General features: G+C 38.2%; 52 protein-coding genes (2 of these 52 running past the window's edge). 40 read left to right on the top strand and 12 right to left on the bottom strand.

Going from position 1 to position 57,671, the window contains the following annotated elements; genetic code table 11:
- Together rbsK and ACQKKO_RS01015 are read left to right on the top strand one after the other, a co-directional pair.
- A protein-coding gene (gene rbsK, locus ACQKKO_RS01020; protein WP_498643435.1) for a ribokinase crosses the window boundary here: on the top strand, positions 1-482 show its 3' portion. 427 nt of this gene lie to the left of the window's left edge; only the last 482 of its 909 coding nucleotides appear in the window; its start codon lies off the left edge, out of view; its stop codon occupies positions 480-482.
- Positions 483-688: 206 nt separating this feature from the next.
- Positions 689-910: a helix-turn-helix transcriptional regulator gene (locus ACQKKO_RS01015; RefSeq protein ID WP_498643433.1), complete on the top strand. Its 222-nt coding sequence runs from the start codon at positions 689-691 to the stop codon at positions 908-910.
- Here the strand turns inward: ACQKKO_RS01015 and ACQKKO_RS01010 are convergent.
- Entirely contained in the window at positions 905-1,807 is a 903-nt protein-coding gene (locus tag ACQKKO_RS01010) for a TetR/AcrR family transcriptional regulator (RefSeq protein ID WP_498643431.1), read from the bottom strand. The two genes, ACQKKO_RS01015 and ACQKKO_RS01010, sit on opposite strands and share 6 nt — an antisense overlap.
- 145 nt (positions 1,808-1,952) lie before the next feature.
- Between ACQKKO_RS01010 and ACQKKO_RS01005 the strand changes: the two genes are divergently transcribed.
- Positions 1,953-3,458 (top strand): DHA2 family efflux MFS transporter permease subunit, encoded by a 1,506-nt coding sequence (locus tag ACQKKO_RS01005; RefSeq protein ID WP_498643429.1) that lies wholly within the window; start codon positions 1,953-1,955, stop codon positions 3,456-3,458.
- 56 nt (positions 3,459-3,514) lie between these two features.
- On the opposite strand, the gene ACQKKO_RS01000 is transcribed toward ACQKKO_RS01005, so the two are convergent.
- Positions 3,515-4,168 carry a hypothetical protein gene (locus tag ACQKKO_RS01000; protein WP_498643427.1) on the bottom strand — a complete coding sequence of 218 codons (654 nt, stop codon included), beginning with the start codon at positions 4,166-4,168 and terminating at the stop codon, positions 3,515-3,517.
- 199 nt (positions 4,169-4,367) lie between these two features.
- On the opposite strand from ACQKKO_RS01000, the gene ACQKKO_RS00995 reads away from it, so the two are divergent.
- The gene (locus ACQKKO_RS00995) at positions 4,368-5,132 is read left to right on the top strand and encodes a tyrosine-protein phosphatase (RefSeq protein ID WP_498643425.1); all 765 of its coding nucleotides are present in this window, start codon (positions 4,368-4,370) and stop codon (positions 5,130-5,132) included.
- 109 nt (positions 5,133-5,241) lie between these two features.
- On the opposite strand, the gene ACQKKO_RS00990 is transcribed toward ACQKKO_RS00995, so the two are convergent.
- Positions 5,242-5,736: a small multi-drug export protein gene (locus ACQKKO_RS00990; RefSeq protein ID WP_498643423.1), complete on the bottom strand. Its 495-nt coding sequence runs from the start codon at positions 5,734-5,736 to the stop codon at positions 5,242-5,244.
- Positions 5,737-6,071: 335 nt separating this feature from the next.
- Here ACQKKO_RS00990 and ACQKKO_RS00985 point away from each other — a divergent pair, with 335 nt between their 5' ends.
- From ACQKKO_RS00985 to ACQKKO_RS00945, 9 genes are all read left to right on the top strand, one after another.
- Complete coding sequence (locus ACQKKO_RS00985; protein ID WP_498643421.1) at positions 6,072-6,407, top strand: DUF2294 domain-containing protein; 336 nt, start codon at positions 6,072-6,074, stop codon at positions 6,405-6,407.
- A 207-nt stretch (positions 6,408-6,614) separates the two neighbouring features.
- On the top strand, positions 6,615-7,670 hold the full coding sequence (locus tag ACQKKO_RS00980) for an ABC transporter substrate-binding protein (RefSeq protein WP_498643419.1): 1,056 nt from the start codon (positions 6,615-6,617) through the stop codon (positions 7,668-7,670).
- Positions 7,671-7,736: 66 nt separating this feature from the next.
- Positions 7,737-8,687, top strand: a complete 951-nt coding sequence (locus ACQKKO_RS00975) for a nucleoside hydrolase (protein WP_498643417.1) — start codon at positions 7,737-7,739, stop codon at positions 8,685-8,687.
- The gene (locus ACQKKO_RS00970) at positions 8,684-9,505 is read left to right on the top strand and encodes an ABC transporter permease (protein ID WP_498643415.1); all 822 of its coding nucleotides are present in this window, start codon (positions 8,684-8,686) and stop codon (positions 9,503-9,505) included. Before ACQKKO_RS00975 ends, ACQKKO_RS00970 begins: the two co-directional genes overlap by 4 nt.
- Positions 9,506-9,511: 6 nt before the next feature.
- A complete protein-coding gene (locus tag ACQKKO_RS00965) occupies positions 9,512-10,297 on the top strand; it encodes an ABC transporter permease (protein WP_479823032.1) in 786 nt (261 codons plus the stop codon).
- 15 nt (positions 10,298-10,312) lie between these two features.
- Complete coding sequence (locus tag ACQKKO_RS00960) at positions 10,313-11,374, top strand: ABC transporter ATP-binding protein (RefSeq protein WP_498643412.1); 1,062 nt, start codon at positions 10,313-10,315, stop codon at positions 11,372-11,374.
- Between the two features lie 20 nt (positions 11,375-11,394).
- The gene (locus ACQKKO_RS00955) at positions 11,395-13,101 is read left to right on the top strand and encodes an adenine deaminase C-terminal domain-containing protein (RefSeq protein WP_498643410.1); all 1,707 of its coding nucleotides are present in this window, start codon (positions 11,395-11,397) and stop codon (positions 13,099-13,101) included.
- Positions 13,102-13,320: 219 nt separating this feature from the next.
- On the top strand, positions 13,321-14,751 hold the full coding sequence (locus ACQKKO_RS00950; protein ID WP_498643408.1) for a YfcC family protein: 1,431 nt from the start codon (positions 13,321-13,323) through the stop codon (positions 14,749-14,751).
- 168 nt (positions 14,752-14,919) lie between these two features.
- Positions 14,920-15,735 carry an aldo/keto reductase gene (locus tag ACQKKO_RS00945; RefSeq protein ID WP_498643406.1) on the top strand — a complete coding sequence of 272 codons (816 nt, stop codon included), beginning with the start codon at positions 14,920-14,922 and terminating at the stop codon, positions 15,733-15,735.
- Between the two features lie 59 nt (positions 15,736-15,794).
- On the opposite strand, the gene ACQKKO_RS00940 is transcribed toward ACQKKO_RS00945, so the two are convergent.
- Positions 15,795-16,115 carry a hypothetical protein gene (locus ACQKKO_RS00940; RefSeq protein ID WP_498643404.1) on the bottom strand — a complete coding sequence of 107 codons (321 nt, stop codon included), beginning with the start codon at positions 16,113-16,115 and terminating at the stop codon, positions 15,795-15,797.
- 141 nt (positions 16,116-16,256) lie between these two features.
- On the opposite strand from ACQKKO_RS00940, the gene ACQKKO_RS00935 reads away from it, so the two are divergent.
- From ACQKKO_RS00935 to ACQKKO_RS00915, 5 genes are all read left to right on the top strand, one after another.
- Positions 16,257-17,138 (top strand): NYN domain-containing protein, encoded by an 882-nt coding sequence (locus tag ACQKKO_RS00935; RefSeq protein WP_498643402.1) that lies wholly within the window; start codon positions 16,257-16,259, stop codon positions 17,136-17,138.
- Positions 17,139-17,669: 531 nt separating this feature from the next.
- Positions 17,670-19,259: an ATP-binding protein gene (locus tag ACQKKO_RS00930; RefSeq protein ID WP_498643400.1), complete on the top strand. Its 1,590-nt coding sequence runs from the start codon at positions 17,670-17,672 to the stop codon at positions 19,257-19,259.
- A gap of 14 nt (positions 19,260-19,273) precedes the next feature.
- Positions 19,274-19,972 carry a response regulator gene (locus ACQKKO_RS00925; RefSeq protein ID WP_498643398.1) on the top strand — a complete coding sequence of 233 codons (699 nt, stop codon included), beginning with the start codon at positions 19,274-19,276 and terminating at the stop codon, positions 19,970-19,972.
- Between the two features lie 294 nt (positions 19,973-20,266).
- Positions 20,267-21,406 (top strand): M20 family metallopeptidase, encoded by a 1,140-nt coding sequence (locus ACQKKO_RS00920; RefSeq protein WP_498643396.1) that lies wholly within the window; start codon positions 20,267-20,269, stop codon positions 21,404-21,406.
- Positions 21,407-21,602: 196 nt separating this feature from the next.
- Entirely contained in the window at positions 21,603-22,271 is a 669-nt protein-coding gene (locus ACQKKO_RS00915; RefSeq protein WP_498643394.1) for a sunset domain-containing protein, read from the top strand.
- A 56-nt stretch (positions 22,272-22,327) separates the two neighbouring features.
- Here the strand turns inward: ACQKKO_RS00915 and ACQKKO_RS00910 are convergent, their stop codons facing one another.
- The 5 genes from ACQKKO_RS00910 to ACQKKO_RS00890 all read right to left on the bottom strand — a co-directional run bounded on the left by ACQKKO_RS00910 (position 22,328) and on the right by ACQKKO_RS00890 (position 27,579).
- Positions 22,328-22,948, bottom strand: a complete 621-nt coding sequence (locus tag ACQKKO_RS00910) for a hypothetical protein (RefSeq protein WP_498643392.1) — start codon at positions 22,946-22,948, stop codon at positions 22,328-22,330.
- A gap of 54 nt (positions 22,949-23,002) precedes the next feature.
- Complete coding sequence (gene nrdF, locus ACQKKO_RS00905) at positions 23,003-23,983, bottom strand: class 1b ribonucleoside-diphosphate reductase subunit beta (RefSeq protein WP_498643390.1); 981 nt, start codon at positions 23,981-23,983, stop codon at positions 23,003-23,005.
- An 80-nt stretch (positions 23,984-24,063) separates the two neighbouring features.
- The gene (gene nrdE / locus ACQKKO_RS00900) at positions 24,064-26,175 is read right to left on the bottom strand and encodes a class 1b ribonucleoside-diphosphate reductase subunit alpha (protein WP_498643388.1); all 2,112 of its coding nucleotides are present in this window, start codon (positions 26,173-26,175) and stop codon (positions 24,064-24,066) included.
- Positions 26,135-26,521 carry a class Ib ribonucleoside-diphosphate reductase assembly flavoprotein NrdI gene (nrdI, locus tag ACQKKO_RS00895; RefSeq protein ID WP_498643386.1) on the bottom strand — a complete coding sequence of 129 codons (387 nt, stop codon included), beginning with the start codon at positions 26,519-26,521 and terminating at the stop codon, positions 26,135-26,137. Before nrdI ends, nrdE begins: the two co-directional genes overlap by 41 nt.
- Before the next feature lie 272 nt (positions 26,522-26,793).
- On the bottom strand, positions 26,794-27,579 hold the full coding sequence (locus tag ACQKKO_RS00890; RefSeq protein ID WP_498643384.1) for an SGNH/GDSL hydrolase family protein: 786 nt from the start codon (positions 27,577-27,579) through the stop codon (positions 26,794-26,796).
- Between the two features lie 122 nt (positions 27,580-27,701).
- Here ACQKKO_RS00890 and ACQKKO_RS00885 point away from each other — a divergent pair, with 122 nt between their 5' ends.
- The 4 genes from ACQKKO_RS00885 to ACQKKO_RS00870 all read left to right on the top strand — a co-directional run bounded on the left by ACQKKO_RS00885 (position 27,702) and on the right by ACQKKO_RS00870 (position 33,320).
- The gene (locus ACQKKO_RS00885; protein WP_498643382.1) at positions 27,702-28,742 is read left to right on the top strand and encodes a glycosyltransferase family 2 protein; all 1,041 of its coding nucleotides are present in this window, start codon (positions 27,702-27,704) and stop codon (positions 28,740-28,742) included.
- A 50-nt stretch (positions 28,743-28,792) separates the two neighbouring features.
- Positions 28,793-29,572 carry an ABC transporter permease gene (locus ACQKKO_RS00880; RefSeq protein WP_498643380.1) on the top strand — a complete coding sequence of 260 codons (780 nt, stop codon included), beginning with the start codon at positions 28,793-28,795 and terminating at the stop codon, positions 29,570-29,572.
- Positions 29,572-30,294, top strand: a complete 723-nt coding sequence (locus tag ACQKKO_RS00875) for an ABC transporter ATP-binding protein (RefSeq protein ID WP_498643378.1) — start codon at positions 29,572-29,574, stop codon at positions 30,292-30,294. The genes ACQKKO_RS00880 and ACQKKO_RS00875 overlap by 1 nt, the downstream gene beginning before the upstream one ends.
- Positions 30,295-30,488: 194 nt before the next feature.
- Positions 30,489-33,320, top strand: a complete 2,832-nt coding sequence (locus ACQKKO_RS00870) for a CDP-glycerol glycerophosphotransferase family protein (RefSeq protein ID WP_498643376.1) — start codon at positions 30,489-30,491, stop codon at positions 33,318-33,320.
- 46 nt (positions 33,321-33,366) lie between these two features.
- Here the strand turns inward: ACQKKO_RS00870 and ACQKKO_RS00865 are convergent, their stop codons facing one another.
- Positions 33,367-34,917: a glycosyltransferase gene (locus ACQKKO_RS00865; protein WP_498643374.1), complete on the bottom strand. Its 1,551-nt coding sequence runs from the start codon at positions 34,915-34,917 to the stop codon at positions 33,367-33,369.
- A 277-nt stretch (positions 34,918-35,194) separates the two neighbouring features.
- On the opposite strand from ACQKKO_RS00865, the gene ACQKKO_RS00860 reads away from it, so the two are divergent.
- The 9 genes from ACQKKO_RS00860 to ACQKKO_RS00820 all read left to right on the top strand — a co-directional run bounded on the left by ACQKKO_RS00860 (position 35,195) and on the right by ACQKKO_RS00820 (position 45,284).
- A complete protein-coding gene (locus tag ACQKKO_RS00860; RefSeq protein WP_498643372.1) occupies positions 35,195-36,565 on the top strand; it encodes a sugar transferase in 1,371 nt (456 codons plus the stop codon).
- A gap of 71 nt (positions 36,566-36,636) precedes the next feature.
- The gene (locus ACQKKO_RS00855; RefSeq protein ID WP_498643370.1) at positions 36,637-37,815 is read left to right on the top strand and encodes a CDP-glycerol glycerophosphotransferase family protein; all 1,179 of its coding nucleotides are present in this window, start codon (positions 36,637-36,639) and stop codon (positions 37,813-37,815) included.
- A gap of 35 nt (positions 37,816-37,850) precedes the next feature.
- The gene (locus ACQKKO_RS00850) at positions 37,851-38,606 is read left to right on the top strand and encodes a CDP-alcohol phosphatidyltransferase family protein (RefSeq protein ID WP_498643368.1); all 756 of its coding nucleotides are present in this window, start codon (positions 37,851-37,853) and stop codon (positions 38,604-38,606) included.
- A gap of 11 nt (positions 38,607-38,617) precedes the next feature.
- Positions 38,618-40,405 carry a CDP-glycerol glycerophosphotransferase family protein gene (locus ACQKKO_RS00845; protein ID WP_498643366.1) on the top strand — a complete coding sequence of 596 codons (1,788 nt, stop codon included), beginning with the start codon at positions 38,618-38,620 and terminating at the stop codon, positions 40,403-40,405.
- Positions 40,406-40,421: 16 nt separating this feature from the next.
- Positions 40,422-40,820 carry a glycerol-3-phosphate cytidylyltransferase gene (tagD, locus tag ACQKKO_RS00840; protein ID WP_498643364.1) on the top strand — a complete coding sequence of 133 codons (399 nt, stop codon included), beginning with the start codon at positions 40,422-40,424 and terminating at the stop codon, positions 40,818-40,820.
- 83 nt (positions 40,821-40,903) lie between these two features.
- Positions 40,904-41,788, top strand: a complete 885-nt coding sequence (galU, locus tag ACQKKO_RS00835; protein WP_498643362.1) for a UTP--glucose-1-phosphate uridylyltransferase GalU — start codon at positions 40,904-40,906, stop codon at positions 41,786-41,788.
- A 159-nt stretch (positions 41,789-41,947) separates the two neighbouring features.
- On the top strand, positions 41,948-43,378 hold the full coding sequence (locus tag ACQKKO_RS00830; RefSeq protein ID WP_498643361.1) for an oligosaccharide flippase family protein: 1,431 nt from the start codon (positions 41,948-41,950) through the stop codon (positions 43,376-43,378).
- A 4-nt stretch (positions 43,379-43,382) separates the two neighbouring features.
- A complete protein-coding gene (locus ACQKKO_RS00825) occupies positions 43,383-44,462 on the top strand; it encodes a glycosyltransferase (protein WP_498643359.1) in 1,080 nt (359 codons plus the stop codon).
- Positions 44,463-44,483: 21 nt separating this feature from the next.
- Entirely contained in the window at positions 44,484-45,284 is an 801-nt protein-coding gene (locus ACQKKO_RS00820) for a glycosyltransferase family 2 protein (protein WP_498643358.1), read from the top strand.
- Between the two features lie 269 nt (positions 45,285-45,553).
- Here ACQKKO_RS00820 and ACQKKO_RS00815 read toward each other — a convergent pair whose 3' ends face one another.
- A complete protein-coding gene (locus ACQKKO_RS00815) occupies positions 45,554-45,904 on the bottom strand; it encodes a hypothetical protein (protein ID WP_498643356.1) in 351 nt (116 codons plus the stop codon).
- 289 nt (positions 45,905-46,193) lie between these two features.
- On the opposite strand from ACQKKO_RS00815, the gene ACQKKO_RS00810 reads away from it, so the two are divergent.
- From ACQKKO_RS00810 to ACQKKO_RS00785, 6 genes are all read left to right on the top strand, one after another.
- Entirely contained in the window at positions 46,194-47,579 is a 1,386-nt protein-coding gene (locus ACQKKO_RS00810; RefSeq protein ID WP_498643354.1) for an O-antigen ligase family protein, read from the top strand.
- Positions 47,580-47,599: 20 nt separating this feature from the next.
- Positions 47,600-48,970, top strand: coding sequence for a UDP-glucose dehydrogenase family protein (locus tag ACQKKO_RS00805; RefSeq protein WP_498643352.1), 1,371 nt, complete (start codon positions 47,600-47,602; stop codon positions 48,968-48,970).
- Positions 48,918-49,826 carry an NAD-dependent epimerase/dehydratase family protein gene (locus ACQKKO_RS00800; RefSeq protein WP_498643350.1) on the top strand — a complete coding sequence of 303 codons (909 nt, stop codon included), beginning with the start codon at positions 48,918-48,920 and terminating at the stop codon, positions 49,824-49,826. The genes ACQKKO_RS00805 and ACQKKO_RS00800 overlap by 53 nt, the downstream gene beginning before the upstream one ends.
- A gap of 78 nt (positions 49,827-49,904) precedes the next feature.
- Positions 49,905-50,381, top strand: a complete 477-nt coding sequence (locus tag ACQKKO_RS00795) for a hypothetical protein (RefSeq protein ID WP_498643348.1) — start codon at positions 49,905-49,907, stop codon at positions 50,379-50,381.
- Positions 50,381-51,127: a glycosyltransferase family 2 protein gene (locus ACQKKO_RS00790; protein WP_498643346.1), complete on the top strand. Its 747-nt coding sequence runs from the start codon at positions 50,381-50,383 to the stop codon at positions 51,125-51,127. Before ACQKKO_RS00795 ends, ACQKKO_RS00790 begins: the two co-directional genes overlap by 1 nt.
- Before the next feature lie 148 nt (positions 51,128-51,275).
- Positions 51,276-52,358 carry a glycosyltransferase family 4 protein gene (locus tag ACQKKO_RS00785; RefSeq protein ID WP_498643344.1) on the top strand — a complete coding sequence of 361 codons (1,083 nt, stop codon included), beginning with the start codon at positions 51,276-51,278 and terminating at the stop codon, positions 52,356-52,358.
- Between the two features lie 109 nt (positions 52,359-52,467).
- On the opposite strand, the gene ACQKKO_RS00780 is transcribed toward ACQKKO_RS00785, so the two are convergent.
- Complete coding sequence (locus ACQKKO_RS00780) at positions 52,468-55,098, bottom strand: SH3 domain-containing protein (protein ID WP_498643342.1); 2,631 nt, start codon at positions 55,096-55,098, stop codon at positions 52,468-52,470.
- A 666-nt stretch (positions 55,099-55,764) separates the two neighbouring features.
- Here ACQKKO_RS00780 and ACQKKO_RS00775 point away from each other — a divergent pair.
- The 3 genes in view from ACQKKO_RS00775 to ACQKKO_RS00765 are tightly spaced (at most 54 nt apart) and all read left to right on the top strand, a layout consistent with a single transcriptional unit that may run on beyond the window.
- Positions 55,765-56,214: an Lrp/AsnC family transcriptional regulator gene (locus ACQKKO_RS00775; protein ID WP_203088183.1), complete on the top strand. Its 450-nt coding sequence runs from the start codon at positions 55,765-55,767 to the stop codon at positions 56,212-56,214.
- Between the two features lie 54 nt (positions 56,215-56,268).
- Positions 56,269-57,294, top strand: coding sequence for an ABC transporter ATP-binding protein (locus ACQKKO_RS00770; RefSeq protein WP_498643340.1), 1,026 nt, complete (start codon positions 56,269-56,271; stop codon positions 57,292-57,294).
- Positions 57,275-57,671, top strand: partial view of an ABC transporter ATP-binding protein gene (locus ACQKKO_RS00765; RefSeq protein WP_498643338.1) — the 5' portion only. It continues 539 nt past the right edge of the window; only the first 397 of its 936 coding nucleotides appear in the window; the start codon lies at positions 57,275-57,277; its stop codon lies off the right edge, out of view. The genes ACQKKO_RS00770 and ACQKKO_RS00765 overlap by 20 nt, the downstream gene beginning before the upstream one ends.

Below are 57,671 nucleotides of genomic sequence, written 5' to 3'. Positions count from 1 at the left end.
AGATTCCAATGGATATCGTTGAATATGCAGCAGAGGTTGCTTCAGGTCTTGGTGTGAACGTAATTCTAAACCCCGCACCAGCACAGGCGCTAAATGATACGTTACTTTCACATGTTGACTATTTGACACCAAATGAAACAGAGCTTATGCACCTAACAAATCAAACAAGTCTCAAAGAAGGAATGGAGACACTCTTAAAGGAAGGCTTGCAAGGTGTGATTGTGACTCTAGGCGGTGAGGGTGTTCAATATATGGTACAAGGGAACTCAGATTCTAAAGTGGTTAAAGGTCGTTTGGTGGAGGTTGTTGATACAACGGGTGCAGGAGATACGTTTAATGGGGCATTAGCGTATAAACTAGCAGGCGGGGCAAACATAACCGATGCAATTGTGTTCGCTAATGCAGCCGCGGGATTATCCGTCATGCGATTTGGTGCGCAAACGGGTATGCCTACACTTGATGAGGTTCGTGGAGTTCTATAGCGCATATGATAGGTAAAAGAGACCGAAATCGACTTGATTTCGGTCTCTTTTCTGTTCATTTTCTAAGACTTTTCGGCTAGGAAAGCAAGATTGTCTGCTCATTTTCCCAACTACAAAGTCATAGGTCGCTCGTCCATTTGACTTAAATCCACGTTATAATCAATGTATAAAGATTCATCGACAAATGATAACTTGGAGGTGCTTGAATGTATCAGATAACCCAACCTGAGACTCCTTTTGCGGAATTCTTGTCTCAACATGAGATTACTCAACAAAGAATGGCCAATATGTGTGGAGTGAGTCGCGAGACGGTGCGTAGACTTTGCAAGGAAGACAGGGAGCCAAGTGTAAGAAGTGCAAGAAGAATCATCATTACGCTTCAAGACATGAATTATAAAGTAGACTTTGATACCTTCTGGGACTTATAGGCATTCTTTAAGGTATGCAGAAACAGATTCCTTGAAGTGATCAAGCTGCTCTTGCCATTTAGGATTTGAATCATTATAGAGCGATTCAACAATACTCTGAATTAAAAAAGTACGAGGTTCGGTTTTTTGGACAAGCTCATCACTGAGAAAGTCCAATCGTTCCTTGTGCTTTTTTTGTGCGTCTTCATTCGACCATTTCATAATGGATTGCTTTAATTGGAATAAGTCGTTTTCTACGGTTTCCTTTAAAGTATCCATCTTCTTTGTTGCTTCGGGTGCCCAATGATCAAGTAATACAGGATCCAACAGCTGTTCTTTGCTTTTGGTTACCTGAGTGACTAGCTCCACTAAGCGGTTCATGCAATAATAAACGACCGATTCTCTATCTCGCCCCGTTTGCCCCTGTGAATGATTGTGATATCTAAAATGCATATACAGCATACCTGTAACCATAACCGCACAATCGAGTAAGTATGGAGCGGATTCCTCCTCAAATATATCCTTTAGCCGGTGATGCATCCATTTTAACTCATATAACTGATGCTGACGGATGTATTGCTTTAGCTCTACATCATCAGAAAAGAAAATCTCCTGAAATAATGCAAACATCTTATATTCTTCTAACAGCTTAATTTGAAGAATGACTTGCTCTTTCAGGGTTTCAAGATCTTTGGGATCACGATAGAGCAACACTTCATTTCTTGCTTCTTCAATCTTATGGTTAAGCCATTGAAACACAGCTAGAATAATATCACTTTTAGATGAGAAATATTTATATAGAGTTCCTTTTGAAATTGAGCTTCGATCCAGAATGTGTTGAATGGAGGCTGCACGAAATCCTTTCTCAGCAAATACTTGATGAGCGCTTTCAATGACGTCTTGTCTGCGGTTGTTCATTTGATCACCTCTTCCATTATTAAGAGTCCAATATATAGTTAAAAAAATCAAGAATCTATTGTTGCTTTTTAGAAAAGACAGGAGTAATATATGTTCAGTATAACACTGGTATAAAAAAATGAACAGTCGTTATGGAGGGGTATAAATGACAACAACATTAGAAGAAACTAAGCGTCCTCCTTATGGCATTATTGCGATATTGCTATTAGGAGCATTTATTTCGCTTTTAAATGAAACATTACTAAATGTAGCATTACCATCAATCATGAGGGATTTTGATGTAACAGCTTCAACCGTTCAATGGTTAGCTACAGGATATATGCTTGTAAACGGGATTTTGATTCCTATTACAGCCTTTTTGATTCAAAAATTCTCGGTGCGTAGTTTGTTCCTTACAGCGATTAGCTTGTTTACACTTGGGAGTTTAATGGCTGTTCTTTCATGGAATTTCCCGGTGCTATTATCTGCTCGCGTCGTTCAAGCTTCGGGTTCGGCCATTATGATGCCTTTACTAATGAACGTACTATTAAATGGGTTTCCAATTGAAAAGCGAGGAGCAGCCATGGGGATCTTTGGTCTTGTCATGATTTTTGCTCCAGCGATTGGTCCTACATTATCTGGATTCTTAATCGAACACTATTCATGGAAAATGCTTTTCTATGTAACGTTTCCGATTGCACTGATTATTTTAGTTGTAGCAATCTTCCTATTACATGATAAGAAGGAATCAATGCCTATTAAGCTGGATGCATTATCTGTGGTTCTTTCAAGTATCGGATTTGGTGGAATACTGTACGGATTTGGATCGGCTGGAGACAAAGGATGGAGTGCAACAGAGGTGTATCTAACACTGATTGTTGGTGGGATTGCTTTAATCGTATTCATTCTTCGTCAATTGAAGCTTGATGTACCTATGCTTGAGTTCCGAATTTATCGTTACCCAATGTTTGCATTATCGTCCATCATTTCAATTACCTTAACAATGGCGATGTTTGGAGCCATGCTGCTATTACCTTTGTATGTGCAAACCATCCGTGGGATATCTCCACTAGATTCAGGCCTGCTTTTATTACCAGGTGCTTTACTTATGGGGATTATGTCACCTATTACTGGTAAGTTGTTTGATAAGTATGGAGCCAGAGTACTTGCAGTAACAGGTCTTACAATCACAATCTTAACATCTTATATGTTTAGCCGTTTAACGATGGATACAACATATACAACGTTGATGCTTCTTTATACAGCTAGAATGTTCGGGATGTCGATGGTGATGATGCCGGTTATGACAAATGGACTTAACCAGCTACCTGCTAGATACAATCCACATGGCACGGCGATGAACAATACATTGCAACAAGTGTCTGGAGCGATTGGTTCAGCATTACTAGTAACGATTATGTCGACGCGTACGACTACTCATATCGGAGAACTCGCAGGTTCCGGTTTAGCGGGTCAAGATTTGGTTAATCAAGCAACGGTTGAAGGGATTAATGATGCCTTTCTATTAACTGTGTTTGTTGCGCTTATTGCCCTTGTGCTTTCATTCTTTATGAAACGCAGCAAGCCTGGAGAAGATTTCCGTGATCAGAAAGTCGCTCCAAATAAAAAAGAAGAAGATCAATCAGACATGGAACCAGCTTCACAGGTTTAATGTAAAATAACACCTCATTTTATGGAGAAATCCAATAAGATGAGGTGTTTTTTGATTTATTTGCTATCTGATTGCTTTGCTTGATACGTGTTCCACCATTCGGATAGCTCGGGATAATCCTGCCATTCAAAACGGGTGGCCTCATTCGTTCGATCTCGGTCGATCTTCATAAGGTGTGTATTCGCTGAGGTTGTTGCCGCATACCAATCACTCTGAGGCAGAGCTGTAATGGTATGTACCTTTTCTCCCAACTTATCAATCGTATCACTGATCCAGTGCGAATCTGAATCCGCTGTGTACCAGTCTACGTTCTGAAATCGTTTTGTACCGATTGTATGATGTAATGGGGGTGCGGTTGAATTAGGAAAGTGAAAGCCCTCTGCTGAGTCTTCAAGTTTTAGTTTTGCTTGCTGCTTGCTAATTAACTCGGCATGAAAATGTGAGAGATCAATAGTTGAGTTTTTCGCCAGAAGTTGATTTGTTAAGGTCTGCTGTTCAACCATTTCACTTAACCCAAATAATATAAATCCAATAATAACAAAGATGAATGCAATGGAAAGGAGTGTGAATAAAAATGAACCGAAGAATTCAAACATGCTTCCAATAAGAGACGAATGGTACATAAAGAGTAGAATATTCACTCCACCTATACATAATGACATGACACCTAAGATAAAGAGAAGACGAGCGATTAGGTTAATTTTCTTCATTCTGAAGCTCCTTTTTATGATTTATCATATTTTATCATATAAAGTAAATTTTTGGTGTGAATTAATTGTGATTTCGTTTGAATCTATGTCCTTTCGTTCTTGATGAAGAACGAATTGTTCGTTATAATATTTTATACATACTTTTATAATTGATCGTAAACGCTACGAGGAAATGTAGATAAGGGGGATAAAGAGTTTTATGATAGATTACTTAGTGAATATTTTGCCGGATCTTAACGAGCATTCACCTAGTCAAACAGAGGCGATTAAGCTCCTTCAGAAGTCTGAAGAAAGTGGAGTGAAAACCTTAATTGCTGCACCTACATTTCGTTTGCATCAAGACACCATCACGCCCTCAGAGATAAGAGAGCGAACCATTCAATTAAATCATGTAGCAAAAGAACAGAAATTAGCCATTCGTGTGGTCTCTGGTCAAAGCATACAGCTTGATGATGATCTCTCAATTGCCTACGAGGAAGGTAGCATTCTTACGTTAAATGATACTCAGTATATGCTTATAACATTAGGGGGAGAAAGACTTCACCCTCGCATCTCGGACATTTTATATAATTTGCAATTAAAAGGGGTTAAACCCATCCTGGCACACCCGGAACGTCATAAGGAGATTATTGAACAACCTGATTTACTCTATAAGTTAGTTAAAGGTGGAGCGCTTGCACAGATGAATGCATCTAGCTTCACTGGAAGAGTGAGTGGGTATACACGAAAGTTCTCAGAACAATTAATTGCCAATCGCCTAGTTCACTTTCTGATGTCGTCCTCATTACAATCAAAAACAAGGAGTAGTGACTTTACAAAAGCATTTGATACCTTGTATAGACAAGGAGATGGCTCTAATATGACGTACTTTGAACAGAACGCCGAACGACTTATTAATGACTACAGCATCTATGCAGAAGAGCCCTTACGAGTAAAAAAGAAAAAGTATATGGGTTTGTTTTAAAGCATGACTAGGACTCAGCTGAGGCTGGGTTTTTATTATGGAGAAAAGGACGCACCAATAAAAAATAGTAGGTAGGTGTTTCCAACACCTAACCTACTTACATGTGTTCTTAATAGTTTTCGATAAAGTCTCTTAACGTATTGGAAAGCTCTAAATCGCTAAATAGATAATCAAAACCTAATATGGTGAAAATGGCCATGCCCGCACACCATAAAGTTAGAGATATACACATCCATAGAGCTGTTCTGGCCTTGCTTCCGCTCAAAGACATTGCAATAAGTGCGGTAAGGTGACTTCCAACTGTTGGACCAATTAAACATAGACCAGGAAGTCCATATTTAGAAAATACACGTTGTGCTCGTTCGCTTTTCTTTGTTTTCTCTGGTTTGCCTTTTTTGATTCGTCTTCGTTCTCTCCAGGCTTGGATGGATTCAACAAAAACAATAACAAGCAATACCGTGGCCACATTACCTAGTAGTGCAAGTAACGCCGTCAAGTATATATTGAGCCCTGCGACACCACCGACTGGAATGATGGCAATCGCTTCGAAAAAAGGTGTGGCAGCTAATAAGAAAACAACTATGTACGCAATAAGGTAACCCATTTAATTTTAAACCCTCCAACTAACGAATGATGATTTAATTGTATGTGAAGCATCCTACCCTCCTTTTTCGATTCTCATTTAACTGTAAAGGATTTATAGGAGTTTGCATAGAAAATTTGTAAAATTTGTACGGTTTTCTTTTTCCTGTATGGTATATGAATACGAATGGATGTATATGTCATTCAATTTCCGTCTTTTGCGTATAAAAAGTCGTAAAAACTCTTGTTTTGACTTTAAATTAAGAATAAATCCGAACATTATCTTGCCGAACGATCGGATCTTATGTATAATATGACTTGTAAGTGATTTTCATTATCCTCATAGTAGGTGATGGTGTGATATTGCAATCGAATGAAACAAAGAAGTTACTAGCGCATCTTTATAATGAGGTATCAAAGGAAATGTTCGGCGTGGGGACCACCTTACTCAAGGTAACCATGGAGAACGACCTTATTACCTTTCAAGCAAAGCATCGGCGCTCACCGCGTTCAACTGCACTTGAAGGAGAGGTACCGAGTTTAAAACAAGAAGTGGATTTTCAATTATCCCTTCTATATAAAAAGAAGCTCTTACAAAAATTAAATGAACAGACTGATTTATCGATTGATGTTGTACTGCGTGATTTTGATGCAAGAACACAGTGGGCATTTACGAATATCATTCTAAAATAAGGATTTCTTGTTCGGATCTATCTGAAGAAGAAACCGCCATATGTTAGACAAGCGTAACCGAATCTTTGTACACAAGGAAAAGGGACTCTTGTAGAATGCACAATTATTCTGCGAGAGTGTCTTTTTCTTTTTTTTATGGGAACTTTTAGCTTAAGCTGGGAACCCTATTCTTAATAAACTAAAATAGATCATTCGGAGGGTACAAAAATGAAAAAATTGCTTGGTGCATCAACAATTGTTGCTTTATCTACTATTGCTCTTACTGCTTGTGGAAGTTCAGATGATTCACAAGGATCAACCGGCTCCCCAACCAAATTAGTTGTTTCAACATGGGGATTTTCTGAAGACTTCTTTAGAGAAGAAGTTTACGCACCCTTTGAAAAAGAACATAACGTAGAAATTGTCTTAGATATAGGAAATAACGCAGAGCGTTTAAATAAAATCCGTCAAGGAACAGCTGATATTGATGTTGTTTATCTGTCTGACTTTTATGCTCAGCAAGCCATTAACGACGGATTGTTTGAAACGATTGACCGTAGTAACATTCCAAATTTAGAAGAAATTTATGATATTGCAAAAGCGCCACTTGGTGAAGAGTACGGTCCAGCTTATACAATTGGCCAATTCGGGATTGCGTATAACAGCGATGAAGTAGATGGAGAGATCACATCTTGGGCAGATCTTTGGGATGCAAATCTTGCGAACAACCTGACAATCCCAGGTATCACAACCACAACTGGACCAATGTTTTTAGATGCTGCTTCGAAAGTAGCTGGAGAAGAATCATTTAATGAAGATGCCGCATTTGCGAAGCTTGAAGAGCTAACGCCAAACATTGTAAAAGAATACGATAAAACGTCTGATTTCGTGAATATGTTCTCTCAAGGTGAAATTGCAGCAGGACCATTTATGGAAATGTACTTTAATGATCTTAAAGAAGCGATTCCAGCTGCTGAGTTTGTTGCACCTAGTGAAGGTGGTTATGCTGTAATGAATACAGTGAACATCGTAAAGGATAGTAAAAACAAAGAATTAGCTGAAGAATTCATTAACTTCCAACTTAGCCGTGATATCCAAGAAACAACGGCTAAAGCAAAAATTGATTCTCCTGTTAATACAACGGTTGAGTTAACGGACGAAGAAGCAGAAGGCATTACGTATGGACAAGACGTCATTGATGGATTAAATCAACTAGACATGGCTGAAGTAAATGAAAACTCCGCAGGCTGGATTGAACGCTGGAATCAAGAGATTGCGAAGTAATTAAAAAAGACATAGGGCGCCGGATATGATTTGTCGGGCGCCCTCTTGTTTGTAGAGGTGAGAATAATGACTCGGAATGTACTGATTGATGTGGATACAGGTGTAGATGATGCGCTTGGTTTATTACTGGCCGTTCATTCAGATGAGGTTAACGTTTCTGCAATCACTACGGTTAACGGGAATGTAGCACTTGAGACGGCAACATTAAACACTTGCAAAATTGTTGAGATGACAGGTTCGATGCATATTCCAGTCGTTCCTGGTGCAAATCAACCTTTAAAGAGAGAGACCCATTTTGAACACCGGATTCATGGAGCAGACGGAATTGGTGGGGCACTTTCAGGCATGATTCCTACAAAAAAGCCTGAGCTTGCCTATGCCCCGAATTATATGATTGAGCTTGCAAAGTCATCAGAAAAACCTCTGACCTTTATCATGACGGGCCCGCTAACCAATTTGGCAGAAGCTCTTCAAATATGTCCAGAGCTTCCAACCTATATAAATGAAGTTGTTTTTATGGGTGGGGTTGTGAGTGACATGGGAAACATTACGCCAGTTGCTGAGTACAACATGTTTGTTGATCCTGAAGCCGCTAAAATTGTACTGGACGCTGGCTTTAAAAAGCTCACTCAAGTGGGGCTTGATGTGACTCGAAAAGCACTGTTAACAGAAGCTCACTTAAAGCAGCTTGATGGAACAAAGTACGGAGAGTATATCAGACAAAGTACATCCGATTATATGAAACGCTACATTGAACGCAACGGGGTAAAAGCGTGTGCGATGCACGATCCACTTGCTGTAGCTGTAGCGATTCAACCAAATCTAGTGAAAAAGAAAAACCTGTATGTAGATGTAGAAACAGCAAGTCAAATCTGTGATGGCCAGACGGTATGTGACTTTCAAAACCGACTTGGACAACCAGCCAATGTTGAAGTCAGTCTTGAAGTTGACGCAGATGCTTTTCTGGATCTGTTTGTTCAAACAATCCGCATACCGATGGAGGAGGGAACAGCGTGAAGAAAAAATATATTTACTTATTATTGCTACCAGGTGTGTTGTTCTTAACTCTGTTTATGATCGTTCCATTAGCACTAACGTTTGCAGGAACGTTTTCTGATGCTGGAAGCTTTTCCTTTCAAGGGTATCTGAACTTCTTTCAAAATGCATACTTTATGGAGATTCTTTGGACAACGATTCGCGTCAGTCTATTAACGACCCTTTTCTGTATTGTTCTTGGGTTCCCGGCAGCTTATTATATCTCAGGACTACGCGCACGTACGAAAGCACTTATGCTATTGCTTGCTGTCTTTCCATTACTAGTTAGTCCGGTTGTTCGCTCGTTCAGCTGGATGATCATTCTCGGGAGAAATGGATTGCTGAATCAATTTCTGCTCGGAGTTGGCATTCGTTCAGAGCCGCTCGAGATTATGTATACACCAATCGCTGTGAATATTGGATTGGTGCATCTGTTTCTTCCATTAATGATTGTGACACTTGTTGGGATCTTAGAGAATGTTGATCGTAATTTACTTGAGGCTGCAGAAAGCTTAGGGGCTTCAAAGGTAACGATCTTCCGGAAGATTCTTCTGCCACTTTGTGTGCCGGGATTGATGATTGGCTGCACACTTGTATTTGTAGGGAGCTTTACGGCATATACAACGCCTGCCTTACTTGGTGGGAACCAACGTGTCATTTCAACGTTCCTTTATCAAAATGCTGTGACCTTAAATGACTGGCATGTTGCATCGATTGTAAGTGTCATTATGATTGCTGTTACAGTGCTGTTTATCTTAATTATTAACAAAATTGCACTGAAATTAAATCCGAGGGGGTAGAGGTTGATGAAAAAAAACTGGGTTTTAGCCCTTGTCACATGGTTGGTTTTTGCCTTTTTAATTGGACCGCTGGTGATCATCTCTATCACTTCCTTTGAACCAGGCAGTGTTTTGAAGTTTCCACCAGAGGGCTTCTCACTTAATTGGTATGAAAACATCTTCAAAGTCTCGATGTTTTTAGAAACCTTTAAAATATCTATTCTTGTTTCACTCGCTGGAAACTTGATGGCATTGCTTATAGGGATACCGGCGGCTTACGCATTAAGTCGATATGATTTTAAAGGGAAACAGCTGTTAAATGCGATTTTTATCTCGCCTGTCTTAATACCAGGAATTGTTCTTGGTTTCACCTTTTTACGTTACATTATCGTTTCTTATGGACTTCCAGTTTATGCTGGACTATTCATCGGACACACGATTATTATGTTGCCATTTATAATCCGCGTTATTTCCTCCAGTTTGTCAAACTTCGACTTCTCGATTGAAGAAGCGGCGTTAAGTTTGGGTGCTGGTCATGTGGAAACGTTCTTTAAGATCGTTCTCCCAAATATTCGTTCTGGGATTATTGCAGCAGTGTTGATCGCATTTCTTGAATCGTTTAACAACGTAGACATCTCAGTCTTTATGACTGGACCTGGCTTTAGTACATTGCCAATCCAAATGCTGACGTACGTTGAAAATTACTTTGATCCAACGATTGCCGCTGTATCCGTTCTATTGATGATTTTAACGGCTGGCTTAATGTTCTTCATTGAACGATTAATGGGTGTCGCATACTTTACAAAACGATAATGGAGGAATCATCGAATGGCTTTACTTACATTAGATCAAATTTCAGTTGCCTATCAAAAACAAGACATTTTGAAGGACTTTCATTTAGACATTGAAGAAGGAAAACTTATTTCATTACTTGGACCGAGTGGATGTGGGAAAACCACAACTCTTCGTTTGATTGCGGGATTTTTAGAGGCAAAAGAAGGTCGATTTACATTTAAGAACAAAGACTTTACTCGTGTACCTGTGAGTAAACGAAACTTTGGTTTCGTTTTTCAAAACTATGCGTTGTTTCCGCATATGACGGTGTTTGATAATGTAGCATTTGGATTAAGACTTCGTAAAAAAACAAGTGCAGAAACTAAAAAGCTTGTCCAGGAAATGCTTGAGATCGTGAATCTTTCAGGCTTTGAGCAACGTTTTCCACAAGAGCTATCTGGTGGACAAAAACAGCGTGTTGCCATAGCAAGAGCCTTAGTCATTAAGCCAGACCTTCTGTTGTTTGATGAGCCGTTAAGTAACCTTGATGCAAACTTGCGTGAAAGCATGCGAGTAGAAATTCGCCGTATTCAGCAAGAGCTAGGTATTACAACTGTTTATGTGTCACATGACCAGGAAGAGTGCTTCTCCATTTCTGACCAAGTAGCGATTATGAACAAAGGTGTCATTGAACAGCTTGATCAACCGTCTACCATTTATTCGTATCCGAAAACAAAGTTCATCGCTGATTTTATTGGGTTTAAGAACTTTATTTCATTTTCAGATAAGAAGGAAGCTGAGGGTGGGTTTGTCATGAATGCTCAAGGGTTTGAATTTCATGTGGCAGAGGCGAAGCAGGCAGCCAGTCCGCAAAGTATGATAGGAGCGATTCGCCCAGATTATCTTAGCATTCTTCCTTTTAAAGGGGAGTCGCCTACGCCAAACCAAGTGAATGGGCGTATCAAAGTGAGTACGTTCCTTGGACGTAGTCACCAGTATGTTGTCCAAACAGATCTTGGCGACTTCACGATTAATCAAGAAAGCGCACAGGCCTATACTTCTGGTGAACAGGTAACGGTTCATTTTCCAAAAGAGAAGCTTGTCTTAGTTGATTAATGGAGGGGAGGAATAACATCATGCAGATTGATACACTCATTGAACACGTAAAGGTTTTTAACAGCTATGAAAAGAGCTTTAAAACAGCCAATGTGGCAATTAAAGATGGTAGATTTATGTACATTGGTGAGAAGGATACGAGTTATTTTCATGCAGAGCAGCGCGTATTTGGACACGACTATTATATGGTGCCTGGTTTGATTGATATTCACCTGCACATCGAAAGCACCATGGTCACACCAGCTACATTTTCGCATGCGTTAATTCAAAATGGCGTCACAACGATTGTTCCTGAGCCACATGAAATGGCCAACGTCTTTGGCGTAGACGGTGTTACAGAGATGATTAAAGCGAGTGAACAATGTGAAGTAGATATGTTTTACTCTATTCCGAGCTCTGTACCTGCGACTTCAATGGAAACAACCGGCGGATCGATTGAAATTGAAGATATTGATCATTTAATGACATTAGATCAGATCATTTGCCTAGGGGAAATCATGAACTATGTAGATGTAATTTCCGAGGGAGACAATAAAACCAAACAGCTTCTCAACCATATGAGAACTCATTACCCGGAGACCATTATAGAAGGGCATGTACCGAAACTTCTTGATACAGACTTGCACAGGATGATTTTTGCAGGTGTTGATTCTGATCATACACATCAAACCATAGAAGGTATGAAAGCTCGCATTGAAGCAGGTATGTTTATTGAAATTCAAGAGAAGTCTATGACACCTGAGGTGATTGAATACTTATGCGAGCATGATGTAAGTGAGCATTTTTGTTTTATCACAGACGACGTGATGGCTGATGCTCTTGAAGAGACAGGCCACCTAAATCATATTGTTAAAAAAGCGATGAGTATGGGTATGAAAGCAGAAGATGTGATTTATGCCAGTACGTACACACCTGCCAAACGAATGAAATTGCAAGACCGTGGAGTAATCGCACCAGGGAAAATAGCTGACTTTTGTTTGCTTTCCAACTTAGAGGAATTTGAACTTGCCGCGGTTTACAAATCTGGCGTCTTAACCAATCAAAACGCAGATGAAAAAGTCGGTGAAAAGCAGTTTCCCGAAGCCTTCTACAAAAGTGTTCAGCTTGAAACATTAACATCAGAGGACTTCAATGTACATGTAAACAAAGCGGATGGATCCTACACGGCCCGAATCATGAAGGTGCAAGATGGGTCAACATTTACAGCTGAGGTACATGAGGCGATTGATGTTCAAAATGGTCTTCTCCAATGGCAGGATACCGAGCATCTATTAATTGCTACATTTGAACGGTATGGAAAAGGTGCAACCAGAGCACACGGCTTAATCACAGGTGATATCATCAAGCACGGTGCGGTTGCCACGACCTACTCTCATGACAATCACAATTTACTTGTCGTTGGGGAAAACATTGAAGATATGAAACAGGCAGCAAATGAAGTGATCGCGATGCAAGGTGGAATTTGTGTTGTGTGGGAAGGGAAAGTTCAGGCGAGAGTCCCTCTTCCTGTTGGAGGAATTCTCACTGAAGAGCCTCTTGAGCAACTAGCTGCACAAGTTAGAGAGCTATGTGTCGCTTTACGAGAGCTTGGATACAAACACTATAATCCGATCATGTCCATGAGCACCCTTTCCTTACCGGTGAGCCCGGCATTAAAGATTACGGATCACGGATTAATTGATGTGAATGCTGGAAAAGTAGTCCCGTTAATTGTTGAAAAAGCATAAACCACTATGAACAAGTCTTGAACGAAAAGACTTGTTCTTTTTTTAGTGTGAGATCTTCTGACGGGTAGGAGAAGGCAGGAATAAGCGGAGTTCCCTGTTACTTTAACCCTTTTAGACAAATGTACTAAAGAAGCACGTGCCCTTTGTGCGAACCATCCAATGCACCATAAAACCCTCTACGCTAAAATGAGTGATAATTCGAACTAAGGGAGTGGGAGGATGGAGCCACAGAAAGTTTCAACAACAACAATAAAAAAGAAAAATGGTTGGAGTATGCCGCATATCTACGTTTTATTATTTGTCATAAGTGGTGTGGCTGCCATTTTAACGTATATTGTTCCAGCTGGTTCATTTGAGCGCGTAGCTGGTCCAAATGGAAGAGAATCAATCAATCCTGATTCATTTACTGAGGTGGAAGCCACGCCTCTAACTTTCATGGATTTTATGTTAGCCATTCCTCGAGGAATGCAGGATGCAAGTGAAATTATCTTTTTTACCTTTATCATCGGTGGAATGTTCATGGTGCTCCGCCGAACGGAAATCATTGAGATTGGAGTGGACCGATTAGCGCGCACCTTTAAGAATCAGAGTATTCTTGTTATTCCTGTATTAATTACCGTGTTTGCTACAATATCTACGATGATTGGAACACCAGAGCTTTCATTAGTATACATACCTGTTTTAATTCCATTATGTATTTCCTTAGGATATGATTCTATGACAGCCACTGCCATTGCGCTAATCTCTACAGCCCTTGGCTTTACGGCTGCCGTGATGAACCCTGGAACTGTTGGAATTTCTCAGCAAATTGCGGGATTAGAAATCTATTCTGGTTTTGAACTGCGTGCGATTATATTAGTCGTCATTATCATCATAGGGAGCTTATATGTGATGAGGTATGCTCGTAAGGTAAAAAAGGATGGAGCCAAAAGTTTAACGTACGATGAGGACGAATCAAATCGACATATATATAAGGACGCCTTAGATGAACCTTTAAGACAAATCAATAAAAGGCAGCTGCTGGCTATATTGTCGCTACCACTATTCGCCGCGCTTGTCTTTTATGGAGTTACTCAGTTAGGCTGGTTTATGCTTGAAATGTCTGGACTATTTATTTTTATGGGAATTATTGTTGGTTTAATTGCAGGACTTTCATTAACGAAGATCTGTGAGGCTTTTACAGAAGGCTTTCGTGAAGTGTTAATGGGTGCTATCATCATCGGAATCGCTCGGTCGGTAGCGATCGTGCTTGAAGATGGACAAATCATGGATACACTTGTTTATGCATTAGGTTCTGTAGTGGGACACCTCCCTAGCACTCTTAGTGCCATTGGAATGATGGCTGTGCAGTTAGTCATTAATTTCTTTATTCCATCAGGAAGTGGACAGGCACTGGTCACCATGCCGATCATGGCGCCCTTAGCCGATATTCTTGGTGTAACAAGACAGACAGCCATCTTGGCTTATCAGTTTGGAGATGGATTTGCTCACATTCTTTTTCCTACGTCAGGGTACTTTATGGCTGCATTGGTTATTGCGGGAATCAGCTGGGCAAAATGGGTTCGCTTTTTCCTTCCTCTGTTCCTCATTTATATGGCTGTGGGGGCAATGTTTCTAATCTATGCGCAAATGACAGGCTGGACAGGATAATGTAGTGAATGAACGTTAGGCATATGTGCCTAACGTTATTTTTTTGCAGGGATTATCTTTTCTTTATGGAATTAGTAGTATTTAAGTTACTGTTTTTAGATAACGGGTATATAAGGAAGTATTCATACATAACAAGATCAACTACTAAAAAATGAGGTGGCTCGTACAATGACATCCCTACAAACAACCATTCCATTATCCGATGGTCACTCGATCCCAATCTTTGGCCTTGGCGTATATAAAATGACCGACGCTGAAACGTCACTAGCGGTACATAAAGCACTAAGATATGGGTACCGCTTGATCGATACAGCTGCGATGTATGAGAACGAACAGGCAGTTGGAGAAGCCATTCGTGAAGCGGTTGTTCAAGGCATACCAGAGGATGAGATCTTCATTACGACAAAGGTATGGAAAACAGAATTAGGCTATGAAAAAACAAGGCAGGCTGTTCTTGCAAGCTATGAGAAATTAGGGTTACACACCATTGATCTAGTACTCATTCATTGGCCAGGGACGGAAGAGGAGAATGCAGAAAGCTGGCGGGCTCTTGAAGAGCTTGTGAACGAAGGAAAGGTCAAATCCATTGGAGTAAGTAACTTCTCTGAAGAGAATCTGACAGAGCTATTTAAAACGGCCAAAATGAAGCCTGTTTTAAATCAAGTGGAGCTACATCCCTTACTTTCGCAAGAAAACCTACAAGCATTTTGTCTAGAGCATGAGATTGTCATGGAGTCTTGGTCCCCTTTAATGAGAGGTAGATTACTAGAACATCCATTGCTTATGGAGCTAGCAGAGAAGTACAGCAAAGAAACCGCTCAAATCATTCTCAGATGGAATATACAGCGAGGCATTATTCCAATTCCAAAATCAAGTAAAGAAGAGCGGATTGAATCCAACGCAAATATTTTTGATTTTAATCTGACAGATGAAGAGATGGAAAACATCTCGGCAATCAATGAAGACAGAGGATTTCATGGATAACTGAAAATGAGACGAATATCCAAAAAGGATATTCGTCTCGTCATCAACCAATATGTACCCTATAAAGGTCCATTCATTTCTTTTACGCTTGCTGAATCACGTTTCGCCGCGTTAACCAACAGTAGAATAGCGGTAATCGTGTGCATGATAAACCCAACAATCGGTATCCAAGCAATACACGAGGTGACGATCCCTAAAATACTCGGGTACGTATCGCCTCCATCTTTATTGGATAGAATTAATGTAGTGATGTGCAGGGCAAGCATTAAAGGTAAGACAGAATAATAGCTGGAAATAACTAAAGCCCCACCGAGTAACGGAATGGCTAAGATTGCCTCACCACCACCAGTGATCCATTTAAGTATACGTGAAGTAGACAAAGATATCATCCTCCTTTTCAAGATATTTGAGCCTATTTATCATACACAATTACACAATGAATTGGAACCATTTAACAACAGGAAGTAACATTATAAAATCAGAATCCTTGTTACTAGAACAAGAAGGGAGCAACACCAACAATGAAAGATCAAACCAACGAACAATTTATTAACAAACTAGATGCATTACTACACTCTACTTACGATACACATATAACAGATGACAATGTAGCCATCTTTGTCGATTACGACAATGTGTACTGGACATTAATGAACCGCTATAACCATAACCCGAATCACGAGGAAAAAAGTAAGAACCTGTTCCAGTGTCTTTGGGAACGCTACGGTCAGGATCGCGTCCGCACATTCCGAGCATACGCCGACTTTCAACGAATTCGGTCAAGTTTAACAGACCTACAAAAACAACGTATTCAAATTAAACATGTATATTCCAACGATAAAGATGGTGATTCAAGAAAAAATTCATCTGACATTGAGCTTTGTATTGATGCAATTGAAAGTACGTTTAAAGATGAAAGCATCTCTTGCTATGTATTTGTCACCGCAGACAGTGATATGGTTCCTATTATGAGTAGACTTATGTATAAAGGAAAACGAGTAGAACTCTTTTATTTATCTGAGGCAGCGCCTAAACATACGGATATTACAAATTACTCGCATCATAGTGAGGATTTAGGGACATTTCTTAAATTAGAAGAGCAAGAATATGAACTAGAAGCATACGTAGAACAGTCGCTCCAGTTTATTGATGAATGGGAGAAAAAATACGGGGATAGTGATTTATATTTAGGTGCACCGTGGCTTCGAAATCAATATTCGCTTAAGTTCTCGATTCCAGCAAATTCCGCCAGTGAGCTGATTGATTTATTAAAGGTCCGTAAATTAATTGGAACAATAAATAAGGACTTAACAACCGGAGAAGTCAAGCCTAGCTTAGCTCTAACAGAAAAAGGCCGTAACATGGTTACGCCCTTCGTAGAATCTGTTTCTGTCAGAAAATGATAGAACTACACGAATAAATAGTTGACTTCGGCCCTATATTTTCATATTATAGGGGTACAGGTAAATGATTCGTTACAACGCATTCGTTAACATTTAGTACGTTAAACTCATACGTTACAAAGACAGGGACATACCTTGTCTTTTTTTATTTGCTTTAACCAAGTCGGGGATTAGTTCCCACGATTGATCTTATTAGTATAGTTCCCAAGTTACGATTGGTTTAAACCAATTTTTTTTAATGAATACAATGTAAATATTCTGAAAAATAAGTCTTTACAAACAGGACAAGCATTAGTATACTTAAATCAATCGAAAGGAGGTGGTTCAGTGAACGTTGATTGTACGAGGTTTACCTGTGCTGCGAGACGTCGCAGCACGCAGAACCACCTGCACATGTGCGGCCTGACAAAGTGATGTCAGTAGGTTCATCGGAGAGTCCCTATGGGGCTCTCCTTTTTAGTGTTTCTAGCTTAGGGAAAAGGAATGGTATACTATTAAATAATGATTTAGTCATTGAAAGAGGTTTTATTTATGCGCTTTCAAACGAAATTAATGCTATTAATCTTTACATTTATTCTTTTTATAATCTGTATATTAGGGGTTTCCTCCCAAAAAATGATTGAAGAAGCACTTGAGAAGGAAATAGGACAGCGGGCGCTAGATATGGCTGAAACCGTAGCCATTAATGAAACCGTTTTGGATGCGTTTCAATCGGCTCATCCGGCGGAAGCAATGTATCAGACAGTTAATGATGTGTTTGAAGTAAGTGAAGCAGAATTTATAACAATTGCTAATGAAGAGGGCATACGCTATTACCATCCTGAGCCCTCTAGAATAGGAAAACCAGCTGTTGGAGGAGACAATGAGCCTGTTCTACAAGAAGGACGTTCCATTATCTCAAAGGCAGAAGGCTCTTTAGGGCTCTCCATTCGCGGGAAGGCACCGGTTGTCATTGAGGATGAAATCGTTGGTTTTGTATCTGTTGGATTTTTAGCTGAAAGCATTAACGCAACCGCACTAGCCTACGAGAGAGTTATTTTATTTGTAGGACTTGGTACACTCGGGCTAGGTGCAATAGGTACATTTGCGATTACAAAAGGATTAAAACGCGCCACGCTCGGATTGGAACCAAAGGAAATTGGTCGCCTCTACGAAGAAAAACAAGCGATTGTTGAATCCGTAGGTGAAGGCTTATTAGCCATGAATGAGAAGAATGAGATTACGTTAATGAATGGTCGAGCAAAGAAGTTGTTGCGTCTTGATTCAACACAAACCTACCTGGGACGCGCTTTATCTGAGCTTATTCATTCTCATGTCTTATCGGAGCTGCTTGTTCAAGGTGACGAAACAATGAGAGATCGTGAAGCGATCTCTATGGCAAGAGGCATTGTTGTACAGAAGGTGCCAATTAAAAATCAGGCAAACGAATGGATTGGCACAGTCTTTGGCTTGAGAGATACATCAGATTTTCTAGAATTAACTGAAAAACTAAGTCAAACGGAGGCATATGCTGATGCATTGAGGGCACAAACGCATGAGTTTTCAAACAAGCTTCACGTTTTATCTGGGCTCCTGCAGCTTGAATCATACCAAGAGGCCATTGAGTATATAAACGCGGAAGCACATTCACATAATAAAAAAATGAATGAATTAGAGGCGAATCAAAGTGATGCATGGCTTCAAGCTTTACTAATCGGCAAACAGCATCAGGCTGAAGAAAAAGGGATTGAGTGGATACTTGAGCTTCCACCTAAACCGATTCAATTGAGCCAAAAACAACGACAACCATTACTGACAGTGCTCGGAAACATCATTGATAATGCCATAGATTCTGTTTTAAAGCCAGAGGCTGTTCATAAAAAGATTCATGTAACTTTTTCATATAAAGAAAGCTCCATGGTTGTATCTGTGGACGACTGGGGAATAGGCTTTGGAGGGCACTCACTTGAGTCCATTATTCAAACGGGTTACTCATCTAAGACAGAAGGCAACCATGGATACGGAATGCGGATCGTTCAATCAATGGTGCGTGAATTAAATGGAACGTTCACTGCTCACTCAAAGGGCCATGCTGTAACAACGATTGAAATAATCATCCCTCTAGAAGAGAATGAAGGGTGAAAGGAGTCATACCTGTGGAACATACTCAAGAAATTGATGTGCTAATCATTGAAGATGATCTGAAGGTAGCAGAAATAAATAAACGATTTGTTGAAAAGGTAGAAGGCTTTCGTGTAGTTGGAGTGGCTACTTCAAAAGATGAAGCTGAAACGCTATTAGATGTCTATGAACCACAGCTTGTTATCTTAGATATTTACCTTCCTGATTTAAATGGGGTAGAGTTCTTACCAACACTGAAAGTAGAGTACCCGGAAGTAGATGTGATTATGATTAGCGCTGAACAAGACGCTCAAATGGTTGTGGAGACATTAAGATATGGTGTGTTTGATTATTTGACAAAGCCTGTTATGTTTAAGCGCTTTAAAGAGATGCTCACTCGGTACAAACGGTTCAGATCTACCTTAACACACTGGGCAAGTGAGCAGAAAAAATTGGACCAAAAAAATATTGATCAGCTTTTTCTAGGTGGTGAACATGAAGAATCAACCCAAGTCCCATTTGCAAAAGGAATTGACCATATAACCTACCAGAAAATATTGGCCTTCATCCAATCAAAGGGAGAAGCGACAACGGAGCTAGTAGTAGAAGCGTTTGGTGTAAGTCGATCAACGGCACGGCGCTACTTAGCCTCATTGGTTGAACGTGGTGATGCAAAAAGTGATGTCACATACGGCGTGGTAGGAAGACCAGAGAAATTATACAAACCTACGTAATCTTTAATACTAATATGAATAGAGCTGCATATAATTGTCTAAACTCCTTATAAAAGGGGGAGTCATGATGGAGCATGAAGGGAATTTTTTTGAGGGAGTTTTCTGGGGGACTTTACTTAGCTTACCATTATGGGTTGCCATTGTCGGTTGGATTAAGATTACACTCAGCTTATTCTAAGCAATGAAGCTGTCTTACGAGTGATGAGTCTGCGTAGACTGGTCGATCGTAAGGCAGCTTTTTTCTATTCTTCTTATTATGTTAGAATGATAGAAGAATAGATAGGAGTGGTAACAATGAAAGAGTATCTACAATCTGAAGAAACGGCCATGCTGGAGCTGTTAGAAAAGCTAGTCAATGTTGACAGTGGCTCCTATAATAAACAAGGTGTCGATCAAATTGTCCAAATCTTACAACAAGAGTTTAACCAATTAAATTTCGATACTCATATAAATGAAGAAAAAGAGTTCGGAAATCAATTAATTGTTACTCATAAAGAAGCAACAAACCCTACGACGCTACTTGTTTTACATATGGATACCGTGTTTGGAAAAGGCACAGCGGAAGAAAGACCATTTACAATAAAAGAGAATATGGCCTATGGTCCTGGCGTTATTGATATGAAAGGAAGCCACGTCACTACTCTATTTGCGGTAAAAGCTTTGCTACAAGATCACGCAGACGCTTTGAAATCAGTGAAAATTCTATTTACAAGTGATGAAGAGATTGGCGCACCAGCGGGAAAAGCAGTCATCGAAAAGCATGCAAGCGGAATGAAATACGCTCTTGTGATGGAACCTGCAAGAACAGACGGTTCACTTGTATCCTCGCGACGTGGAGGGGGACTTTATAAAATGGAAGTCAGCGGTCGAGCTGCACATTCAGGGATCGAACCCGAGAAAGGCCGCAGTGCGATAGAAGAGCTTTCCCACAAGGTTATTAAGCTTCACGCTCTATCAGATCATGAAAATGGTATCAGTGTGAATGTAGGTCTTATAAATGGCGGCTCCTCCGTTAACACCGTTGCACCGAAAGCAACGGCTGAAATTGATATACGTATCACAAAAATGGATCAAGCAGAACCGCTTGCAAAGAAGATTGAAGAGATCTGCGCCACGCCAGATATTGATGGGACATCCATTCACTTAGAAGGCGGGATTACACGTCCACCAATGGAGAAAAACAGTCAGACCATCGAGCTACTTCATACGATAAAAGAAGTAGGAGCAGACATCGGCCTAGAGATTACGGACATCTCAACCGGCGGCGGCTCAGACGCCTCCTTCACATCAGCCATGGGGATTGCTACCATTGATGGTTTAGGACCAAAAGGCGGGAACCAACATAATGAAGGGGAATACCTAGAGATTGAAACGTTGGTGGAGAGGGCTGAGCTTTTAGCAGAAGTTTTGAAGAAGTTAGCGAACTTAAAATAGATTAATAGATATTATTTGTTAGAAGCGAACTATCAATACTGGTAGTTTGCTTTTTTATATTATTAATCCTATTTTCGCTATAAATATAGAAATATATAAGAGCTTTTGTCGAAACTATATTCATTCTTGAGCCTAAACTCTATGATGAATATATGTTTGTTAGATAATATTACATAGAGATGAGGAAGCATTTACAATGAACGAATCTAGAGTGTTATTAAAGTGGAAATCTGTACTAGCCGCAATCATATTAGTTATGGTGCTAAGTGGGTGTGGGGAAGTTCAAAGTGTGTCAGCTGGGCCAGATTTAGAGGAATTGCAAACGGTAACAGATGAGCAGAAAGAACAAATATCAGAATTAAGTGAAGAGAATGATGAACTAAAAGAAAAAATACTTGAAACAGAAAAGAGAAACAAAGAGCTTGAAGAGGAGATTGCCAGTCAAACATCAATTGAAGAATTAGAAAACAAAATTCAGGAGTACGAAGGTGAGATTGATACTTTAGTACTCAAAAACGAGGAAATAGAAAGTGAGAAAGAGAAACTAGTAGAAGAGATGGAAAAGCTAGATTCTCAAGTTTCAACACTTGAAAAAGATAAGGAAACATTAAGCAAAGAGATCCAATCGAAGGAATCAGAGATTAAAGAAGTAAAGGCAAATGCCCAAGAAAATAGTAACACCGATAAAAGTGAGACGAGTCAAAGTTCTTCAGAAGAAGCTGCAAGTTGTGACATAAAAGGAAGTGAAAGTGGCATCTATCATGTACCTGGTAGCACTTATTATGATCGAACGACAAATGTTGTGAAATACTTTTGTTCAGAATCAGAAGCTGAGAATGCAGGATACAGAGCGCCTAAAAGATAATAATCAGTTAGACAAAAAGATCAGACCCTGAGTATAGGTTCTGATCTTTTTGCCTTTTATTTATTTAACAAATCAACCACAAACTGAGACCATGTCTCCATGCGATCATATTGGTCTTGATCCGCTAACTGCTCAAGCTTCATCCAGTGCCCTGCAATTTGATCGGTTTCTTTTACACTGACTTGTGCCGAATCTTTTACATCGAGTACTGAAAGGATACCAATATGCACACGACCAACCTCGGATTCATCATCGTTAATTAATCCTATGGTTTTAATCGATACCTTATCATCCTCAGCCAGTTCCAGCTCTTCATCCAATTCGCGGTCGGTGTTGATCCGCAGAACCTCATCAAAGCTATCTGCTTCAATATGGTTCATGTGACCACCAAAGCCAAGTGAAAGCTTATTGTGTAAGCGAGATTCCCCACCACCAGCTAAGCGTTCATACGCAAAGAATTCGTCTCCACGGCGAATGACTACATAAGGGATCGGCTGCTTAAAGCTAGGATCTTCCTCCGCGTCACCACGACGCATTTCTTTATAGGTTTCTTTGATTTGCTTCATGATGGCGTCTGTAGTTGTTTTCTCACCAGTTAACCCTTGGAACGTTAACGTCTCAGACTCGAAGACGGACTCTCGGGGGGCAACTAGGATTTGCTCGTCCATTTTTCCCATTTGTACTCTTCCTTCCTGAATCAACAAAAGTAAGACGCAAAAGAGGCGTAACGCCTACTCTTGCGTATCAAAAATAAAATCGTCATCTCGTACAGGTTCAACGGTTGCTTTCTTATATCCGTTCCCTTTCATCGAAAAGAAGTCATGTGACTTTGTTTTTGTATCTAAACCATTTAAGATAATCGGGTTAATTTCTTCTTCTTCGAAATACGCATCAAAGCCCAAGTTCATTAGCGCTTTGTTTGCATTATAGCGAATGAATTTCTTCACATCATAGGAAAGGCCAACTTGGTCATAAATATCTTCTGTGTAAGCTAGCTCATTATCATATAAGGATTTAAGGAGCTCATGTGCGTATCCTTGTAATTCAAGCTGTACTTCAGGCGTTTGCTTATTGTAGATCTCTTGAGCAAGTAGACCAATATAAACGCCGTGAATCGCTTCATCACGTAAGATGAGGTTGATGATCTCGCCACTCTGCATTAATTTCCCTTGTCCATAGAAGTAGAGAGGATAGTAGAATCCGCTGTAGAAAAGGAAACTTTCAAGATATACAGATGCAACCATCCCTTTATAAAGGGAGATGTCATCATTCGCTTGAATGTTTTCATAGATTCCAACAATCGTGTTTGCTTTTTTCTGAAGGAAACGATTTTCTTTCACCCAATCAAATACTTCATTTATCGTCTCAGTTGGAGCCAACGTCATAAAGATATTACTGTATGACTTTGCGTGCACGGCATTCTCCATCATTGCCATAAAGTTAAGCACAGCTTTACGCTGGTGGCCTTCAACGTGATCGGCAATAATCGGCATGCCTGTGTTCCCTTGCTCCGTATCAAGCAGGGTTAATCCTGCTAGAACCTTCATGTACGCATCTTTTTCAGTTTCCTCAAGATACTTCCATGTTAAAAGGTCTCCGTTTAACGCGACTTCCTCAGGAAGCCAGAACTGCTTTACGTTCTGGTTATAGAACATTTGTGTAAAGTCGTCCTCGTGCTTTGACCAGTTTGCTGCATCAAATACTCTGCTCATGATTGTGTATCTCCTTTATTTCTATTTACATAACAAAAGAGGTGACAGGGCCACCTCTTTGATGGATATTTGCTTCTATTTTATACGACACAAGATAGGCAGCCTTCTTGGCCGGTGTCTTTTGTTCTAGCATAATAAATCGTTTTGATGCCCTTATGGTGAGCATACAGATCAATACGATTCAAATCACGAGTCGTCATCGTATCTTTTAGGAATAACGTAAAGCTAATTCCTTGGTCAACGTGCGCTTGAATGGTTGAAATCATGTCAACTACCTTGAACATGTCCATATCATAAGCTTCTTTATAGAAGAACCAGTTAGACGGTGCAAGTCCTGGCATAGGGTAGTACGTTTTACTGTTACCGTACGTACGCTCCTCCATACGCTCCATAATTGGCATAACGGATGCCGTACTAGATTGGACGTATGAAATCGAACCAGTTGGAGCGATACATAGGCGATAGCTGTGATACAGACCATCTGTCTTCACGCGCTCAGCAAGCTGTGCCCAATCTTCTTTTGTTGGAACATGCATCCCTTCAAATAATGTTGCAATCTTCTCGAATTGTGGAGAATAATCATTCTCAAGATATTTAGTGAAGTAGCTTCCATCTGCATACGTTGAACCTTCAAACTGATGATACGTTTGTCCAGTTACTTTTGCGATTTCATTTGAACGCTTGATCGAATAGAAGTTCATCATCATAAAGAACGTGTTTGCAAAATCACGCGCTTCTTCGCTTTCATAAGCAATTTGGTTTTGAGCAAGGTAACCATGAAGGTTCATCGCACCAAGTCCAATTGAACGCATCGCGTGGTTTGCACGCAGGACAGCTGGCGCATTTGGAATGTTTGTTGTTTCAGATACGTGCGTCAGAGAATCTGTAGCAATTGCAACAGTCTGCTCAAGAGATTTATTTTTCATCACATTCATGATGTTAATGGATCCAAGGTTACATGAGATATCTAAACCAATCTCATCTTCTTCATTATAATCACCATAGGTTGAAACTTGAGAGGCTTGAAGAACCTCAGAGCAAAGATTAGAGAATTTTACCTTACTAATATGATTGTTTGCGTGTGCGTTGTTCACATTGTCAGCAAACATAATATAAGGATAGCCTGACTCTGAACGAAGGATAGCAAGCTTCTGTAACAAACGACGTGGGTTCATCTTGTCCTTACGAACGCGCGGGTTGTCTACAAGCTGATCGTACATTTCATTCATATCCATCTCGTCCATGTGAATGCCATATTCCTTGTAGATCGTGTGTGGATAGAATACATACGCATCCTTGTCCTCACGTGCAAGCTCAACGAACTTATCAGGAATAACGACTCCGATCGATAACGTCTTTACGCGAACGTCCTCATCTGCTGAGATTTTACGAGTATCAAGGAAATCATTAATATCACTGTGGAACACATTTAAATAAGCCGCTCCTGATCCTTGACGCTGACCCATTTGATCCGCATAACGAAACGCATTATCAAGAAGCTTCATTACACCAACGACACCCTTTGTCGCATTCTCAACATCTTTAATCGCCTCACCCTTTGCACGAAGCTTAGAAAGATTAAGAGACACACCGCCACCTAACTTAGATAACTGCATGGAAATATCAATAGCCTTAGAAATATCATTTAACGAATCATTTACTTCCAGAAGGAAACAACTAACAAGCTCTCCACGACGCTTACGACCCGCATTTAAGAATGAAGGGGTACTTGGCTGGTACTCTTGATTAATCATTGTCTCAACATATTGCTTCGCTTTGGCCACATCACCCTTAGCAAAAAACAAAGCTACGATCGAAATGCGGTCTTCGTAGCGCTCAAGAATCTTCTTCTTATCATTTGTTTTTAGAGCATAGTCATTGTAGAACTTAAATGCACTCATAAAAGAAGGGAAACGGAATTTCTTATCATAAGCAAGTTGATACACTTCCTTAATCTCTTCCATTGTGTACATCTCAATGATGTGTGCCTCGTAGTAGTCGTTCTCAACAAGATACTTAATCTTTTCCTCAAGATCATGGAAAAAGACTGTATTTTGGTTGATATAATCAACAAAATAGCTATGTACAGCCTCTAAATCCTTATCAAACTGAAATTGACCTTCCTTGCGAATCATAATTTGGTTGTTTAACTCAACCCAACGTGGAATGCTGTTTTGTTTTTGTAGTAGCATCATTGACCTCCTGTGTAAATCCTTCTACGTCTGATGACGTGCCGCTTAACTCAAACTTCCTGAACACAGGAATATTGTAACGTGCAGAAATGGTATCCGCACTTTTTGCAAAGTTTGCCCCCCATATCCGATTCCCGCTTGCTGCCACACCTACAATGTAGTCAGCATTCTTTGCTAGAAACGCCTCCGTACTCGCTGGCACATTACCAAAGCCAGTTGTATACGTAATGAGGATAAAGGGCTGATCTATGTGTGTATCTTGATGTAGTGGTTGCTTGTCCCCAAAAGGAAGCTTATCCGCAAACCGTTTCACATTACCAGTCTTTGAATCGTATATGATTTGCATCTCATATCACGTTCCTTTTCCAATCAATCTTTAAAGAACTATACCACATATAGTATAAGATAAACACTAAAAAAACAATATATAGATATTACCCACAGGTTGTGTATAAATAAACGAAAAAGCCGTCGCAGTCGGATGTTGTCATGTGGACAAGTCTTTTTGTCGAAAAATATAAACTTTTAGGAGGTAAATATTGTTGCTTGAAAAGAGAGATTTTTGTCACAAAAAACCATGAATCATTTCGATTCATGGTTAAGGTTAATCCAGTTTATTTATTCAGTAAGGAACTTCTCCATAAAGGTCGCTAACTCCTCATGACCTCTTTCTGAGAGGATACCACTTTTCGAGTATTCTTCTATTTGCGGATCTGTAACGTCAGGCCACTGTTGCCAATGGTTAGCATATAAAAGTGAGTTATTATCTGCAAATTCCTCTAGTGATTGTATTTGAGTTAAGTAAAAACTAGGATCTAGTAGTGGATTAGATGGGAAAATGATAACTTTTGCATTAGGTAGTTGATCATTCAACTGTTCTAAAAGAGCAGTTAGGTTTTCCTCAGACTGTTCAGTGGAAAGGACTGCGGAATTATCATTTAATGTTAGAGATTCAAAAAATATAATATCGGGGTTCGAATCAATGACTACTTCAATATCTGTTGAATTTAGTATTTCAGAAGTCGTTTGCTTCCCAATATTAACAATGTCATAAGTGATAGACAGGTTATTGTTTTCTAAAGTATGTACTAATAAACTGGGCCAATTTTCGGAATTATCTTCTTCATCTAAACTCGATTGAATAGCTTCTGAGCCCAAGAATGTAATTTTAAGTTCATTAGATTCTAGATTCTCATACGTATCACCAAGTATCCCACCGAATGATTGACTTTCTTCCGTCTCTATTATTTCATTTGATGAATTTGTGTTATTATTAGTAACGTCTGTTTGGGCGTTAGTTGCTAAATCATTGAGTTTGTTTTGATAAGATATGTATCCAAAAGCGATGATTCCAATTGACAAAATAATTGTTAAAACAAATGCTAAGTTTTTCAGGATGAACATTCCTTTCTGAGTATAAAGATCTAGTTTATTATATATCTAACGTTTCATTAAAGAAAGGGTTTTAAATAACACTCCATAAGAATACCGAGCACGGAATGTTTTAGAAAAGAAGGTGTAGGATTTTGTCTAATGTTACGATCTCTGTACTAGTTGTTACTAGAAACGAAGAAAATTATATTGCGGAGTTACTAAAAAAGCTGATTAATCAGACCTTAAACAGGGGGCAATATGAAATTATTATTGTTGATGGAGAATCAGATGATAAAACGCTAGAAGTAATAGAACCCATCTTGAAAGAGAACAAAGACTTTATTAGAGTCATATCCAATCCCCAGAAAACATTACCGCCTGGATGGAATTTGGGCATTAAAGCGTCTAGAGGGGACTACATCCTGAGAGTAGATGGTCACACATCAGTACCTAACGATTTTCTTGAGAGTTATATAAATCTAATTAATAGAAAACCGGAAGTGGATTGTGTAGGTGGGATCATCGTATCAAAAGGAGAAGGGTTTCAAGGCAAAATTAATGAATACGTGTATTCCCATCGATTTGGTGTTGGTAATTCCAAATTCCGGACGACAAAAGATGTATGGGAAGGCTTTGTTGATACTGTGCCTTATGGAGCCTACAAAAAAGAAGTGTTCGAAACAGTTGGTTATTTTAATGAACATCTAAAAAGAAATGAAGATATTGAATTCCATAAACGTATGAAGGACAAAGGCGGACAATTCTATCTATCAACGTCCATCCAATCCACTTATTATGTAAGACCTTCACTTAGAGGCTTGATTAAAAAGTCGCTAGGTGATGGTGTATGGAACATTATGGCCAACCGAGTCAGTTCAGGGAGTTTAAGGCGTCGTCATAAAGCCCCATTATACGCCTTTTCACTAGGAGTTCTAGTTACAATCGCAGCAATACTCAACCCTGTAGCAAGGTGGTTTTTTCTAAGTATGATTATACTTTATCTATTTGCAGCTGCTGTATCTACGGTTGAGTTAGCCAAGAAAAATGGAGTAAAGTATTTTATACCAGGTATTTTCACATTTTTTTGTCTACACTTTTTTAGAGGTTTCGGGAGCTTTTCGGCACACTTTAGAAAAGAATATTGGGTAATTAAACTGAAAAGCGTGCGGGAAAGTGACAAAAAGTTTAATTGATGATATAACATTGTAAGTAAAAACTCCAAACTAAGTTAGGTTGAGATTTAATGAGAGAAATTTTTCGATATAAAGAACTCCTTTATTTTCTTGTGCATAAGGAATTACGTGTAAGGTATCGTAATACATTCTTCGGCTATTTCTGGACATTACTAGAACCATTAGGTCTGATGTTAATATTTACGTTAGTATTCATGGTGATTGCTAGAGTTTCAATTGAGAATTATACGCTTTTTCTAGTCTCAGGTTTAATCCCATTTATGTACACTCAGCATTCTGTATCAAGAGGTACGAAAAGCCTTACAGGGAATGGATCATTAATTAAGAAAATTTATTTTCCTAGAGAACTGTTCCCGTTAACGATAACATTTTCTAGCTTAGTAAATCTGTTAATATCTTTAGTTTTAGTTGCTGCATATTCACTCTATATTAATGGTTCAATACCGCTAGTTGGATTAGCGGTTTTACCATTGGTGATTGTTTTACAAACCGTACTTTTATTGGGTATTGTATTTATATTCTCATGTGTAAATGTTTACTTTAGAGATGTCGAGTTTATAGTTGGTTTATTAATGAGAGGATGGATGTATTTATCTGCTGTGATGTATCCACTTATTCAAGTTAAAGAACAATTAGGTGGTTATTTTATCCTATTTCAGCTTAATCCTATGGTAACCATTTTAACAATTTATCGCTGGATTTTTCATGGTGGGGAACTTACACCATCATGGGGAATGATTACTTATACAGTCATTTTTTCATTATTCATTTTCTTTGCAGGCTGGAAATTCTTTAAGATAATGAGTAAAAAGATTGGAGAAGTTATTTAATGACAAGTGCATTAGTGGTTAAGAATGTTAAAAAAGCTTTTAGAAAACCAACTGAAAAAACGTTAAAAGGACAATTAATCTCTTTATTTAAAAAAGAAAAAACAATAGATAAATTCCAAGCTTTAGAAGATGTATCGTTCGAAGTAAAAAAAGGTGAAGGATACGCAATAATAGGAAAAAATGGTGCTGGGAAGAGTACTTTGTTTAAAGTGATTTCTGGTGTAATTGTTCCAGACCAAGGCACGATCGAGTTACATGGGACTTTGATGCCTTTAATTGAACTAAGTGCAGGGTTGAGTGGTGACCTATCGGGTTTAGAAAATATTAGATTGAATTGTGCAATATATGGTTTGAAAAAAGAAAAAATACAAGAAATTCTTCCCCAGATTGTGGAGTTTGCAGAACTAGACGAATTCATAAACACACCCGTTAAATTCTATTCTTCTGGTATGAAAGCAAGGTTAGGATTTTCAATAGCTGTCCATATTGACACTGATATTGTGTTAATTGATGAAGTGTTAGCTGTGGGTGATAAAGATTTTCGAGAAAAGTGTAATAAAAAGATGATCGAAATGAAAAAAAGTGGAAAGACAATTGTTATTGTTTCACACAGCATGGGGCCATTAAAAAAGATTTGTGACCGTGCTATTGTATTAAAAAAAGGGAAGGTTGAAGCAGAAGGAGATATAATCGATATGATTAAATTGTACGAAGCAAAATAGATGAGATAAATAACCTTTAGATAAATAATCTAAAGGTTATTTATCTTCAAAAACTATCTTTTATATTTTAATTACTAATGTTAAAGGACTAAAGCTAGAGATAATATTAGTAAATTACTAATATTACCATAGTTGCTACGGAGTAGGTATGATAGCATACTTATTAATGTAACGTTCAAAGGAGAGAAGGTAGTATGTTAAGCGTCCAAGAAATAAATTGGGATGGGGAATACTTACGAGTACGATTACAAATTTCATCTCAAATAAAAAATATTAATCTAATCGCAAAAGATGTTAATAGCATTAATCTTAACTGTGATATAACAAAAACAAATGATTTTTTGGAAATTATGGTGTCTAATATTGAATTAAAGAAATTAAAAATAGGAGAATGGAAGCTATATATAAGCTATAGAAAAAGGTTCAAAAACCAAATTATACCATTATCTTATTTAAATGCACCACTAGCTTCACAATTTACAAGGCATCTAAAGCCGATCATCAATAAAAAGAATACAAGTGCAGTCTTATTTATTAACAATAATCACCAGTTAGAGATTCATGTTGCGGATTATTTAACGATTCTTTCTACTAGTTTCCAGAGAGTGCACTTTTCATATTCAATATCAGAAGTGGAATACATCGATAATAAGATTTGCTTCTACACTCCCGAGACTTTATGTGATTACTATGATGAAGCACTTTTAGTTTTTGAGGGAGAAGAAACGAATAAACACGTTAAAGTTGAGCTTGATGAAACACAAAAAGGCTTTGTAGTCAAAAAAAAGGACTTTAGTAAATTAAAATCAGAGCAATCTTTTAAGGGTTACTTAATTATAAAAATGGGTTCATTAATTAAGATTATTAATTTGAATGCTATAGCGTTAGAACGAGAAATCGATCTTAACCATAAGTATAAACTTGATCTTTTTAATCCAAGTGAATTTGTTTTTAAAGTTAAGTTAAAAGAGGAAGCTTATAAAAATCAAACGTTACGCGGTGAGTTATCAGTTGAAGACTTTAAAATTGAAGGACAAGAGATAAGCTTCGTTTTTAATAAAGAGGCAATTCATTTTTCTCAAGACTATTCATTCTATTTAAAGAAAAGAAGGACACCAGATAAAGTAGAACTTAAGACAGAATCGACTTACCTCGATAATAATCATGTAAGATTAACTCTTAGAATTGACCAATTTCAAGATCCATTAAATTTAAAAGGCAGATGGGATTTGTTTGTAGACATTCAGCATTCAGAACTATTTAGTGAAAGAATGAGGGTAGGATCCTACAATTTGAATGGATTAAGTCACTTCGAGAGTATGTTTGATAAGATTCACCTAACAGACGAGGTTGTCGTAGCGCCATATCTAACCACTGATAACGAATACTCATTTGTTTTTGCTCAACAAGTAGATTACTACAAGGAGAAGTACAGAATCTTCTCATCTTTAAAAAATGTGAAGCTTTCAAAAAAAGGAATATTAAATTTAACAGTTGAAGTAAAATCAAGTGAATCTTTCACTTATGATGTAACAAAACTAATAGTGAAATTAAGAAAAAGTGATGAAGTACGTGAAATTCCAGTACAGCATGTAAAGTATGAAGGGAATAAAAAGATTGTTTCTATAACAACCTCAATCGATGAGTTAAATCTAGAACAGTTCTATTGGGATTTTTATATGGAATATAAGGTTGAAGAGTCAGCATTGTTCTCAAAACGACTTAAGAATACAAATAAACTTATCGCCAAAAAGTTAAAACATGGTGCATTTACTAGTACGTATACAACAAAAGAAGGCTATTTGGTTTATCCGTATATTACAAGGGACCAATCAGTAAGTTTAACGTATAGGTTAAAAGGAGAATTTGAATCAAATAAGCATAAGATTATTGAGTACTTAGCCTTTTTATCGTTTAAGTTAAAGCTAACTAAAAACAAAAAGAATCAAGTTTGGTTAATCCATGAAAAGTTATCAGAAACAGCACAAGATAATAGCTTTTACTTCTTTAAGTATTGCTATGAGAATAGACCAGAAAAAGATGTATACTATGTTATTAAAGAGGGATCTGAGGATGTAAATAACTTAGCGCCATACATGGATAGAGTTGTGTATTTTATGTCTTATAAACACATCAAACTGATTCTTGAGTCTAAATTAATGATATCATCTGAAGCTAAGGGACACGGCTACGCTTGGCGAGTATCACAGGGTCCTATCAGAAACTATGTAGATAAAAAGAAATATGTATTCCTTCAACATGGAGTCTTGGGTTTGAAAAAAGTAGATTCTACATTTAACTATAGAGGAGCGAACTCTGCTGAACTCTTTGTAGTCTCTTCAGAATTTGAAAAAAAAATCGTTCAAGAACATTTCGGTTATCCTGAAAAAAGACTTATTGTCACTGGTTTAGCAAGATGGGATGTATTGAAAAATAAAGTAAATGAGCGTAAGGAAATTATTTTTATGCCGACGTGGAGAAATTGGTTAGAGGAAGTTGATGAGGGTCAGTTCTTAAATTCGCAATACTATCGTTCTTATAATGATCTGCTAAACTCAAAAGAACTGGTACAAACATTAACAACCAATAATTTAACTTTAAATTTCTACGTACATCCAAAGTTTATGCCTTATGTAAAAAATTTTTCCTCGGAGGACTCCAAAATAAAAGTACTTCAATTCGGGCAGGATCGTATCAATGAATTAATAATGCGATCACACATGCTGATTACTGATTACTCAAGCGTAGCTTGGGAAATGTACTATCTAAAAAAACCTGTTCTTTTTTACTACTTTGATCTTCCGAAGTACATGAAGTATCAAGGAGCGTACATGGATATTGAAAATGAACGATTTGGAGATATGGCTAAAACACCTAATGAATTAATACACCTCATTAATTCATATGTAAAAAATGGTTTTAAAGAGAATCCTACCTATGCTGAGAAACGTGAAGAATACTTTAAGTATGTAGATAACTTAAATAGTGAGAGAATCTTCAGTGAAATAGTAAGTCGAGAAAAATAGAAGTGTACGAAAAAAGAAGTAGACAGAGAGCTGTCCACTTCTTTTTTTATTTTTTTGATAGAATAGAGTTATACAAGTTAGACCAATTGTTAACAAAAGTATCTTCATTGAATTCAGTAAGCATAGACTCATTCGCGTTTAGTCGTAGCTTTGTTAACAAATTATTGTCACGGAGTAATTCAATCATTCTGTCGGCTAATTGCTCAATGTTTTTATTCTCAACTAGAAGTCCATTCATTCCATCTTTAATAATATCACTTGGACCATACTTTAAGTCGTAACTAACAACAGGGCAGCCATTAACAAGACTTTCTAATAGGACTAATCCAAAACCTTCGTAATCACTAGTTAAGATAGAAAAAGCAGCCTCTTGATAGTAGGTAGAAGGATTATGAGAGAAACCAACCATTTCAACATTATCTTCTACTCCTAATTCCACTATCAGATTCTTAATATTGTCTTTGTTTTCTCCATCCCCTACTAAAACAAGTTTAATGTCTGGAATCTCCTGTTTAGCTTTAGCTAAGGCTTTAATTGCATGATCATGAGATTTTTGCGCATTGAGCCTTGCTACCATAACAATTTTTTTTGGATCGTACAATTGTACTTTAGGGATTTCTGAACTAATACTTTGAAACGCATGTGGAATAACAGCTATATGGTCTTTTTTTCCTATTATTTTTTCTACATCTTGACGTTGTTTGTGTGTAAGAATAACCATTCCATCCATTTTGTCAACAGAGTTCAGCATTACTTTATGATTATTGTTGTATGGGGAGTCGGCATTGTTAGGATCTTCTAAATGCATTGTGTGCAGCACAAAAATTTTGTAGAGATTTTCTTGTGAGTAATTCAGTACCAATTTATCTATAGAACGGGCTTCAGCTATCATGAAGATAGGACTTTTGCTTTTCTCAAGCACGCAATCAAAGAAGTGGTGCTTTAATTCATCTTCTGAATGCAAAATTTTTAATGTTTCTCCGTTCTCATTAAAACGTATGATTCTTAATAATTTATTCTTTTTTTGTTCGTCATTCCACTCAAACCATTTAGAAAGATAACATGTTCCATCTGGTCGATAGTAAAGTTCTTGACGAGGTTTCCGATTTAAGTAATCGTTATAAACAACTCTGGATAGGTAGCCTTTATTATCAAATTCTTCAGTTTTATAACAATATCTATTTTCATTAAAGTAGTCAACTTTAACTAACTCATTGTTATCAGAATACTTCATATACTTAATGTAAAGCCCATTCGTATATAGCCTGTATGCATTTTTGCTTTTTTCAACGTTATAATTATCCATATCTGTAGAGTGTTCTACTTTAGGCAATTCTGTATTGGCTTGGTTTTTAAAAAATTCATAGAGATTTAAAATTTGTATTCCTTCATTTATCTTCTTTTTTGAATATAGTTCCTCTTCAAGGCTAATGTAATGAGATGGATCAAATCTTAATGTAAGTATCTTAGTTTTTTGTCCCTTATGTTCGTAAAACAATCTTGCTCTTTGCAACATTGCCTGATTTAAACCCGTTATATTTTCAACAATTCTATTCACTACAAAAATGTTTGTACATTCTGGGAAATTAGTATTCATTGGATTTTCCTTTCAAGATGCTGAGTTTTCAACCATCATTTTTCATTAGTGGTTATTACAATATTACCATATTAAAATGAATACGTTAATCATGGAGAGGCTTTACCACATTGTTTCTAAATAATAGAGATAAAGGTTGATTTTTTCATATGAGTATTTGTTTAGCCCCGTTTTTTATTCAACTGTGAAGTTTTAATGGAAATTGTAAAAAAGAAGATGTTTTCTGTAAAGACTGTGTTAAAATAACCCTTAGACTATGAATCTAGGGGTTATTTATATGCTAAATATCTTTCCCAATAAGTTTGCTCGAGGTTTCACGATTTGTGTAGATCTTTTCATTATTATTATGGCATATGTTTTAGCTTTTACTGTGAGATATGAAAGCACAGCGCCACGCAATATTGAAGCCTTTATGTCCGTTATACCATGGATCTTGCTAATTAGTGTTGTTTTTATTTGTATATATGAGGTAGACCGACTCGTTCAATATGATGTTTGGGACATTATACGTAAATTAGCTGTGTCTTTAACTTTTATTATGTTGTTAACGATGACTGCTTCTTTCTTGTTTCGAGAATTTGCACTACCGCGACTTGTTATTATACTGGCACATGTGTTTGCATTTGGGTTGATGCTGATCTGGAAAGTATTGTACACAAAATATAACCAGCTCTCAAAAAAAGGTAAGCTAATGTTTATTGGAGCAGAATCTGAGTTTCATGAGATGGAAGACAATCTTTCTCAATTCCTTTCAAACAATGGGAGAGCTAAATATTATGATATGAAGTCAAGTGTTCAGCAACTTAAAACACAACTTTTAAATTATGATTTTATCTTTTTAAGTTCCTCACTTGAAGATGAGAAAAAGAATCGAATTATTTTCCATGCAATGAAAAACAATAAGCTTGTTTATATTGTACCAACAGTCAATGAATTACTTGTGATGAATACATCAGTCACAACACTCGATGATACAATGGTAATGCAGGTGAAACCATTTACTCTTTCTGTGGCACAGTTGGCCATGAAACGTCTCATGGATATTGTATTATCATTAGCGATCCTAGTGGCAACTTTACCTGTTTCATTAATAGCTGCAGTTGTTATAAAAATTGAAGATGGAGGATCGATCTTCTTTAAGCAAGAGCGAATTGGTAAGGATCATAAGCAATTTCACATTTTGAAATTCCGCTCAATGGTAGAAAATGCTGAAGAAAAAACCGGTCCTACGCTTGCTCAATCTGGAGATAACCGAATTACTAAAATTGGACGTTTTATGCGAAAAACACGAATCGACGAACTTCCTCAATTACTTAATGTATTAATTGGTGATATGTCCTTGGTAGGACCAAGACCGGAGAGGGATTTTTTCGCTGACCAATTTCAAAAGGATAACAAGTGGTTTAACTATCGAAACACTGTTAAGCCTGGGATTACCGGTTACGCTCAAGTTATGGGGAAATACACAACAAATGTAGACAAAAAGCTTAAATTTGATTTGCATTATATTCGAAATTACTCCATTTGGCTTGATTTTATTATTCTTCTTAGAACTATACTTGTTGTTATTAATAAGGCAAAGTCTGAAGGAGAAGTTAAAAAAACGAAAAAAGTGGGTATCTTTACCAAGAAGCAAGAAGATTTTTAAAGAGCCACAGACCTCTTGTTACTTTCAGTGACAGGGGTTTCTTTTTGAATAGGAGAGTAAAGGAGAACATCATGAGATCAATAATAGAACGATTAAAACAATTTCCCCTGGCTAGAAAGATCTCTACATCCATAATCGTATTCTTATCTCTTCTTCCAGCTCAAAAAAAAGTCGTTATGTTTGAGAGCTTTTCAGGGAAACAATACAGCTGTAATCCAAAAGCAATATATGAGTACATGGTTGAGCACGCTAAAAACTATGATTTATTTTGGAGTGTAAATAAACAAAATAAAGCTTTATTTGAGGAAGCAGGTATTCCTTATGTTGAACGATTTTCTTTTAAGTGGTTCGTTAAAATGGCTCGAGCTGGCTTTTGGGTGACAAATAGCCGTATGCCTTCATGGATACCTAAACCTGCACATACCACTTACATTCAAACCTGGCATGGAACCCCTTTAAAACGGTTAGTAGCTGATATGGAGGAAGTGCATATGCCAGGCACAGATCGAGAAACATATATTAAAGGATTTCATGAGGAAGCCATAAATTGGGATTTTCTTCTATCGCCTAATAAATACTCCACAGATATTTTTAAGCGAGCATTTCATTATCAAGGGGAAGTGCTTGAAATGGGCTACCCTCGAAATGATGACCTTGTAAACAGAAATAATGATAAGGATATTAGTGCTTTAAAACGGAAATACAATCTTCCAGAAGATAAAAAAGTAATTTTATATGCTCCGACCTGGAGAGATCATGAGTACTATAAACCCGGCAAATACAAATTTAAGCTACAGCTTGATTTAAATGTAATGAAGAAGGAGTTAGGTGATGAATATGTCATCATCTTACGAATGCATTCATTTGTATCTGAGAGTTTTGATATAAAAGCCCATAGTGACTTTGTTTTTGATTTTTCGTCTGGAGTAGATATTACTGATCTTTATTTAATGAGTGACGTCTTGATTACCGACTATTCATCTGTTTTCTTTGATTACGCAATCTTAAAGCGACCAATGATTTTCTATACGTATGATATCGAACTATATCGAGGGAAAATAAGAGGGTTTTATTTCGACTTGGAAGAGGAAGCTCCGGGCCCTATAGTTATGAATACGCAGCAGATTGTCAGCGAAATAAAAAAAAGTGATCAGATTCCTCACCCAAATCTTCAATCATTTACAGAACGATTTTGTTATTTAGACAAAGGTTATTCTGCTAAAGAGACAGTTGAACGCATATTTGAGTAATCAAACTGAGCATCAGAAAGAAGGAGTTGTCACCTTTGTCATCCGAAAAATTATCCACCTTTTTCTTTGATTCCAAAGAGATCATTGATCTAAGACGTCAAGTACAACCATATAGTCCGAAAGAAGACTTGTGGTCGTGGTATGTCTTAAGAAGAATGTCAATTTACATTACATTACTGTTCAATAAATTGAAATTTTCTCCAAATACAGTTAGTTGGTTAAGTTTGTTTTTTGTTTTGTTGTCAGGGTTATGTATGGTATTAGCGACTCCGACAAGTTTTGTGTTAGCTTTCTTCTCATATAACATTGGGTATCTGCTTGATTGCGTGGATGGAGAACTAGCTAGGATGACAAATAGAACTTCGAAACTTGGCTACTTCATCGATATGTTAATTAGAGCCGCGACGTTGCCTGTATTTATTTCATTTATTATTGCGTATTTGGTTCTAACAGATTATTTAACTGTACCGAATTGGGGTCTGATTCTTTTATATCTTACGGTTATTAGCATTGTAATGTCTCTCCTGTTGCCCTTATCATACGATCTTACTCATGCAAAGATGGAACAGGAAGATCCAGTACAAAACATTAGAAATAAGTCTATTCTTTTTGAATTTACAGGGTTTATTTTAGGTTTACCTGGTTTTTTTGTAACTGTTATACTAATGCTTTTACTGAGTTATTATACAGTCTATTCCTTTGTAGAATATTATCTGCTTTTCTTTATTGCTATACTCATCTTAAAAGTCTTTTTAAGGTTCGTTATTACAGTGAAAACTTTTTCTAAATAGGTGAAGCCTCTATGAATACCATTGATCCAAAAGAAGGATTAAATATAAAATCTGCTAAGGTCTCTATTCATAAAATAAATATGTCTAACGGAATTCTGCATTTAGATTTTTCGGTTCGTTCGATAAATAAAGATCAAGATTTCACATTTCTTAGTCTGAAATTAATTAAAAGAGATAACAAGGAAACAATGATTACACTTCCTGTTACAGTAAAGTCTTCAGGTCAACAAAAGTGCCGATTGAGTAGTCATATCCTGTTATCTGAGTTGCCGCTTGATTCTTTTTACTGGGACTTTTATGTGAGCATTCAAACGTCATCTATAAACGTGGAAGACATTCGTGTGATATGTGATCACTATCTTATCCTTAAAAAGTTAAGACACCTTATGACTACATTTACTGCGATAACGGATCAGAATTATATGATCTATCCTTATGTTACTGTAAACGGTGGGCTGAGTATTACCTATCGAAAAAAGGGTGAATATGAAGAACCAAAGCATAAGATAATGGAGTATACGGCTTATTTCTACTACCATATTATCTATAAATTTATCCCTAAACCTTCAGTGTGGCTAATTCATGAGAAATTCTCTGAGACTGCGCAAGATAATAGTTTTTACTTTTTTAAGTATTGTTATGATAAGCATCCCGAGAAAAAGGTTTACTATGTCATAAAAGAAGGCACTAAGGATGAAAAACAACTCACACCTTACAAAGACAAGGTTATTTATTTTATGTCATTCAAACATCTTTTGCTTTTAATATCATCAAAGCTCATTATTTCCTCAGAAGCAAAGGGGCACGGATATGCATGGAGAGTATCGCGTGGCGTATTTAAAAAAGTAATCACAGCTAAGAAGTTTGTTTTTTTACAACATGGTGTTCTTGGATTAAAAAAAGTCGACTCCACATTTAATTACAATACTCAAAACTCAGCAGAGTTGTTTGTGGCTTCGTCAGATTATGAAAAAGAAATTATTAAATCTAACTTTGGCTATAAAACAAATCAGATCATGGTCACCGGACTTGCAAGATGGGATGTTCTTGTAGATAAATCTCAACTAAAGGGTGAAAATGAGCAAAAAGAAATATTACTTATGCCTACGTGGCGGAATTGGTTAGAAGAAGTGGAAGAAGAACAATTCATACGTTCGGATTATTATCAAGAGTATAATCAACTACTACAATCACCCATTCTTCTTGATTACTTGAAAAAAGAAAACCTATTATTGAATTTTTATGTTCATCCGAAATTCATGCCATATGTTTCCGCGTTTGTTCAATCAAATGGACATATACGAGTTATGGAATTTGGTGATGAAAGTGTAAATGAGCTGATAATGCGCGCGAGTCTATTAATTACTGATTACTCAAGTGTTGCTTGGGAGATGTACTATCAATCAAAACCAGTCATTTTTTATCACTTTGATTTGGAGAAATACAATCAATACCAAGGCAGTTATATGGATTTTAACAAGGAACTGTTTGGTGACGTGGCATATACGAATATGGAATTAATTGATAAACTTAAACATTCTTCAAAACTCGGATTTAAGGAAAAAGAATCTGATCTCAAAATGAAAAAGAACTATTTTAAATTCATTGATCATCAAAATAGTCAACGCATCTATAATGAAATTATTTCGTTAGAAAAGAGGCTTTCGAAAAGAAAGCTAAATGTATCGGGACTCATTTTGAATTCTGATATTCTTAGAATTTCTTGGAGAAGGTACAAGCATAATACATGTGTTAAATGGCTAATTCATAAGTTAAGACGTGTACGAGCCAGAGGATGATTGGAGGAGATGTGTCATGAAGAAGGTTTTAACTTATGGGACCTTTGATTTGTTGCATAAAGGACATATTAATCTTTTAAAGAGAGCTAAAGACTTAGGTGATTATCTAATTGTAGCCATCTCAACGGATCAGTTTAATGCGTTAAAAAATAAAGAAGCTTACCATGATTTTGAGAGCCGCAAGTTAATTGTCGAGGCTATTCGATATGTCGATAAAGTTATTCCTGAAGAAAACTGGGACCAAAAACTATTGGATGTAAGTAAATATAACATCGATATATTTGTAATGGGTGATGATTGGGAGGGGGAATTTGACTTTCTAAAAGAACGATGTGAAGTTGTTTATTTGCCTCGTACATCAGGAATTTCCACTTCTAAAATTAAGAGTGAATTGTATAAACATGAAAGTAGTTAAACTTGCGTAAATTTAAAGATTTTGTCATTTAATGAAGTATGATATGATAAACAATATTGGAAATGTAACCTAGGAGGCAAACCATGAAAAAAGTAAGAAAAGCTATTATTCCTGCTGCGGGACTTGGTACTCGTTTTCTTCCTGCAACAAAAGCTATGCCAAAAGAAATGCTACCAATTGTCGATAAGCCGACAATTCAATATATTATTGAAGAAGCGATTCAATCTGGCATTGAAGACATCATTATCGTAACAGGTAAAGGAAAGCGTGCAATTGAGGATCATTTTGATCATGCGTTTGAATTGGAACAGAACTTGATTGAGAAGGAAAAGTTTGAGCTTTTGGAAAAGGTTCAGGAAGCTTCTAAGGTTGATATTCATTACATTCGTCAGAAGGAAGCAAAGGGCCTTGGGCACGCGGTTTGGTGTGCACGTAAGTTTATCGGGGATGAGCCGTTTGCTGTACTTTTAGGTGATGATATTGTTCAGAATCAAAAGCCGTGCTTACAGCAGCTGATTGAGCAATATGATGAGACTGGTTCTTCGATTATTGGAGTTCAGCAGGTGGCTGAAGATGTGACGGATCGTTATGGTATTATTGATCCAATTAGCCAGGACGGGCGCTTATACAAGGTAAACCAGTTTGTAGAGAAGCCAAAGCTTGGAACGGCTCCATCGAACCTTGCTATTTTAGGTCGTTATTTGCTTACGCCTGAGATCTTTACATACCTTGAAGATCAACAAACAGGTGCTGGTGGTGAGATTCAATTAACGGATGCCATTCAACGACTAAATGAAGCTCAACCGGTGTTCGCCTATGATTTTGAAGGGAAACGTTATGATGTGGGCGAAAAGCTTGGTTTTGTCATGACCACTCTTGAGTTTGCGATGCAACGTGACGAGTTAAAGCCTGAGCTTATTAAGAAAATGAAGGAATATCTTCAACTAGAAGATATTTTAAAGCCTTAATATAAAGTGGATATGAGGATTGTTAATTCTCTGTAAACACTGTAAAGATACCGCGCCTCCCTCAACTGGGAGGTGCTTTTTTTTCGTTAGGAGATTCTGCTACAATCAGTTTGTGACCATACTGGGTGATATAGGTTGTTTGTTAGAGGAGGAAGTCGGTTGTTAGCTAGACACGCGTTTGCTTATTTACTTTCCCACGGAATTCCGGCATTGGTCGGATTTGCAGCGATTGCTGTGTATACGAGACTGTTAACGGACGTTGAATACGGTCGATATGCGTTGGTTTTTGCCATCGCTGCCATGATAAATGCTGTGGTCTTTGAATGGCTGAAGGTGAGCTTGCTTCGCTATTATCCGCAGTACCAGGGGAAGCGATCTTTTTTAGATACGGTGAAACTCTGTTTTCTGGCACTGGCCTTCTTTAGTGCTGTGGCAGGGTTACCCCTTTATTTTCTATTTGAAGGGCTTGGATGGATCCATATTGTGTTAGCTCTTGTTCTTTCATGGTGTCAGTCCTGGTATCAGATGAATTTGAATTTACTTCGCTCGGAGTTTAATCCTAAGCTTTACGGGTATCTTTCGTTCCTGCGTTCTGTATTGGCCTTGGCCTTTGGGGTGCTTCTAATTGTGGCTGGTTATGATGAACTCGGACTGCTGTGGGGGTTAATTATTGCATTTGTTGTGACGCTCGCTTGGCCAACCTATAAAAAATGGGGATTAGGTCTGCGTCTGACGTCCTATGACCCTCTTATTGTTAAAGGGTTTGCGGGGTATGGTGTACCTCTTGCCTTAACTTTGTTGCTTGGAGTGGTTATTCATAACTCGGATCGCTTTATCATTAGCGCGATGCTTGGTGTCGGGCCAAATGGAACGTATTCGGCCACGTATGATTTAACGGAGCAAACGATTTTTACATTAATGCTTGTCATCAACTTAGCGGCGTTTCCTCTGGCTGTTCGAACGATGGAACAGAAGGGTGAGAAAGAAGCGTTAGTTCAGGTTAAAGAGAATACAGGCTTGCTTTTATTGATTGCCTTACCAGCGATGGTTGGGTTGCTGGTTCTCACTCCTAATGTAGTTGGTTTGATGTTAGGAGAGAGCTTTAGAGAAGAAGCCTTGCTGATTATGCCAATTATTGCTGTCGGAGCTTTCTTAAAAGGGATTAAATTATACGCAGTAGATATTATCTTTCATTTACATAAACGAACGTCTATTCAAGTGATTCCTGTGTTTCTTGCAGCTGTATTAAATGTTGTATTCACTATTTTGCTTATTCCTGAATTCGGATTACAAGGCGCTGCCATAGCAACGGTGATTGCGTATGTAGTAGCGATTGTGCTAAGTCTTGTTTTTATGAATCTTTCCATTCGAGAATTTCCATTCCCAGGTAAAGATTTTGTTAAGATTTTGTGTGCGTCATTTATAATGGGTGTCGCACTCTGGTTCATGCGGGAGCAGACAGGAATCGTCTGGTTGTTCATACAAGTTGTACTTGGATTACTGATCTATGCAGTATTCGTCTTGGCATTTGATGTATTAGGTGTAAGAGCTGTCGTTCAAAAGCGATTAGTCACCCGGAAAAGAGGATAGAGATATGAAGAAGATTGCGTTTATTTTATATTCCCTTGAAGGGGGAGGAGTCGAGCGTTTGACTCTTCACTTGATTAATGGATTGCTTGATAAAGGGTATAAAGTCGATTTGCTTGTTGTGCAGTTAAAGGGTGAGTATGTGGAGGAGATTCCTGAAGGTGTGAACCTCATTCATCTAGATAAGGCTAACTTACGTTCAAGTTTGCTTGCAATACGTAGTTATTTAAAAGAACACCAACCAGATGCTCTTATTTCTGCGAAGGACTACATTAATTTAATTGTGTTAGCTGCCAAGAAATTAACACGTGTGAAAACGAAGATCATCGTAAGCAGCCATGTCAATATAACGGAGCAGGCGCGAAGGCTTCCACAATTTAATCATGTAAAGCGCGGCATATCGCTGATGTATCGTTTTGCTGATGACATCGTCTGTGTGTCAAAAGGGGTAGCCGAAGACATTCGAGAGGTTTCTCGTGTATCAAGTGAAAAAGTACATGTGATCTATAATCCCATTGTGACACCTGAATTACTTGAAAATGGGGAAGAATCGGTTCATCATCCTTGGTTTGATGAGGGGAAACAGGTTCTTGTTTCAGTTGGCAGACTTCATGTTCAAAAGGATTACCCGACTTTGCTTCATGCCTTTAAAAGAGTGTGTGAGGAAAAGGAAGTCAGGCTTCTTTTGGTAGGAGATGGTCCGGAGATGGGATCACTGCAAGAGCTTGCCAAAACGCTTGAACTTAACGATGTAGTTGATTTTGTTGGGTTTAAAAACAATCCTTATCCATATATGAAGCAAGCGGATCTATTTGTCCTTTCATCTGCATGGGAAGGGTTTGGCAATGTGTTAATTGAAGCGTTTGCGATGGGTACAACGGTCGTTGCGACTGATTGTCCAAGTGGACCTGCTGAGATTCTTGAGCACGGAAGACTCGGAACGCTTGTACCTGTTGGAGAGGTAGAGAAGATGGCAGATGCGATCATATATGCTTTGGAGCATCCTCAGCAAGAGGAGCTATTAAAGGAAAGAGCCTCTACCTTTTCCATTGAGAATTGTGTCACGGCCTATGAACGTTTATTTTAAAAGATAGATGGGGGATACGATATGTTAAGTATTATTGTTCCAACACTTGGTACAAGGGTAACTGAATTAAATCGGTTATTTGATAGTCTAGAAAATCAAACGAGCCTTGAATTTGAAGTTATTGTTGTATCACAGGATCATCATGAGGACGTCGCAGAACTGCTTTCTAAACGTTCATTTTTACATAATCAGGTAAAGTTATCCAAACGAGGCTTGTCCTATGCGCGGAATGAGGGATTACAAGTTATAAAAGGGCGATACGTGACCTTTTCGGATGATGATTGCTGGTATCCTGCTCATGCGGTTGAAAAAGTGGAGCGTTTTTTCTCTCAACATCAGGCGCAAGTTGTTTGTTTTCAAATTTTTGATCCAACGTCAAATCAAACGTATAAGTCTTATCCATCAGAGGAAGCGAATCAGGTGCGTTCAAGGGATCTGTTTCGAAAGTCGTCTATTGAAATCTTTGTTGATACGCAAACTATCGATCATGAATATTTAGCTTTTAATGAAAACTTTGGTCTTGGCGCACAACACCCTAGTGGAGAAGAGAACATCTTTCTTTTTGCCTTGCACAGAGCTGGTTACACCATTAGTTATGTGCCTGCAGTGAATGTGTATCACTTAAAGCCAACTCAAGCATCACGATTAGATGAGAGAACGATGATTAGTAAAGGAGCATTGTTTGCAGCCTTGTACCGAAAGCCCATTGATATTATTCTACTCACCGCCTTGTTTGCTAAAAAGATTCGTCATGTTAAACGCCCCCTTCAAACCTATGCAAAAGCAGTAGCACTAAGCTTTTCTGAAAAAACAGCGAAATGAAGAAAAGACAGAGTCAGAATATAAAAACACGAATATAGCAATCCATCCGCTCCAGGAGAATCCCTCCCTTTCCGTGGGTACGGCCTCAGCCCCTTCCGCGGAAAAAACACCGCTACAGTGTCTTCACCACGTACTTATCCACAGGAGTGTCGGGTTCTCCTTCCGCTCGTTTTGTTAAAAATACGAATGGCGAATGATTCAATCGTAGAATCATTCGCCATTTTTTATGTGATTTGCATTATGTCTTTCATTCTATTTCTTTATGTATGTTACTCAGGAAACTCAAGAGCAGCTAGCTTGAACTCTCCATTTTCTTCCGTCCATTTTGTGTAATAAAGCAACTCTCCAGTAGGATCATAGCGGTAAAGTTCATCGTCGTAGCGTGTATATCGCGTTTGCTCGTTCTCACTAATGATGTCTCGTAACTGATTAATAGCTGTTTCATCGATCGGTTGATCAGATAGCATAAGCTGATTAAAGGTATCGGTCGTAAATGACTCGATGTTATTACGGACGTACTGATCGCCTTCCATTGTGCTTCTAATGACTAAAGGCTCTTGTCCACATGCACTTAAGAAAAGTAGAGAAGATAGGATTGTGATACCTATTCTATATTTCAACAGACTTGCTCCCTTCATATAGGTTCGAATTTAAGTATACTCACTTTTTACATGCATGCAAGCTGGCCTCATTTCGTTTGTAAAGAAGGTAAACAAGCACAAGGTAGCGGTTAAATCCTTTTGTTTCGGCAAAGCTATAGATAGTTCATGTGAACAAGGTTTGATAGGAATCTATATTTTATACCTATCGAGACGAGATCTTTATGTAATCTTTACGGTCGCTTAACAAAAGTGGTAATTGTAGCGTGCTATGATGATGACAGCCTAAAAAGACAAGGAAACCCAGACTATGATGACACAACTAAAAAACAGCATACAACCTTATCATTCAAAAATCCAAACTGTCGCCTTGCTGATTCTGGCTTTCTTTGCACCGTTTGCAGTTGTTAGTCAGTATCAAAAAGCGTTGCCAGTCGCTACATCCGTTCTTACGAGTTTTATTGTATTATGTTTATTACTTCTCGTTTGGTTCTCAGAGTGGAAACCAACGAAAAAAGGATCGAACGCATTAACAGAACCAAATAGTTGGGTTATTTGGGCCCTGTTAGTACCTGCTTTAGTTGCTGTAGGTGCAGCCACATACAATCTGACTTATATCTTATCGCAAGAGTTTGTCCAATACTATCAGCAAGCAATGCCGCGAAGGATTGTGAATGGTAGTATTTATATCGGAATCATGATGATGTTTCTACTGCTAGTAAAAAGAATGACTAAAAGTGAGCTTGATTTGATTGGAAAAGCTTATTTATCTGGTGTTGGGGTGTTAGTCCTCTTTGGTATTTGGCAGTTCCTTCATTTAGCGATTGGGTATCCAATGCCCGATCTCCAAACAAGATCAGCGGTACATAGTGTACAGTCCGAGGTGCTCGTTAACTTTAGGTTAACGTCTTTGACCGAGGAGCCAAGCTTTCTTGTTCCTTTTCTGATGGATGGTTTAATTATTGGTTTTATGCTTTTTAAACGGAAACGTTCCTATGTATGGCAGTGGATGCTGCCCGTGGTGTTTGTTCTATTTTTTTCCTTCTCCATCAGTGGATATGCAAACTTATTAATGGTTGCACTATTTGCTTTATGGATCATGATCACGTCACGAAAGATTCAGTGGAAAAACATCGTGCCAATTGCAGGCGCATCACTTATACCTTTAGGTCTATTGATTTGGTGGAAGTGGAGCCTTGTATTGGAGCTTATGATGCCAATTATCGGGCGCTTTGATGTTCTATTTGACGTAACGAATCATAGCCGCCTTTATATGCTGGTGTATCCCTTTGTCTGGATGTTTGACTATTCGTGGGTGAATGCACTCTTTGGTTTTGGGCCAGGAAGCTATGGGTTTTTAGCCGAAACGAAATTTCTAGCCTACGGTTCTAAATTGAGTGCAACATCCAATAATGTGTTTGTAGACTTATTATTTGAACATGGAATTATTGGAGGCGGTGCGTTTCTTCTTGCATTTATCCTCTTTTTTGCTCACTTATATAAAAGGCGTAATCAACATGTGTACTATCAATACGCAGTGGTTCTATGGTTTCACTTAGGCATCACTTCACTTTATCGCTCCGACTTTGTCTCACCACGATTTTGGGTAATTGTTATGATTACAATTCTGTGTGCAGAGCTTGGAAAACGTAGGGTGCTTGAGAAAAATGAGTTCACACATGAATCATTGAGATAAAGAAAGGTTGGGGTGAAACAATGAAAATTTGTATCGTTGGAACGGGATATGTAGGGCTTGTTTCAGGCGTCTGCTATAGTGAAGTTGGTCATGATGTGACGTGTGTAGATAAGGACACTAAGAAAATTGAACAGCTTAAACTGGGCCGCTCTCCTATTTACGAGCCTGGAATTGAAGAATTACTCCTATCGAATCAACAAAAGGGGCGTCTGCTTTTTACGAATAATCTCGCTGATGCGATGCGGGAAGCAGAGCTCATTGTCATTGCCGTAGGAACACCAGCTAATGAAGATGGATCAGCGAACCTTTCTTTTATAGAAGCTGTGGCGAGGGAAGTAGGGACTCATCTTACATCATATAAAGTGATCGTAACGAAAAGCACGGTACCAGTTGGAACAGGGGAAAAGATTAAAAGCTGGATCCGGGAGTATTGTGGTAAAATGGCATTTGATGTTGCGTCAAATCCTGAGTTTTTACGTGAAGGATCGGCTATCTATGATACGATGAATATGGAACGAGCAGTCCTTGGGGTTGAATCAAAACGAGCGGAAGAGTTATTAGTAGAGCTCCATCGCCCCTTTGATACAAACATAGTCATTACAGATCTTGCAACATCTGAAATGAGTAAATATGCAGCAAACGCCTTTTTAGCGACCAAAATCAGCTTTATAAATGAAGTGGCAAATGTATGTGAGCAATTAGATGCCGATGTCACAAAGGTCGCGGAAGTGATGGGACTTGATCCGAGAATTGGTTCGGCCTTTCTTGGAGCAGGCATAGGGTACGGTGGATCGTGCTTCCCTAAAGATACTCAAGCGTTTATCCAAATGGGAGAACGGGCGGGGTATTCACTTAAAATTGTTCCTGCTGTTGAGAAAGTGAATTTTGAACAACGGGAACGACTGGTTCGGAAAATGAAGCGTGCCTTTGGTGGTGCTGGATTAAAAGAGAAACAAATTGCCGTACTAGGATTGGCATTTAAACCAAATACAGACGACATGCGTGCTGCACCGGCTCGTGATATTATTCCAATGCTTATGGCTGAGGGAGCAAATGTAGTTGCTTATGATCCAATTGCTATGAAAGAGGCAGCTAGTTATTTGCCTCATGTGACATTTGCAGAGTCATGGCGCGAAGCTGTTTGTGGTGCCGATGCTGTGATGTTTATAACAGACTGGAAAGAATTCAAAGATCTTAATTTAAACGAATTAAAAAATGAATTAGCATCGCCTATTGTAGTAGATGGGAGAAATCTGTTTGAGCCACAAGTAATGAAAGATCTTGGCTTTTATTATGATTCTATTGGGCGAATGAAAATTGAATTAGAGGGAGAGAGTTATGAAGGTACTTCTAACAGGGGGAGCAGGCTTCATCGGCAGAAACTTAGTTGAAGCGTATCTCAAACGTGGTGATCAAGTGGTTGTGGTAGATCGCAAAGCCGCGGACACAGAATTCGAATGGTTAAATGAATGTACAGTGTATGGTGTAGACATACGCGCGGAAGAATTTATAGAGATTGTAAAAAAAGAAAAACCAGATCTCATTAATCATCATGCCGCACAGATTGACGTACAATCGGCTATTAAAGACCCGTTAAATGATGCATCCATTAATATTTTGGGTACGATTAACGTGCTTGAAGCATGTCGTGCGGTACCTGGATGTCGATTAATCTATCCGTCATCTGCAGCAATATACGGGACACCGGAATATTTGGGAGTAGATGAAGAACACCCGATTCGTCCATTATCCATGTATGGGATCTCAAAATATAATCCTGAGGAATATATCCGTATCTATGCCACATTATACGGGGTACCATATACGATCTTCCGTTATGCAAATGTGTATGGAAGATACCAGGATCCTAAAGGAGAGGGCGGCGTGATCTGTGTCTTGATGAATAGCGCGCTGAAAAAGCAGTTGTTCACCATATTTGGAGATGGTGAGCAAACAAGGGACTTTGTCCATGTATCTGATATTGTTCAGGCAAATCTTCTAGCAAGTGATGAATCGTACAATGATGTATTTAATATTAGTACAGGAAAAGCAACATCTTTACTTGAAACCATCGATTTAATGGAGCAGGTAGCAGGGTTCCAACTTGAGAAACAAATAAAAGATGAGCGTAAGGGAGATATTAAACATAGTTATTTAACCAATCATAAAGCAAAAGCTCAAATGGGCTGGACACCACTTATGGATATTAAGAAGGGCTTGGGGGAGACCTACTCTTTTTATCAATAAGCGAGTGTGGGGATAGATTACACGTAGAATTCGTGTAATCTATCCCTTTTTTTACGACCTGAGGAGGGAACATCAGAGATGAGGAAATGGTACACGATACTTTGGATACCACTTGTTCTTTTATTTATTAGTGGATTCTTTTTTTTAGATAAAGATACAGAGATTGGACATTCAGTTCCAGGTGAACAACCTACTGTGACAGTGAATGAGGAAGACATCATGGCTATTCGATTAAGTCATGAAGCAACGCGATTTAAAGTAAAGCAACTTGAACAAGTTAACCTAACCGAAACCCAAATGGAACAAGAGTTACAACCTTATATGGAAGAAAAAATGATCAAGCAATTGAAACAATGGGTTCAAGGATTAGAAGTTGCAGCAGTTGATGCACTGATAACGACTGATACATCAAAGTCTCCAATCATTGAAGATGAATACCAAGAAGGTGAAGTAACCGTTACATGGGAGCCTAATAAAACCTCTCGTTATGACTTTACTTATTCTAAGCCTGGAGATCAGTGGCTGTTAGAGAATATCTCAAAGGGAGTAAGATAATGGAAGCCTTAGTATCTGTTGTAACACCTGTTTATAATTCAGAGAAGTTTCTAGAACACACCATCCAATCAGTTCAGAAGCAAACATATCCGTATTGGGAGCTTTTCTTAATTGATGATGGATCTACGGACAGCAGTGTAGAAATTGCGCGTAGCTATGCTAATAAGGACTCTAGAATTCAAGTCGTTCAATTAAATAGTAATCAAGGAGCAGCAGGGGCAAGGAATGAAGGAATTAATCGTGCAAATGGTAAGTATGTAGCTTTTTTAGATAGTGATGATCTTTGGATGCCCGAAAAGATTGAAAAGCAGCTTATGTTTATGGAGGCTAATCAGTATGTTTTTAGCTTCACCAGTTACCGAATTATGAAGGAAAACGGAGAACTACGAGACAAGGTTGTACCAGCTCCTGAAGTCATTACGTATGATCAATTATTAAAAAACACGATTATTGGATGTTTAACGGTTATGTTAAATATTGACGTGTTAGGAAAGGTACAAATGCCAACAATAAAAACAAGGCAGGACTTTGTTTTGTGGTTAACCATTTTGAAAAGTGGTTATCAGGCGTACGGACTTGACATGGAGCTTGCGTGCTACAGGAAAGTATCAACCTCTATTTCAAGTAACAAGCTTAAGACCGCTAAGCGGAATTGGAGTATTTACAGAGAAAATGAGGGTCTCCCTTTTTGGAGGGCATGTTATGTTTTTGCGAGTTATGCTTGGCACGGTTTTAAGAAATTGTAAACGAAATGCTTGTTATTCTAAACCCTTAGTTAAACGTTTGTAAATCTGCGCACAGTGCCCATTTGCTTTGCTATTGTGTGGGTATAGAGTAGCATCACAAAAAAGAATCATCAGATAAGGTACGAAAATTGGGTTGAGGTGAATCAGAATGCAGATGTATATAATAGGGTTAATAACAGCATTTATTGTGACAATCGCAACCGTTCCGATCGTCATTGTACTCGCAAAAAAATGGGGATTTGTTGATAAACCAGATCATAGGAAAGTACATAAAGGAAATATGCCGAGAATTGGCGGCATAGCGATGATGATTGGTGTAGCTGCTGGCGTAGCTGTTCTTTGGCCCGAGCTTGGAGAAGCCCAAAATGACATGTTATTTTTAGTCGGTGGTGCGTTGATTCTTGCCACTGTTGGCCTTGTAGACGATAAGTTTGCATTAGGGGCAAAGACTAAATTTGCTGGTCAAACACTCGCGGCCGTTTGCGCAGCTTCTTCTGGAATCAGAATTGAATTTATTCAGATTCCGTTTGTCGGCAATCTTGAGTTTGGATTTTTGAGTTTTCTTGTTACTGTTTTATGGATTGTGGCCATTATCAACTCTGTGAATTTGATTGATGGGTTAGATGGATTAGCAGCTGGTGTAACGACAATCGCCGTATTAACGATGTTAGTCATGGCTCTTGGTCATCCAATTGCTTATGCCAGTGTTATTGTGCTTTCATTATCCTTACTCGGAAGTACAACTGGATTCTTGTTCTATAACTCCTATCCAGCTAAGATTTTTATGGGAGATACAGGTTCCATGTTTTTAGGGTATGCAATGGCCGTCATCTCGATGATGGGATTATTTAAGAGTGTCACCATGTTTAGCTTGATTGTTCCGTTGCTCATCTTAGCAGTACCATTAATTGATACAACCTTTGCAGTTATTCGTCGCACGCTCAATCATCAAAGCATCGGAACACCAGATAAAGGCCATCTACATCATTGCTTGCTTGCGATGGGATTTGGTCACCGTAAAACCGTTTTTATCATTTATGGAATTTCGTTCTTATTTGGAGGAGTTGCGGTGCTGTTTTCTCAAACAGCAAACTGGGTTTCCCTCGTATTCCTTGTCGTCATCCTTTTTGGCATCTTAATGTTTGCTGAAGGAATTGGTCTCATTGGAAAGCAACGAAAACCATTACGAAAAGCATTGGGGAAAATGCAACTTGTTAAGAAGTATGAGTGAAAAAAAAGGCTGGGTGCTTTGCATCTCAGCCTTTTTTTGTGCCTGTAATCAACAAAGAGTGTCAATCAAAAAACACGCATCTCATCGGATGTGTGTTTTTGATTTTCAATTAAGTTTCTTTAATAAATTCAGCGGATACCCAACCCTTTTTACCATCAGCCTTTACTTGGTACCAATCGCCTTTCTTTTCAAGAATTTCTACTTTTGTATCTTTAGCCAACGTAATAATAAAATTGTCTGCAGCGACATTAGCAGAAGAACGAAGATTTAAGCGATCTGTTGTTGTTCCCGAATTATTAGTCGTTGCTTTTGTTTCTTGTTTTGTCTCTTGTTTTGGAGTAGACGGTACAGATGGTGCAGACCCAGTCTTCACATATTGAGCAGAAACCCAACCCGTTTTACCAGATGCGCTCACTTTTAACCAAGTACCACTCTTCTCTAAAATATCGACTTTTTGATTACTGTTAAGTGTTGTAACTAAGTTGTTCGGTGCAACCTTAGCAGAAGAGCGAAGGTTTAAACGAGCAGTAGTCGTTCCAGAACCTGTAGCTTTTTCAACAGAAGGAGAAGCAGGCTTACTTGGTGTAGCTGTAGGAGTTGAAGATCCAGTCTTCACATATTGAGCAGAAACCCAACCTGTTTTGCCAGATGCGTTCACTTTTAACCAGCTACCACTCTTTTCTAAAATATCAACCTTCTGATTATTGTTAAGTGTTGTAACTAGGTTATTCGGTGCAACCTTTGCGGAAGAGCGAAGGTTTAAACGAGCAGTAGTCGTACCAGTTCCTGTAGCCTTCTCGACAGAAGGAGAAGAAGGCATACTTGGTGTAGATGAAGAAGAATTAGTCTTCACATACTGAGCAGAAACCCAACCTGTTTTGCCAGCGGCCTTTACTTTTAACCAACTGCCACTCTTTTCTAAAATATCAACCTTCTGATTGTTATTAAGTGTTGTAACTAAATTGTTTGGAGCAACCTTAGCAGAAGAGCGAAGGTTTAAGCGAGCAGTAGTCGTTCCGGTACCTGTAGCCTTATCAACAGAAGGAGAAGCAGGCTTACTTGGTGTAGATGAAGAAGAATTAGTCTTCACATACTGAGCAGAAACCCAACCTGTTTTGCCAGATGCGTTCACTTTCAACCAGCTGCCGCTTTTCTCTAAAATATCGACTTTTTGATTATTGTTAAGTGTTGTAACAATATTTTTTGAGTCAATTTTATTAGATGAGCGGAGATTTAAACGAGCAGTAGTTGTTCCAGTTGAAATGACTTTATCACCTGGTTTTGAAACTTGATCAGGTGTAGACGGTTTAGCTGTACCAGTCTCAGTTGTTTTTACATATTGAGCGGAAACCCAACCTGTTTTACCTGCAGCAGTAACCTTTAGCCAGCTACCATTTTTCTCAAGCACATCAACCTTTTGATTTTGATCCAGTGTTGAGATAATATTTGTCGCCTCAATCTTATTTGAAGAGCGAAGGTTTAAGCGAGCGGTTGTTGTCCCAGATCCAATAACTGGTTGTTTAACCGGATCCGCTTGATCGTTACCTGGTTTTGGTGTATTTGTTGGTGCTTCCGCATTCACTTTTACAAACTCAGCAGAAACCCATCCATCGATGCCATTTGCATGAACTTGATACCAACCATCTTTTTTACTAATAATCGTTAGTTTTGTGCCACTTGGTAGTAACGTTAATCGATTACTACTTGTACTTGGCTCAGAACGAACATTTAAATTCGCCGTTGTTGTACCAGGTGTTCCATCTTTCTTTTGGTCGTCATCAATCTTCGTGTAATCAGGGGTTGTACCTGGTTGATTTTTGTATTGAGGGATATCGTAATGAAGGGTGTAATCATCAACCAAGTTATACATGCTAGCCATTCTAGATGTTTGCTTTTCGGCCCATCCTATATCTGTTGCATATTGGTGAGTGGCCGGTGCATCAGGATTCCAACGCATTTTATAAAGCGTATTCTGTCCCTTAGATATGTAGTTGTTCCCAACAAACTTAGCTCCACCAATGATTGCGGATTCTTTAGTGAACCAACCTTGATTATAGGCATACGCCGCACCTGCTTGTTCAGCATTACCGTCATATGCACCGATACCGTACATATTATAAACGGTTTTTCCATTATGACTGATTCCTTTTGCAAGTGGTGAAGTTCCGTTTCCGGTTTCAAGTAGCGCGTGGGATACAAGATAAATTTCATTGACACCGTTCGTTCTTGCAGCATCAATAAAGGCTTGTCCTTGACCAGATAACGATCCTTTTCCATTTAAAAGCTGATTATTAATAGATTGTGCACTTAAGTTTGCCGTTTCGCTCAAATTTAAAAATTGATAAAAGCTACTCGTGCCAGGTTTAACGTTGTTCGGGTTTAGATAATGAGCTACATCCTCAGGACTAGCATTCTTCCATGTGCGATCATACTTGATTTGGTACCAAGTTGATCCATCGCTTGCTTTCTTGCTACCCAGAATCGTTAGTTTCTGGCCATTACTTGTTTGACCAACTTTCCATGACTGTGAACTTGCTCCACCACGTACATTCCAAGCTCCCTTAGATGTTCCAGACTTACCACCAGCATTGAGGTTTACGCCATCTGAATGGATATAAACATCATAGTTTTTATCCGTTTGGGCGTTTGCCTTCACTTGTTTTTCGACGACATTGTTAAAGTCCAGATCGTATTGAGTGACTTTATACGTTGAATTAGCTAAGGCAGATTGAAATGGCACTGAAGACATCATAAAAGCTAAGACAATGGGTGAAGTACCTGTGACAACATGACGAATGTTAATGAATCTCACCTCTTCATAAATTATAGTAATTAGGGAATCTATATAACTAGTCCCCTACGACTATTATCGGTTTTTACAGACAAAAAGTTAAGAGATTCCCCTTCGAAATAAGTCGAATCTAGTAAAACGGTTCTTTTTAACTAGTTTTAAATAACCATTATTAAAAGCATTCATTTAAATGGGGGATTTATTTTTCTCGTTATAATGAAGAAACGCGTTAAACTACGGAAACCTAAGGTGTTACAACCGTATGAAACGTAACTCAAGCACTGTTATTATTCTTGTATAATATATTGTATTAATCCATCTGGATTCTAAGTTTTGAATTCGTAGCATAACTTAATTAAATCCTTCCAATTCGAAAGGATATTCAGTAAATCCTAGAAAGCAATACGATTTTCTAGAATTTTGTATACATGGTTAGAAAATCTTCCAATAAAAAATACTATTTTAAAAAGATTGAATATTGCATTCCTTGTGTGAACCTTTTATAATAAAAAAATACCAATTACGAAATTTGCAAAAAATTCTCGTATAAATCTATTAAACGTAGTTTTTAAAGTAATAAGCTACTAAATATATTAGTACAAAGTGAGTGGTCGTATGGTGAAATTGGATGATGTGGACTTTGCCATCCTTAAGTTGCTTCAAGAAAACGGGAAAAGGCCGTATACAGAAATTGCTAAGCAAATCGAAGTAAGTGAAGGGACGATTCGGACAAGGATCAGCCGAATGCTTCAGGAAAAGGTATTTGAATTTATCATTCATATCGAGCCTGATGCAATTGGATTGCAAGTACAAGCAATCATTGGCATTACCACAAAGCTGGGTCAGCAGGAAGCTGTAGCTAAACACTTGAACCAGTACCCAGAAGTTCGTTTTGTTGCTGCATTCTCAGGAAGACATGACTTAATTCTACAAGCGTACTTTAAAAGCAACGAAGACCTTGTTCATTTTGTGAATAAGGAACTTGCTAAATTAGATGGAATTGTTTCAGCAGATGTAAGTATTGAATTAAAGAAATACAAGGATACGTTCTCTTATATGGCTTAATACAAGCTGAATTATTTGAAAATAATCACATTTACAAATATCGGGGTGGATTACTTGGATAAAGGATTATTAAACATTAAGAATCTATCAACCTCTTTCCGGATTAATGATGAATACTATGCGGCGGTTGATAATGTTTCGCTTAGTGTAAACAAGAACGAGATCTTAGGAATTGTAGGGGAGTCTGGTTCGGGTAAGAGTGCACTGGCTTTCTCGATTATGGGGCTTCATGATAAGTTGAACTCTAAAATTGAAGGTGAAATTAATTATAAAGATCAGAATATTGCTTCGTTTTCCGAAAAGAAAATGAACAAGCTACGCGGTGAAGAGATTGGAATGATCTTCCAAGATCCGTTAACGGCTTTAAACCCTTTAAAGGTAGTGGGTGAGCAAATTAGTGAGATGCTCTATTTGCATACCAAACTTGGGAAAAAAGAAAGAAAAGATAAAGTTCTTGATTTAATTAACCAGGTAGGGATCCCTAGACCGGAATATGTGTATAATCAGTTCCCACATGAGTTATCCGGAGGAATGAGACAGCGTATTGTGATCGCGATCGCAATTGCATGTGACCCAGAGTTTTTAATAGCAGACGAGCCGACTACGGCATTGGATGTGACAATCCAAGCTCAAATTCTTTTTTTAATTAAGAGACTGAAAAATGAAACAAATAGTGGCGTGATTTTAATTACACACGATTTAGGCGTGGTAGCTGAAATGGCAGATCGAGTGGCTGTAATGTATGCTGGACAAATTGTTGAAATAGCTACAGTTAGTGAGTTATTCAAAAATGCAAAGCATCCATATACTCGCTCTTTACTAAACTCAGTTCCACACGGGCATGAAGCAAAAGCAAAATTACATGTGATTCAAGGAATGGTACCTTCACTACAAAAACTTCCTCGTACAGGTTGTCGCTTTGCACCAAGGATTCCATGGATTGCTGAAAAAGCACACGAAGAGAATCCGGAACTGCATGAAATCTCACCAGGGCATTTTGTGAGATGTTCATGTTACAAGCATTTTGAATTTCCTGATAAAGTTGAGGAGGCAGCTGGTCATGGCGTTACTGGAAGTTAATGATTTAAAGGTACATTTTCCAATTAAGGCTGGAATACTTAAGCGGACAGTTGGACATGTCAAAGCAGTAAATGGTGTTTCTTTCAATTTAGAGCCAGGACAAACATATGGTTTGGTAGGCGAATCTGGTTCAGGAAAAACTACTTCAGGTAGAGCCGTTATCGGTCTAAATGAAATTACGGGTGGAAACGTGTTATTTGATGGAAAGGATATCACAAAGGGATTAAAGAGCGGATTCGATTACCGAAAAGATATTCAAATGATCTTTCAAGATCCCTACTCTTCATTAAATCCAAAAAAACGAGTCATTGATATCATTGCTGAGCCTCTACGCAATTTTGAAAAGCTAACAAAAGTTCAAGAAAAAGAACGCGTAA

This window comes from Alkalihalobacillus sp. NPDC127517, from assembly GCF_050276055.1.
GTDB lineage: Bacteria > Bacillota > Bacilli > Bacillales > Bacillaceae_D > Alkalicoccobacillus.
The sequence above is the reverse complement of the archived record's forward strand: the minus strand, read 5'-3'. Positions and strand labels throughout refer to the sequence as shown.

Bases quoted from the DNA above. Each gene is read 5' to 3' on its own strand.
- ACQKKO_RS01015 (WP_498643433.1), top strand. From the start codon at position 689: ATGTATCAGATAACCCAACCTGAGACTCCTTTTGCGGAATTCTTGTCT.
- ACQKKO_RS01010 (WP_498643431.1), bottom strand. From the start codon at position 1,807: ATGAACAACCGCAGACAAGACGTCATTGAAAGCGCTCATCAAGTATTT.
- ACQKKO_RS01005 (WP_498643429.1), top strand. From the start codon at position 1,953: ATGACAACAACATTAGAAGAAACTAAGCGTCCTCCTTATGGCATTATT.
- ACQKKO_RS01000 (WP_498643427.1), bottom strand. From the start codon at position 4,168: ATGAAGAAAATTAACCTAATCGCTCGTCTTCTCTTTATCTTAGGTGTC.
- ACQKKO_RS00995 (WP_498643425.1), top strand. From the start codon at position 4,368: ATGATAGATTACTTAGTGAATATTTTGCCGGATCTTAACGAGCATTCA.
- ACQKKO_RS00990 (WP_498643423.1), bottom strand. From the start codon at position 5,736: ATGGGTTACCTTATTGCGTACATAGTTGTTTTCTTATTAGCTGCCACA.
- ACQKKO_RS00980 (WP_498643419.1), top strand. From the start codon at position 6,615: ATGAAAAAATTGCTTGGTGCATCAACAATTGTTGCTTTATCTACTATT.
- ACQKKO_RS00975 (WP_498643417.1), top strand. From the start codon at position 7,737: ATGACTCGGAATGTACTGATTGATGTGGATACAGGTGTAGATGATGCG.
- ACQKKO_RS00965 (WP_479823032.1), top strand. From the start codon at position 9,512: ATGAAAAAAAACTGGGTTTTAGCCCTTGTCACATGGTTGGTTTTTGCC.
- ACQKKO_RS00960 (WP_498643412.1), top strand. From the start codon at position 10,313: ATGGCTTTACTTACATTAGATCAAATTTCAGTTGCCTATCAAAAACAA.
- ACQKKO_RS00955 (WP_498643410.1), top strand. From the start codon at position 11,395: ATGCAGATTGATACACTCATTGAACACGTAAAGGTTTTTAACAGCTAT.
- ACQKKO_RS00950 (WP_498643408.1), top strand. From the start codon at position 13,321: ATGGAGCCACAGAAAGTTTCAACAACAACAATAAAAAAGAAAAATGGT.
- ACQKKO_RS00945 (WP_498643406.1), top strand. From the start codon at position 14,920: ATGACATCCCTACAAACAACCATTCCATTATCCGATGGTCACTCGATC.
- ACQKKO_RS00935 (WP_498643402.1), top strand. From the start codon at position 16,257: ATGAAAGATCAAACCAACGAACAATTTATTAACAAACTAGATGCATTA.
- ACQKKO_RS00930 (WP_498643400.1), top strand. From the start codon at position 17,670: ATGCGCTTTCAAACGAAATTAATGCTATTAATCTTTACATTTATTCTT.
- ACQKKO_RS00920 (WP_498643396.1), top strand. From the start codon at position 20,267: ATGAAAGAGTATCTACAATCTGAAGAAACGGCCATGCTGGAGCTGTTA.
- ACQKKO_RS00915 (WP_498643394.1), top strand. From the start codon at position 21,603: ATGAACGAATCTAGAGTGTTATTAAAGTGGAAATCTGTACTAGCCGCA.
- ACQKKO_RS00910 (WP_498643392.1), bottom strand. From the start codon at position 22,948: ATGGGAAAAATGGACGAGCAAATCCTAGTTGCCCCCCGAGAGTCCGTC.
- nrdF (WP_498643390.1), bottom strand. From the start codon at position 23,983: ATGAGCAGAGTATTTGATGCAGCAAACTGGTCAAAGCACGAGGACGAC.
- nrdE (WP_498643388.1), bottom strand. From the start codon at position 26,175: ATGCTACTACAAAAACAAAACAGCATTCCACGTTGGGTTGAGTTAAAC.
- nrdI (WP_498643386.1), bottom strand. From the start codon at position 26,521: ATGCAAATCATATACGATTCAAAGACTGGTAATGTGAAACGGTTTGCG.
- ACQKKO_RS00890 (WP_498643384.1), bottom strand. From the start codon at position 27,579: ATGTTCATCCTGAAAAACTTAGCATTTGTTTTAACAATTATTTTGTCA.
- ACQKKO_RS00880 (WP_498643380.1), top strand. From the start codon at position 28,793: ATGAGAGAAATTTTTCGATATAAAGAACTCCTTTATTTTCTTGTGCAT.
- ACQKKO_RS00875 (WP_498643378.1), top strand. From the start codon at position 29,572: ATGACAAGTGCATTAGTGGTTAAGAATGTTAAAAAAGCTTTTAGAAAA.
- ACQKKO_RS00870 (WP_498643376.1), top strand. From the start codon at position 30,489: ATGTTAAGCGTCCAAGAAATAAATTGGGATGGGGAATACTTACGAGTA.
- ACQKKO_RS00865 (WP_498643374.1), bottom strand. From the start codon at position 34,917: ATGAATACTAATTTCCCAGAATGTACAAACATTTTTGTAGTGAATAGA.
- ACQKKO_RS00860 (WP_498643372.1), top strand. From the start codon at position 35,195: ATGCTAAATATCTTTCCCAATAAGTTTGCTCGAGGTTTCACGATTTGT.
- ACQKKO_RS00855 (WP_498643370.1), top strand. From the start codon at position 36,637: ATGAGATCAATAATAGAACGATTAAAACAATTTCCCCTGGCTAGAAAG.
- ACQKKO_RS00845 (WP_498643366.1), top strand. From the start codon at position 38,618: ATGAATACCATTGATCCAAAAGAAGGATTAAATATAAAATCTGCTAAG.
- tagD (WP_498643364.1), top strand. From the start codon at position 40,422: ATGAAGAAGGTTTTAACTTATGGGACCTTTGATTTGTTGCATAAAGGA.
- galU (WP_498643362.1), top strand. From the start codon at position 40,904: ATGAAAAAAGTAAGAAAAGCTATTATTCCTGCTGCGGGACTTGGTACT.
- ACQKKO_RS00825 (WP_498643359.1), top strand. From the start codon at position 43,383: ATGAAGAAGATTGCGTTTATTTTATATTCCCTTGAAGGGGGAGGAGTC.
- ACQKKO_RS00820 (WP_498643358.1), top strand. From the start codon at position 44,484: ATGTTAAGTATTATTGTTCCAACACTTGGTACAAGGGTAACTGAATTA.
- ACQKKO_RS00810 (WP_498643354.1), top strand. From the start codon at position 46,194: ATGATGACACAACTAAAAAACAGCATACAACCTTATCATTCAAAAATC.
- ACQKKO_RS00805 (WP_498643352.1), top strand. From the start codon at position 47,600: ATGAAAATTTGTATCGTTGGAACGGGATATGTAGGGCTTGTTTCAGGC.
- ACQKKO_RS00800 (WP_498643350.1), top strand. From the start codon at position 48,918: ATGAAGGTACTTCTAACAGGGGGAGCAGGCTTCATCGGCAGAAACTTA.
- ACQKKO_RS00795 (WP_498643348.1), top strand. From the start codon at position 49,905: ATGAGGAAATGGTACACGATACTTTGGATACCACTTGTTCTTTTATTT.
- ACQKKO_RS00790 (WP_498643346.1), top strand. From the start codon at position 50,381: ATGGAAGCCTTAGTATCTGTTGTAACACCTGTTTATAATTCAGAGAAG.
- ACQKKO_RS00785 (WP_498643344.1), top strand. From the start codon at position 51,276: ATGCAGATGTATATAATAGGGTTAATAACAGCATTTATTGTGACAATC.
- ACQKKO_RS00775 (WP_203088183.1), top strand. From the start codon at position 55,765: ATGGTGAAATTGGATGATGTGGACTTTGCCATCCTTAAGTTGCTTCAA.